The 41,146-nt window shown below is 70.9% G+C and carries 45 protein-coding genes; 18 read left to right on the top strand and 27 right to left on the bottom strand.

Annotated features, from left to right (window positions below):
- The 3 genes from OO014_RS05700 to OO014_RS05690 all read right to left on the bottom strand — a co-directional run.
- Nucleotides 1–234: PHP domain-containing protein (locus tag OO014_RS05700; protein ID WP_272461317.1), on the bottom strand; the 234-nt coding region annotated here is incomplete at its 3' end.
- Nucleotides 231–635, bottom strand: coding sequence for an SAV_6107 family HEPN domain-containing protein (locus tag OO014_RS05695; protein WP_272461316.1), 405 nt, complete (start codon nt 633–635; stop codon nt 231–233). The genes OO014_RS05695 and OO014_RS05700, both read right to left, overlap by 4 nt.
- A gap of 191 nt (nt 636–826) precedes the next feature.
- On the bottom strand, nt 827–1,150 hold the full coding sequence (locus OO014_RS05690; protein WP_272461315.1) for a DUF6504 family protein: 324 nt from the start codon (nt 1,148–1,150) through the stop codon (nt 827–829).
- A gap of 239 nt (nt 1,151–1,389) precedes the next feature.
- Between OO014_RS05690 and OO014_RS05685 the strand changes: the two genes are divergently transcribed.
- Complete coding sequence (locus OO014_RS05685) at nt 1,390–1,914, top strand: YbaK/EbsC family protein (RefSeq protein WP_272461314.1); 525 nt, start codon at nt 1,390–1,392, stop codon at nt 1,912–1,914.
- Nucleotides 1,915–2,153: 239 nt separating this feature from the next.
- Here OO014_RS05685 and metF read toward each other — a convergent pair whose 3' ends face one another.
- Entirely contained in the window at nt 2,154–3,062 is a 909-nt protein-coding gene (gene metF / locus OO014_RS05680) for a methylenetetrahydrofolate reductase [NAD(P)H] (protein ID WP_420485480.1), read from the bottom strand.
- A gap of 121 nt (nt 3,063–3,183) precedes the next feature.
- Here metF and OO014_RS05675 point away from each other — a divergent pair, with 121 nt between their 5' ends.
- Entirely contained in the window at nt 3,184–4,290 is a 1,107-nt protein-coding gene (locus tag OO014_RS05675; protein ID WP_272461312.1) for a polyprenyl synthetase family protein, read from the top strand.
- A 32-nt stretch (nt 4,291–4,322) separates the two neighbouring features.
- Here the strand turns inward: OO014_RS05675 and OO014_RS05670 are convergent, their stop codons facing one another.
- Nucleotides 4,323–4,745, bottom strand: coding sequence for an Rv2175c family DNA-binding protein (locus OO014_RS05670; RefSeq protein ID WP_420485479.1), 423 nt, complete (start codon nt 4,743–4,745; stop codon nt 4,323–4,325).
- A 209-nt stretch (nt 4,746–4,954) separates the two neighbouring features.
- Between OO014_RS05670 and OO014_RS05665 the strand changes: the two genes are divergently transcribed.
- The 3 genes from OO014_RS05665 to OO014_RS05655 all read left to right on the top strand — a co-directional run bounded on the left by OO014_RS05665 (nt 4,955) and on the right by OO014_RS05655 (nt 8,832).
- Complete coding sequence (locus OO014_RS05665; protein ID WP_272461311.1) at nt 4,955–5,920, top strand: lytic transglycosylase; 966 nt, start codon at nt 4,955–4,957, stop codon at nt 5,918–5,920.
- A 67-nt stretch (nt 5,921–5,987) separates the two neighbouring features.
- Nucleotides 5,988–7,925 carry a Stk1 family PASTA domain-containing Ser/Thr kinase gene (gene pknB / locus OO014_RS05660; RefSeq protein ID WP_272461310.1) on the top strand — a complete coding sequence of 646 codons (1,938 nt, stop codon included), beginning with the start codon at nt 5,988–5,990 and terminating at the stop codon, nt 7,923–7,925.
- A gap of 7 nt (nt 7,926–7,932) precedes the next feature.
- Nucleotides 7,933–8,832: a DMT family transporter gene (locus tag OO014_RS05655; RefSeq protein WP_272461309.1), complete on the top strand. Its 900-nt coding sequence runs from the start codon at nt 7,933–7,935 to the stop codon at nt 8,830–8,832.
- A 76-nt stretch (nt 8,833–8,908) separates the two neighbouring features.
- On the opposite strand, the gene OO014_RS05650 is transcribed toward OO014_RS05655, so the two are convergent.
- The 5 genes from OO014_RS05650 to OO014_RS05630 form a co-directional block, all read right to left on the bottom strand.
- The gene (locus tag OO014_RS05650; RefSeq protein WP_272461308.1) at nt 8,909–9,967 is read right to left on the bottom strand and encodes a threonine aldolase family protein; all 1,059 of its coding nucleotides are present in this window, start codon (nt 9,965–9,967) and stop codon (nt 8,909–8,911) included.
- Between the two features lie 16 nt (nt 9,968–9,983).
- The gene (locus tag OO014_RS05645) at nt 9,984–11,426 is read right to left on the bottom strand and encodes a class II 3-deoxy-7-phosphoheptulonate synthase (protein WP_272461307.1); all 1,443 of its coding nucleotides are present in this window, start codon (nt 11,424–11,426) and stop codon (nt 9,984–9,986) included.
- Between the two features lie 97 nt (nt 11,427–11,523).
- On the bottom strand, nt 11,524–12,246 hold the full coding sequence (locus OO014_RS05640) for a response regulator (protein ID WP_272461306.1): 723 nt from the start codon (nt 12,244–12,246) through the stop codon (nt 11,524–11,526).
- Nucleotides 12,246–13,430, bottom strand: a complete 1,185-nt coding sequence (gene macS, locus OO014_RS05635) for a MacS family sensor histidine kinase (protein ID WP_272461305.1) — start codon at nt 13,428–13,430, stop codon at nt 12,246–12,248. The genes OO014_RS05640 and macS overlap by 1 nt, the downstream gene beginning before the upstream one ends.
- A complete protein-coding gene (locus OO014_RS05630) occupies nt 13,430–14,305 on the bottom strand; it encodes a lysophospholipid acyltransferase family protein (protein WP_272461304.1) in 876 nt (291 codons plus the stop codon). The genes macS and OO014_RS05630 overlap by 1 nt, the downstream gene beginning before the upstream one ends.
- An 80-nt stretch (nt 14,306–14,385) precedes the next feature.
- Between OO014_RS05630 and OO014_RS05625 the strand changes: the two genes are divergently transcribed.
- A complete protein-coding gene (locus OO014_RS05625; RefSeq protein WP_272461303.1) occupies nt 14,386–14,943 on the top strand; it encodes a hypothetical protein in 558 nt (185 codons plus the stop codon).
- Nucleotides 14,944–15,000: 57 nt separating this feature from the next.
- Here the strand turns inward: OO014_RS05625 and OO014_RS05620 are convergent, their stop codons facing one another.
- The 4 genes from OO014_RS05620 to OO014_RS05605 all read right to left on the bottom strand — a co-directional run bounded on the left by OO014_RS05620 (nt 15,001) and on the right by OO014_RS05605 (nt 17,578).
- Nucleotides 15,001–15,759, bottom strand: coding sequence for an endonuclease/exonuclease/phosphatase family protein (locus OO014_RS05620; RefSeq protein WP_272461302.1), 759 nt, complete (start codon nt 15,757–15,759; stop codon nt 15,001–15,003).
- Nucleotides 15,756–16,724, bottom strand: a complete 969-nt coding sequence (locus tag OO014_RS05615; protein WP_272461301.1) for an ROK family glucokinase — start codon at nt 16,722–16,724, stop codon at nt 15,756–15,758. The genes OO014_RS05620 and OO014_RS05615 overlap by 4 nt, the downstream gene beginning before the upstream one ends.
- Nucleotides 16,721–16,897 carry a hypothetical protein gene (locus tag OO014_RS05610; RefSeq protein ID WP_272461300.1) on the bottom strand — a complete coding sequence of 59 codons (177 nt, stop codon included), beginning with the start codon at nt 16,895–16,897 and terminating at the stop codon, nt 16,721–16,723. The genes OO014_RS05615 and OO014_RS05610 overlap by 4 nt, the downstream gene beginning before the upstream one ends.
- 237 nt (nt 16,898–17,134) lie before the next feature.
- On the bottom strand, nt 17,135–17,578 hold the full coding sequence (locus tag OO014_RS05605) for an SRPBCC family protein (protein WP_272461299.1): 444 nt from the start codon (nt 17,576–17,578) through the stop codon (nt 17,135–17,137).
- Nucleotides 17,579–17,841: 263 nt separating this feature from the next.
- On the opposite strand from OO014_RS05605, the gene OO014_RS05600 reads away from it, so the two are divergent.
- The gene (locus OO014_RS05600) at nt 17,842–19,632 is read left to right on the top strand and encodes an AMP-dependent synthetase/ligase (RefSeq protein WP_272461298.1); all 1,791 of its coding nucleotides are present in this window, start codon (nt 17,842–17,844) and stop codon (nt 19,630–19,632) included.
- A gap of 62 nt (nt 19,633–19,694) precedes the next feature.
- On the opposite strand, the gene OO014_RS05595 is transcribed toward OO014_RS05600, so the two are convergent.
- Complete coding sequence (locus OO014_RS05595) at nt 19,695–21,023, bottom strand: hypothetical protein (RefSeq protein WP_272461297.1); 1,329 nt, start codon at nt 21,021–21,023, stop codon at nt 19,695–19,697.
- A 28-nt stretch (nt 21,024–21,051) separates the two neighbouring features.
- Nucleotides 21,052–21,315, bottom strand: a complete 264-nt coding sequence (locus OO014_RS05590; protein ID WP_272461296.1) for a hypothetical protein — start codon at nt 21,313–21,315, stop codon at nt 21,052–21,054.
- A 160-nt stretch (nt 21,316–21,475) separates the two neighbouring features.
- Between OO014_RS05590 and OO014_RS05585 the strand changes: the two genes are divergently transcribed.
- Both OO014_RS05585 and OO014_RS05580 read left to right on the top strand, forming a co-directional pair.
- A complete protein-coding gene (locus OO014_RS05585) occupies nt 21,476–23,239 on the top strand; it encodes a DEDD exonuclease domain-containing protein (RefSeq protein WP_272461295.1) in 1,764 nt (587 codons plus the stop codon).
- A gap of 9 nt (nt 23,240–23,248) precedes the next feature.
- Nucleotides 23,249–23,533, top strand: coding sequence for an Lrp/AsnC family transcriptional regulator (locus OO014_RS05580; RefSeq protein ID WP_272461294.1), 285 nt, complete (start codon nt 23,249–23,251; stop codon nt 23,531–23,533).
- Nucleotides 23,534–23,604: 71 nt separating this feature from the next.
- On the opposite strand, the gene trpD is transcribed toward OO014_RS05580, so the two are convergent.
- Together trpD and OO014_RS05570 are read right to left on the bottom strand one after the other, a co-directional pair.
- The gene (gene trpD, locus OO014_RS05575; RefSeq protein ID WP_272461293.1) at nt 23,605–24,657 is read right to left on the bottom strand and encodes an anthranilate phosphoribosyltransferase; all 1,053 of its coding nucleotides are present in this window, start codon (nt 24,655–24,657) and stop codon (nt 23,605–23,607) included.
- An 11-nt stretch (nt 24,658–24,668) separates the two neighbouring features.
- Nucleotides 24,669–25,127 carry a response regulator gene (locus OO014_RS05570; RefSeq protein ID WP_272461292.1) on the bottom strand — a complete coding sequence of 153 codons (459 nt, stop codon included), beginning with the start codon at nt 25,125–25,127 and terminating at the stop codon, nt 24,669–24,671.
- A 184-nt stretch (nt 25,128–25,311) separates the two neighbouring features.
- Here OO014_RS05570 and OO014_RS05565 point away from each other — a divergent pair, with 184 nt between their 5' ends.
- From OO014_RS05565 to OO014_RS05545, 5 genes are all read left to right on the top strand, one after another.
- A complete protein-coding gene (locus OO014_RS05565; protein WP_272461291.1) occupies nt 25,312–25,971 on the top strand; it encodes a cytochrome c oxidase subunit 3 in 660 nt (219 codons plus the stop codon).
- A 73-nt stretch (nt 25,972–26,044) separates the two neighbouring features.
- The gene (locus OO014_RS05560) at nt 26,045–26,851 is read left to right on the top strand and encodes a c-type cytochrome (RefSeq protein ID WP_272461290.1); all 807 of its coding nucleotides are present in this window, start codon (nt 26,045–26,047) and stop codon (nt 26,849–26,851) included.
- Nucleotides 26,852–26,915: 64 nt separating this feature from the next.
- Nucleotides 26,916–28,025 carry a ubiquinol-cytochrome c reductase iron-sulfur subunit gene (locus tag OO014_RS05555; RefSeq protein ID WP_272461289.1) on the top strand — a complete coding sequence of 370 codons (1,110 nt, stop codon included), beginning with the start codon at nt 26,916–26,918 and terminating at the stop codon, nt 28,023–28,025.
- Entirely contained in the window at nt 28,022–29,755 is a 1,734-nt protein-coding gene (locus OO014_RS05550) for a cytochrome b (RefSeq protein WP_272461288.1), read from the top strand. Before OO014_RS05555 ends, OO014_RS05550 begins: the two co-directional genes overlap by 4 nt.
- A 192-nt stretch (nt 29,756–29,947) precedes the next feature.
- Entirely contained in the window at nt 29,948–30,301 is a 354-nt protein-coding gene (locus tag OO014_RS05545) for a metallopeptidase family protein (protein ID WP_272461287.1), read from the top strand.
- 360 nt (nt 30,302–30,661) lie between these two features.
- Here the strand turns inward: OO014_RS05545 and OO014_RS05540 are convergent, their stop codons facing one another.
- From OO014_RS05540 to coxB, 3 genes are read right to left on the bottom strand one after another with little or no spacing between them, the layout of a single operon-like run.
- A complete protein-coding gene (locus OO014_RS05540) occupies nt 30,662–31,063 on the bottom strand; it encodes a cytochrome c oxidase subunit 4 (protein WP_272461286.1) in 402 nt (133 codons plus the stop codon).
- A 3-nt stretch (nt 31,064–31,066) separates the two neighbouring features.
- The gene (gene ctaD, locus OO014_RS05535) at nt 31,067–32,845 is read right to left on the bottom strand and encodes a cytochrome c oxidase subunit I (protein ID WP_272461285.1); all 1,779 of its coding nucleotides are present in this window, start codon (nt 32,843–32,845) and stop codon (nt 31,067–31,069) included.
- Nucleotides 32,845–33,768, bottom strand: coding sequence for a cytochrome c oxidase subunit II (gene coxB, locus OO014_RS05530; RefSeq protein WP_272461284.1), 924 nt, complete (start codon nt 33,766–33,768; stop codon nt 32,845–32,847). Before coxB ends, ctaD begins: the two co-directional genes overlap by 1 nt.
- Nucleotides 33,769–33,894: 126 nt before the next feature.
- Between coxB and OO014_RS05525 the strand changes: the two genes are divergently transcribed.
- Together OO014_RS05525 and OO014_RS05520 are read left to right on the top strand one after the other, a co-directional pair.
- A complete protein-coding gene (locus OO014_RS05525) occupies nt 33,895–35,079 on the top strand; it encodes a cysteine desulfurase family protein (RefSeq protein WP_272461283.1) in 1,185 nt (394 codons plus the stop codon).
- On the top strand, nt 35,076–35,327 hold the full coding sequence (locus OO014_RS05520; protein WP_272461282.1) for a sulfurtransferase TusA family protein: 252 nt from the start codon (nt 35,076–35,078) through the stop codon (nt 35,325–35,327). The genes OO014_RS05525 and OO014_RS05520 overlap by 4 nt, the downstream gene beginning before the upstream one ends.
- Before the next feature lie 10 nt (nt 35,328–35,337).
- Here OO014_RS05520 and aat read toward each other — a convergent pair whose 3' ends face one another.
- Genes aat through OO014_RS05500 form a run of 4 tightly spaced genes read right to left on the bottom strand, consistent with a single transcriptional unit; the run spans nt 35,338 to nt 38,462 of the window.
- Nucleotides 35,338–36,012 carry a leucyl/phenylalanyl-tRNA--protein transferase gene (aat, locus tag OO014_RS05515; protein ID WP_272461281.1) on the bottom strand — a complete coding sequence of 225 codons (675 nt, stop codon included), beginning with the start codon at nt 36,010–36,012 and terminating at the stop codon, nt 35,338–35,340.
- A gap of 50 nt (nt 36,013–36,062) precedes the next feature.
- Nucleotides 36,063–37,049, bottom strand: coding sequence for a carbohydrate kinase family protein (locus tag OO014_RS05510; RefSeq protein WP_272461280.1), 987 nt, complete (start codon nt 37,047–37,049; stop codon nt 36,063–36,065).
- A gap of 50 nt (nt 37,050–37,099) precedes the next feature.
- Complete coding sequence (locus tag OO014_RS05505; RefSeq protein ID WP_272461279.1) at nt 37,100–37,810, bottom strand: helix-turn-helix transcriptional regulator; 711 nt, start codon at nt 37,808–37,810, stop codon at nt 37,100–37,102.
- A complete protein-coding gene (locus OO014_RS05500; RefSeq protein ID WP_272461278.1) occupies nt 37,791–38,462 on the bottom strand; it encodes a DsbA family oxidoreductase in 672 nt (223 codons plus the stop codon). Before OO014_RS05500 ends, OO014_RS05505 begins: the two co-directional genes overlap by 20 nt.
- Nucleotides 38,463–38,536: 74 nt before the next feature.
- On the opposite strand from OO014_RS05500, the gene fdxA reads away from it, so the two are divergent.
- Together fdxA and OO014_RS05490 are read left to right on the top strand one after the other, a co-directional pair.
- On the top strand, nt 38,537–38,884 hold the full coding sequence (gene fdxA / locus OO014_RS05495) for a ferredoxin (RefSeq protein WP_272461277.1): 348 nt from the start codon (nt 38,537–38,539) through the stop codon (nt 38,882–38,884).
- An 82-nt stretch (nt 38,885–38,966) separates the two neighbouring features.
- Nucleotides 38,967–39,185, top strand: a complete 219-nt coding sequence (locus OO014_RS05490) for a hypothetical protein (RefSeq protein WP_272461276.1) — start codon at nt 38,967–38,969, stop codon at nt 39,183–39,185.
- 109 nt (nt 39,186–39,294) lie between these two features.
- Here the strand turns inward: OO014_RS05490 and erpA are convergent, their stop codons facing one another.
- Both erpA and OO014_RS05480 read right to left on the bottom strand, forming a co-directional pair.
- The gene (erpA, locus tag OO014_RS05485; protein WP_272461275.1) at nt 39,295–39,681 is read right to left on the bottom strand and encodes an iron-sulfur cluster insertion protein ErpA; all 387 of its coding nucleotides are present in this window, start codon (nt 39,679–39,681) and stop codon (nt 39,295–39,297) included.
- A gap of 190 nt (nt 39,682–39,871) precedes the next feature.
- Nucleotides 39,872–41,026 (bottom strand): glycerate kinase, encoded by a 1,155-nt coding sequence (locus OO014_RS05480; RefSeq protein ID WP_272461274.1) that lies wholly within the window; start codon nt 41,024–41,026, stop codon nt 39,872–39,874.
- Nucleotides 41,027–41,146 lie beyond the last annotated feature (120 nt).

The following is a 41,146-nucleotide window of genomic DNA, read 5'->3' as shown; positions in this document are numbered from 1 at the left end:
CGGCTCGATCGGGTCCGCGCCCAGGGCGAGGTCAACGCCGAGGATGGGGTCGAGGTCCCGCTCCATGCAGGCCCGGACGAACTTCACCGCGCCGTAGAGCCCGTCCCGATCGGTCAGGGCGAGCGCCGGCTGCCCGAAGGCCACCGCCCGCTCGACGAGCTGCTCCGGCTTGGCGGTGCCGTATCGCATCGAGTAGGCCGATGCGACGTGCAGGTGGACGAAGCTGTCGCTCATCGAAGGAGGCGGGTCCCACGGAGCGGCGTGGTGAGCTCGGGCAGTGGCGCGGTCATCGGCACGCCGAGGCTGCTCTGGACGATCTCGAGGAACATCTCTGCCTGCCGAAGCAGGTCGTCGGCCTCCCGCGCGGGGATCCGGCCACCCCGGTCGATGACCGAGCGCTGGGCGGAGCACGCAGCGAAGAAGGCGGCCCACTCGCTCAGCTCCGGAGCGACCCCGGGGAGGACCTGCCAGACGCTGCGCGGCCGGGACCGTGGAGACGGGGTGGTGCGGGCCGCCACGAGGGCAGCGGCTGCGCGAAGCGCCCCCAGATGGGCGTCGCGGTAGCGCTCGGAGGCATCGGCCGTGCGGCAGGCATCCTCCAGCGTGCCCCTGGCTCGGGCGAGCAGCTCGAACACCGCCGGGGGGACGGGCGGCCGGGGAAAGGGCACCGTGCCGGGTGGGACGGACCGCTCCTGGCCTCCCCGGCCTGCTCCAGCTGACCGTGCGGCGGAGCGTGAGGATGAGGCGATCATCCTTGAAGGTGAAGTTGAAGGTGAAGCCACAGCGGCCACACCCTTCGGCGCGAGAGTCATCGCAGAGCTCCTTGTCAGTCAGCGACGCGAATGAGGGACCATCGGTCACGGGGGGCCGACTCGTCATGGGCAAGGTCGTAGACCCCGGGCGCGAAGGACCATCCCGGACTCGCCTCGACGCGCCACACCCGCTGCTCCCTCGCCGCCACCGCAATGGCGGCACCGGGTCGCACCGTCGCCTCCTCGGCATCGAGCGCGTCCCGCCACCACGCCCGCCGCTCCCGCCACTGCGAGAGGACCTGACGCACCACGTAGAGGCGCCCGCGCCAGATGAACGCCTCGGGCTGCTCGGGCACCCCGACACGAACCTCGACCGGATCACTGAACCTGCGCACCACGACACGTCTCCTTTCGGGACACACGTCGAGGCGGGAGAACACGACCCAGGCGACCGCTGCTCCACTGCGGACGCCCGAACACCCTGCCGACGACTTGAACCTTGACTTGGACTTGAGCGGAGTGGTTCCCACCTACCCACCACTCCTTGAGTCGAACACTTGTTCGATACCGCCAGCCTAACTCTCGCCACTGACAGCTGCAACCGACCTGGGCTGCCGCCGGAAGCTACGGTGAGCCCATGGCCGACCCCACTCCCGATGTCGCGACCAGCCCGCCCCTGCTGGCGCATCCGGCCGTGGCCCGGGTGCGACGAGCCCTCACGGAGGCGGGGGTCAGTGCCGAGATCGTCGTCCTCGACGACGCGGCCCGCACCGCGGCGCAGGCCGCTGCGGCCCTGGGCACGTCCGTCGCCGCGATCGCCAACTCCCTCGTCTTCGTCGCGACCCTGCCCGACGGCACCGAGACGCCCTTGCTCGTCCTCACCTCCGGTGGACACCGCGTCGACCCGGAGCACCTGGCCGCGGCGACCGGCTACGCGAGCATCGACAAGGCCGATGCAGCCTTCGTGCGCAGGAGCACCGGGTTCGCCATCGGCGGCGTGGCCCCCGTGGCCCACACGGGCCACGTGACCACTCTGGTGGACGCCGCCCTCGCCGAGCACGAGGTCGTCTGGGCTGCGGCCGGGCACCCGCACACCGTCTTCCCCACCACGCACGACGAGCTCGTCCGGGTCACCCGGGGGCGGTCCGTCACCGTGCGCTGAGGCGGCGGGAACCCAGCCGCCCTCCGCCCCCTCCGGCCCCATCGGAGCCCGCCCGGCGGCATACTGCCTGTACGGAGGAAACTGAGTACGCGTGCTCAGGCCGCGCCGCCTCTGCCCCGGCAGAGTGACACCGCGGGGCCGGTCCGCGAACGGAGGGTTGCAGGGGTGCCGTCCGCTCGCGGATCGGCCTTTCGTATGCCGCTGGGCCAGCCCGCGCGCACGCGCGGACCCGTTGTGGCTCAGAGGTTGTCGAAGACCTCCAGCGTCGCCGACGACCGGTTCATGGTGATGAAGTGGATGCCGGGCGCGCCCTCGTCGAGCATCCGCCGGGCCGCCTCGGTCGCGATCGCGAGACCCTCCTGGCGCACCGCCTCGGCGTCGTCTCCGTGGCGCTCGAGACGGCTGGTGACCGCCGTGGGCATCGGCTGGCCGGCGAGCTCTGCCATTCGCACCACCTGGCGGGCATTGGTGATGGGCATGAGGCCAGGGATCACCGGCAGGTCCGAACCGCGACGTGCCAGCGCATCGCGCAGCCTCAGGTAGTTGTCGACGTCGAAGACCATCTGGGTGATCGCGAACTCGGCCCCCTCGCGCTCCTTGCGCAGCAGCGTCTCGACGTCGTCCTCCAGGCTCCGCGACTCGGGGTGCCCGTCCGGGAAGGCCGCGACGCCGACGGTGAAGTCGCCCAGGCCCTTGATGAGGCCGACCAGCTCCTCGGCGTGGTCGAGGCCCTCCGGGTGGGCCACCCAGGGCCGGCCCAGCCCGCCCTGCGGGTCGCCGCGCAGGGCGAGGATGTTGCGGACGCCGGCAGCGGCGTAGTGGCCCACCACCTGGCGCAGCTCAGCCACCGAGTGGCCGACACAGGTGAGGTGTGCCATCGGTGTGAGGGACGTCTCCTCCAGCACGCGCTCGGTGAGCCGCACGGTGCGGTCCCGCGTGCTGCCGCCCGCCCCGTAGGTGATCGAGACGAAGCCGGGTGACACCTTCTCCAGGCTGCGAATGGCCCCCCACAGCTGCTCGGCCGCGGCATCGTCCTTCGGCGGGAAGAACTCGAAGCTGAAGGTGGGCGTCGGCGCCTTGACCATCGCGACGATGGACCGCGTGAAGCGCTCTGCGCGGGTCATGGAGGAAGCCGTGCCGTGTGCCATCCCGCCACCATAGATGGGGAGGGCCACCTGAGGCTGACCCGTGCCACGGATCGGGCGGGCGGCCGCGTAGGCTGACGGCGACGTGCGGGGCAGTCCGCGCGCCGAACGATGGAGGACGTGCGTGACCAGCCCCACCGACCGCGACGCCCTGCGCCGCCGGGTGCAGCAGGCGCTAGACGCGCACATCGGGCAGGCGGGCACCGCCCTGGCCGAGATCGGTGACGACATCACCCCCCTCGTGGACTCGGTCTCCCGCCTGCTGACCGGGGGCAAGGGGCTGCGGGCGAGCTTCCTCTACTGGGGCTACCGCGCCGCCGGTGGCCCCGACTCCGAGGCCCTCGTCCGGCTCTCCGCCAGCATGGAGTTCTTCCAGGCGGCCGCCCTGCTGCATGACGACGTGATGGACCGGAGCGACACCCGTCGCGGGATGCCGTCCGCGCACCGCGCGGTCGCCGACCTCCACCGCTCGCGCGGCTGGTCCGGGGACGGCAGCCGGTTCGGCGAGGGTGCCGCGATCCTCGCCGGGGACCTGTGCCTCACCTGGTGCGACGAGATGTACTCGACGTGCGGGTTGCCGGCCAGTGAGCTGGCCCGCGGACGAGGCACCTTCGACCTGATGCGGACCCAGCTCATGGGAGGACAGTTCCTCGACCTGCTCGAGTCTGCGCGCGGCTGGGAGGGGCTCGACCTCGACGCGCGGATCGCCTCAGCCCGCAACGTGATTCGCTACAAGAGCGCCAAGTACACGATCGAGCACCCGCTGCTCATCGGGGCGCGGGTGGGAGGCGCCGCCGAGGAAGCCCTGGCCGACCTGTCCGCCTACGGCCTCGCGCTCGGGGAGGCGTTCCAGCTGCGCGACGACCTGCTGGGTGTCTACGGGGACCCGGAGGCGACCGGGAAGCCTGCCGGTGACGACCTGCGCGAGGGCAAGCGCACGGTGCTGGTCGCACTCGCCCTCGAGCTCGCGGGGGACCAGGATCGCGCCGTGATCGAGGCCCTGCTCGGCCGTGAGGATCTCGACGAGTCCGGGGTCTTCCGGCTCCGGGGCATCTTCGCCGACTCTGGAGCCGTCGAGCAGGTCGAGGAGATGATTCGGCAGCGCGCTGCCGAGGCGCACGAGGCCGTGGGCCGCGCCAGGGCGTCGAGCCCGCACGGCGGGCCCCTGGATCTGGCCGCCCTCACGGTGCTCGACGAGCTCGTGGACGCCTCGACGACACGCCACGCCTGAGCCTGCTCAGGACCGCGGCGCTCGCGTCGCTGTCAGAAGGCGAGCTCCTGGGCCCGGCGCCTGACCTCGGTCTTGTGTCCCGCCCGCAGGGAGTCGATGGGAGCCCCGGGAACCGGCAACGTGGGGTCGGGGGTGAAGAGCCAGTCGATGATCTCGTCGTCGGTCAGGCCGCTGTCGGCGAGGACGGTGAACGTGCCCTTGAGCTCGGAACGCGGACCGTCCTCGGTGAAGAACTTCGCCGGAACCGCGACCACTCGCCGCTCGCCCACGCGCGAGGCCAGCACCTCGCGGTCCGCGATCATCTGCCGGATACGCGACAGCGCTACGCCCAGACGCTCGGCCGCCTCGGGGACGGTGAACCACTCCCCCACCAGCGACTCGAGCACGGCTCGGCCGTCGGTCTCCTCGTGCTCCTCGGGGCTCGGCTCGGGCGAAGCTGCATGCTGCTCAGTCACGGGTCGAGTCTGCCACCCCGCGGGGAGCTGCTCGAATTACACGAATGTGTTTTTGCTTTAACCGTCAATTCTTCGGGTAGCGTCACTCCTGTCACACCAGAAACATGCGACCCAGAGATCTCTGGGCGCTCTCGCTCTGCACCTCCGACATCGCTCCCCGGCCTCCCCTTCCGGCCGCCCTCCACCATTCGGGGCAAGGAAAGGACTCCATGCTCACCGCCGACGTCGCACAGCTCGCACCCCCTGCCCACGCCCTCTTTGCCGAGCAGGCGGCTCGCACCTGGCGGACCATCATCGTCCGGCCGGGCGACACCATCTGGGACCTCGCGCTGGCGCACCGCACCACCCCGGGCGCCCTCGTCTCCAAGAACCGGCTCGCAGCCGGAGGTTCCGTGATCCACCCGGGCCAGCGCCTCCTCGTGCCCGGGTCCGGGGCCGCGACCACCCGGGCACGGACCGGCTCCACCCAGCCGGCCACGTCCGCCGCCGCAGGTCGCAGCACCGCCCGCCGCTACGTCGTCCGCCCCGGCGACACGATGAGCAGCATCGCTGCGGCACACCGCATCTCCCTGACGAAGCTCCTCTCGGCCAACCGGCTGGCGAATCCACGCCTGATCCACCCCGGTCAGCGCATCGCGCTTCCCGGCAAACCGGCCCCAGTCGTCCCGAAGTCGGCAGGCAAGCCGGTCCCGACGAGCGAGAACACCTTCGCCGGCTACACCTACTCGGATGCGACGGTCGCGGCCGCCAAGAAGAACCGGGACGCACTTGCCAGGGCAGCCGTCCCGAGCCGGAGCGACACCGCCTCGATGATCCGTCGCACGGCGATCCGTCATGGGGTCGACCCTCGCATCGCCCTCGCCATCGCGTGGCAGGAGTCGGGCTGGAACCAGCGGGCAGTGTCGGTCGCCAACGCCATCGGCACCATGCAGGTCATCCCCTCGTCGGGCGACTGGGCCTCCGCCCTGGCAGGTCGCCGACTCGACCTGCTCGACACCCAGGACAACATCACGGCCGGTGTCGTCATCATCCGGGCCCTGCGGGTCAGCTCCGACTCCCTGGAGGAAGCCATCGGCGGCTACTACCAGGGCCTGCACTCCGTCCGCACCCGTGGGATGTTCGCCGACACCAAGCAGTACGTCGCCGCAGTCAAGGCCCACATGCGGCGAATGTGATCTCCGACAGACCCGCAGCCAACCCGCCTCCACGGGTTCGGCCACGGGGCACCGTAAACTGCCCTGCGTGACGTCCAGCGTGGCGGATGCACTCGTCGGCAAAGTGATCGACGGGCGCTACCGCATCCTCTCCCATCTCGCAGACGGAGGCATGGCCTCCGTCTACGTCGCGATGGACGCCCGCCTGGACCGCGAGGTCGCCCTCAAGATCATGCGTCCCGGGCTCGCGCGCGACGCGGTCTTCGTCGAGCGGTTCCGGAGCGAGGCCCGAGCCGCCGCTCGCCTCAGCCACCCGAACGTCGTCGCCGTCTACGACCAGGGTGAGGACGACGGCGACGTGTTCCTGGCGATGGAGCTCGTCCACGGCAAGACGCTGCGCGACGTCATCCACGAGGAGGCCCCGCTCACCGCCCGTGAGGCGCTCGCCATCCTCGAGCCGGTGCTCGCGGCCCTCCGTGCCGCCCACACCGCCGGGCTCGTCCACCGTGACGTCAAGCCCGAGAACGTCATCGTCCGGCACGACGGTGAGGTCAAGGTCGCCGACTTCGGGCTGGCCCGCGCCGTCGCCAACGAGGCGACCGCCAACCAGACCGGTGTCCTGCTCGGGACGGTGTCCTACCTGTCCCCCGAGCAGGTCGAGGGCGGCGGAGCCGACGCCCGCAGTGATGTGTACGCGGCAGGCCTGCTCCTCTTCGAGATGCTCACCGGGCGCAAGGCCGTCACGGGCGACTCGCCCATCCAGATCGCCTACCGCCACGTCCACGGCGGCGTCCCGCGACCCTCGTCGATCGTCTCCGCCGTCTCCGCCGACCTCGACCAGCTGGTCGCCCAGGCGACGGCGCTCGACCCGGAGGACCGCTTCCCCTCCGCCGCCGAGTTCCTGGCCGCCATGCGCATCCTGCGCCGCAACCTCACCGAGGGCGAGCTCGACCGGCGACCGGTGACGGCACCGCTCACCTTCGCCGCGCCGCTCGGCGACGCGACCCGCCCGGCGACCGCCCAGCTGCCTGCTCAGCTGCCCGCCCAACGGTCCGCGCCGGTGCGTGAGACCACAGCGGCGCTGCCGTTGACCGCCCACGAGGCGATCGACTCGCGTCCGTCGAGGTCCGGACGGTCCTCCCGCACCCGCCGACGCCGCTGGCCCTGGCTCGTCGCAGCCCTGTTGCTCGCAGCGGGTGCCGGCGGGTGGTGGTGGTTCACGGACGGCCCCGGCGGCACGACGGTCGTGCCGGTGACCGTGGCGCAGACACTCGACGACGCGGCAGCGGCGCTCGACGTGGCCGCGTTGCGCTACGAGTCGAGCGAGGCGTTCTCGGAGACCGTCGCGTCAGGCCGGGTCATCTCGGCCCAGCCCGCCGCCGGCACCGAGGTGTCGAAGCAGTCCCTCGTCCTGCTCGTCGTGTCGAAGGGACCAGAGCGCTATGAGGTCCCCCGGCTCGTCGGGTCCAAGGCCGCCGGCCTGCGCGACGTCCTCGCGCCGCTGACCCTCAAGAGCAGGGCGAAGGAGGACTGGAGCGAGACGGTGCCCAAGGGCGTGATCATCTCGCAGAAACCGTCGGCCGGCACCGACGTGAAGCGCGGGGCCGTCGTCGAGGTCGTCGTCTCCCGCGGCCGACGCCCGATCACCGTCCCGAACGTCCGCGAGCTGCCCTTCGAGCAGGCCGCCGCGAAGCTCACGGAGGCCGGGCTCAAGCCGGTCCGCGCCGACGACGTCCACCACGACACCATCCCGGCCGGCCAGGTCGTCTCGCAGAAACCCGCGAAGGGCACGCTCTTCCGCGGCGACGAGGTGACCGTGGTCGTCTCCAAGGGACCCGTCATGGTGTCGGTGCCCAATGTCGTCGGCAAGCCGGTCCAGGAAGCCGAGGCGATTCTCAAGGAGCTCGGCTTCGCCATCGAGATCCGGCGTCCGCTCGGCACGTTCTTCGAGCTGGTCCGGGACCAGAGCGTCCCGGCCGACCAGCCCGCCCCCAAGGGCAGCACGATCATCCTGACCGTGGTCTGACCCGACCGTGCACACCGCCGCTCGGTCGCGCCTCGCCACCTTCCTGCTCGTCGCCCTCACCGCGGTGTGGGGGTCGACCTTCTTCCTCATCCGCGACCTCGTCGAGCACGTCCCGCCGGTGGACTTCCTCGCCGTGCGCTTCAGCATCGCCGCGGTGATCATGGTCGTGCTCTTCTGGCGGCCGCTCCGGGCCCTGCGCCGCGAGCAGCTCGTCGTCGGCGTCGTGCTCGGGCTGCTCTACGGCCTCGCCCAGATCCTCCAGACGCAGGGGCTCGCGACGACGCCCGCGTCGGTCTCCGGCTTCATCACCGGCACCTACGTCGTGCTCACCCCCCTCATCACGGCAGTGGTCCTGCGCGAACGGGTCTCGGGCACGACCTGGGCGGCGGTGTCCCTGGCGACGGCCGGCCTCGCGCTGCTGTCGTTGCGCGGCTTCTCGGTCGGCGTCGGTGAGGCCATCACCCTGCTCGCCGCAGTTCTCTACGCACTCCACATCGTCGGCCTCGGCCGGCACAGCTCCCATGAGATCGCCACCGGTCTGTCCGTCGTGCAGATGGTCGTCATCGCGGTCCTCTGCACCGCGGGAGCCCTGCCCGGTGGCATCGTCCTGCCGGCGACGCCCGGCCAGTGGGCCTCGGTCCTCTACATGGTCGTGTTCGCGAGCATCCTCGCCCTCTGGACGCAGACCTGGGCCCAGGCGCACATGTCGGCGACCAGGGCCGCCATCATCATGACCATGGAGCCGGTCTTTGCGGCGTTCTTCGCCGTGTGGCTCGGCGGCGAGTCGCTCACGGGGCGGATGCTCCTTGGTGGCGGGCTCGTGCTCGCTGCCATGTTTGCCGTCGAGCTGCTCGCGCGCCGTCGTCCCGGCGAGCTCCCCGTCGAGACCCTCCACCACGAGGTCTGAGAGCCGGCCGACCCGCGATGCCGGCGCGACCACGAAAGCCGGCTCAGCGGCATACGTCCCGCTGAGGGGATGTGTCTCAGGCGGAGACGGAGGCCGCCGGCCCCTCGGCCAGCAACGCCGTGAGGACCTCGACCGCGTGGTCGGTGGCGTCGTCGTCGACCTCGAGGTGCCAGACGAGCCGCACCGCGCCCGGCCCGACGGCGTAGGTCCGGACCCCGCGAGCGAGCGCCGCCGCGACGAAGTCCGCCCCGGACCAGCCGGCCACCGCGACGTCGACGATGACGATGTTGGTCTCGACGGTCGACAGGTCGACGCTGCCGGGCACGGCGGCGGCCATCGCCTCGGCGGCGCGCCGCGCCCTCCCGTGGTCCAGCGACAGGCGGTCGATGTGGTGGTCGAGGGCCCAGAGTCCGGCTGCCGCGAGAATGCCGGCCTGACGCATCCCGCCGCCGAAACGCTTGCGCCAGACGCGGGCCTCGGCCATGGCCTCGCGAGAGCCGACCAGGACGCTCCCGACGGGTGCGCCCAGTCCCTTGCTCAGACAGACTGACACCGTGTCGAACTCCCGGCCGTAGGCGTCCAGCGGCACGCCGGTCGCGACGTGGGCGTTCCAGAGCCGGGCGCCGTCGAGGTGCATGGCCACGCCCCGCTCGCGCGTCAGCTGGCGCGCCCGCTGGATCTCCTCGAGAGGCTGGATCGTGCCCCCGCCGAAGTTGTGGGTGTTCTCGACGATCACGAGCGCGGTGCACACCTGGTAGGGGCCGACCCCCGTGATCATCAGCGACGCCGCATCGTCAGCCCGGAAGCGCCCACGCTGCGAGACCCAGGTCCGGGAGGAGATGCCGGAGAGGATCGCCGCGGCACCGAGCTCGGCCCGCAGGACGTGCGCCAACGAGTCGCCGACCAGCTCCTCCCCCGGCTTGACGTGCAGCCGCACGCCGAGCTGGTTGGCCATCGACCCCGTCGGCGTGAAGAGACCGGCCTCGTGCCCGAGCAGGCCGGCCACCCGGTCCTCGAGCTCACGGACCGTCGGGTCCTCGCCGAAGACGTCGTCGCCGACGACAGCGGTGGCCATCGCCTCGCGCATCGCGACCCCGGGACGCGTGACGGTGTCGCTCAGCAGGTCAGCGCGCACCGCGGCGACCGTCACGTCAGGCCTGTCCGAGCATCTCGGCGACGACGAAGGCGAGCTCGAGCGACTGCTGGTGGTTCAGGCGCGGGTCGCACACCGACTCGTAGCGCTTCTCGAGGTCGGAGTCGATGATCTTCTCCGCCCCGCCGAGGCACTCGGTGACGTCGTTGCCGGTGAGCTCGACGTGGATGCCGCCGGGCACGGTGCCGAGCGAGCGGTGCACCTCGAAGAAGCCGCGGACCTCCTCGACGATGTCCTCGAAGTCGCGGGTCTTGTAGCCCGTCGACGACTCGAACGTGTTGCCGTGCATGGGGTCGCAGATCCAGGTCACCGTCGCGCCCGAGGCCGTCACCTTGTCGACCAGGGCGGGCAGGGCGTCGCGGATCGTGCCCGCACCCATCCGCGTGATGAAGGTGAGGCGACCCGGTGTCCGGTCAGGGTCGACCTTGTCGATCATCCGCAGCACCTCGTCGATGTCGGCCTTGGGGCCGAGCTTGACGCCGATCGGGTTGCTGACGCGGGAGACGAAGTCGATGTGGGCGCCGTCGAGCTGCCGGGTCCGCTCGCCGACCCAGACGAAGTGCCCCGACGTGTCGTAGAGGCGCCCGCTGCGCGAGTCGATGCGGGTCAGCGGCCGCTCGTAGTCGAGAACCAGGGCCTCGTGCGCGGCGTAGAACTCGACGGTGCGCATCGCGTCGAAGTCGGCGCCACAGGCCGCCATGAAGCGCATCGCCTTGTCGATGTCATGGGCCAGCTTCTCGTAGCGGGCGTTGGCGGAGTTGGCGACGAAGCCACGGTTCCACTCATGGACGTAGCGCAGGTCGGCGAACCCGCCCGTGGTGAAGGCACGCACGAGGTTGAGGGTCGCCGAGCTGGCGTGGTAGGCGCGGACGAGGCGCTGAGGATCCGGCTGGCGGGCCGCCTCGTGGAACGCGAAGTCGTTGACGATGTCACCCCGGAACGCCGGGAGCGTGACGCCCTCGCGGGTCTCGACGGAGGACGAGCGCGGCTTGGCGTACTGACCGGCCATCCGGCCCACCTTGACGACCGGGACGCTCGCGCCGTAGGTGAGCACGGCGGCCATCTGCAGGATCGTCTTGATGCGGTCGCGGATGTTGTCCGCCGTGGCCGACGCGAAGGTCTCGGCGCAGTCGCCGCCCTGGAGGACGAAGGCCTCACCGACGGAGGCGGCGGCCATGCGCTGGGTGAGCTGGTCGCACTCGCCGGCGAAGACGAGCGGCGGATACGACGCGAGGGTGGCGACCACTTCGGAGAGGGCCGCGGTGTCGGGCCAGGTCGGCTGTTGGGCTGCCTCGAGCTCGGTCGCGGCCGCGTTGAGCGCAGCCAGGGCCTCGGCTCCCGCTGCGGGGCCTGCGATGCCTTGGCCGGCGGCGGTGTCGGTGGTCAGTGTCACCCATTCAGGGTAGTCGCCACTCGGGGGTGCTCCCGCACGGGTCCGCATCCCGAAACCTCGGGGATCCACCACAGCAGATGCCGTATGCCGCTGGGCCGGGTTCGCGTCCTCGGCGCGGGCCGGTGCCCTCTCGAGCGAGTTGCTCTCAGGCGGGGTTCAGTGGCTCGATCCCGTGCTCGTAGGCGAACCGGGCGAGCTCGACGCGGTTGTTGAGGTGCAGTTTGGTGAAGATGTTCTGGACGTGGTTCTGCACCGTCCGGTGGGACAGGACGAGCGCCTGGGCGATCTCCTTGTAACCCAGGCCGGTGGCGACGTACTTGAGGATCTCCGTCTCCCGCTCCGTCAGCTCCGGAACCGGCCGGGTGGCCGCGACACTCGCCTCGGAGCGGACGCGGCGGAACTCCCCGAGGACCAGCCCGGCGAGCCCGGCAGTGAAGACCGGCTCACCGGCGGCCGTCGCACGGACGGCGGCAATGAACTCCTCCCGGCCCGCGGACTTGACGAGGTAGCCGAGGGCGCCGGCCTTGATGGCGTCGAGGACGTCCTTCGTGTCGCCGCTCGCCGAGAGCACGAGGATGCGGGTCGGGACGGCCGGGCGCTCACCTGCGAGGGCGGCGCAGACCTGGGCCCCGGTGAGAGCGGGGAGGTTGAGGTCGAGGACGAGCACGTCCGGTCGGGTGGCTCTCGTGCGATTGAGGGCGGACCGACCGTCATCCGCCGTGGCCACGACGTCGAAGCCCGCGTCGGCGAGGTCGCGCGCCACCGCATCACGCCACATCGGATGGTCGTCGGCGACGACCACCCGCACTGGCGCGTCGCCGGGCGGCAGCGTGCCGTGCGCGCTCGAAGGCGACCCAGACTCCTGCATCAGCTCCTCCTCGAAGGGACCCGCAGCTCGACGACGGTGCCACCGACCGGACCCGGCCCCACGGTGGCGCTGCCGCCGAGATCTCGGAGCCGGCCGGTGATGCTCGACGAGACCCCGAGCCGGCCCTGGTCCTTGGCCTCGTCGAGTCGTCCCGGGGCGAGGCCGCGGCCGGAGTCACGGATCGTCACGGTCACCTCGTCGCCGTCGTCGTCGACGAGAACCCAGGCCTCGGCCTCCGCTCCGGCGTGCTTGCGGACATTGTCCACCGCCGCGTCGACGGCTGCGGCGACCTCGTCGGCGATTCGGCGCGGCAGCAGGACCGGGTCGGCCGGGGCGATGAGGTGCACGGCGTCACGCTCGACGTGGCCGAGGACGGACCTCAGGTCGGAGTCGCCCGTCACGGCTCGGTCGATCTCCTCCGGGTCGGCCTGGCTGACGAGCGTCCGCAGGATCCGCTCCTGCTCCGCCGCCATCGCGCCCAGAGCGGCTGCGTCACCACCGAGGTCCTGCGCCCGGCGATGGATGAAGGCCAGCGTCTGCAGCACTCCGTCGTGGACCGTCCGGGCAAGGCGCTCACGCTCGGCGCGAGCCGCGTCACGCCGCATCGCCTCTCGCAGGGCTGCATGGCTCGCGCGGGCCAGGTCGACGCAGTAGCCCAGACACCCGCCGAGGAGCAGCCCGAAGACGGAGTTGGTCACCGTGTTGCCCGTGGGGGTGCCCACCTCGATGAAGGAGACCGCGGCGACGGCACCCGCAGCGAGGAGGCCGCCCCGCCAACCACGCAGGATCGCCCAGCCGACCATGGCGGCAGCCGGCCAGATGGACGGGATCGTCTTGGCGCCGGCGGCGATGACCCAGTCGTGGTCGACGAGGCGAGTGGCGAGCAACGCCCCGCAGCCGAGGGCGAGCTCGATCAGGTAGGCGCCTTCGGACCGTCGGGGCCGGATCGTCTGCACGATCGTCCAGACGGCCAGCACCGCAAGGATGGCAACGCCCAGCGTCAGCTGGGCGACCTCCTCGCGCCGGAGCCACAGGGCATGGGTCGCGTAGGCCAGCGCCAGGACCCGGAACATGTCGACGGCCCGCCAGAGGCCCCGCATGAGGGCGTGCTCGTCGGCGAGCACGTCCCCCGTCGCGCGTCCGTGGTCGAGGGCCTGGCCGGCCGCGCCGGCCGGCGTCGCCATCAGGACGCTGCCTCGACGCCGCCCCGTCCGTCGGAGCCCGGTCGCTCCACCTCAGGTCGCTCGGGCTCGGGTCGCTCGGGCTCGGCAGGCACTTCCGCCGGCATGGGCGGGTCGGGCTGCGTCGCGACGTCGCCCGCCTCCTCGGCCGACCCACCCGGCATCGCGTCCTGGATCTCCCGCGCCTTGGCCCGAGCGGCCGCGACGAGGCGGTCCTTCATCGAGGTGGCGTACATGTCGACGTACTCCTGCCCCGACAGAAGCATCAGCTCGTACATGATCTCGTCGGTGATGGAGCGCAGGACGAAGCGGTCGTCCTCCATCCCTTCGTAGCGGGAGAAGTCGAGGGGCTTGCCGATGCGCAGCCCGATCCGGGTGATGTGCGGGGCGAGCTTGCCGGGCGGCTGGGCCTTGTCGGTGTCGATCATGGCCACGGGGATCACGGGAGCCCCGGACTCGAGGGCCATCCGGGCGACCCCGGTGCGGCCGCGGTAGAGCCGGCCGTCAGGCGACCGCGTGCCTTCGGGGTAGATGCCGAGCAGCTCGCCGCGCCGCAGGACCCGCAGCCCCGAGCTGAGCGCGGCACTGCTCGCCTTGCCGCCCGAGCGGTCGACCGGCAGCTGGCCCACGCCCTTGAAGAAGGCCTTCGTGAGCCAGCCCTTGAAGCCGCTCCCGGTGAAGTAGTCGCTCTTGGCGAGGAAGGTGACGCGACGCTTGACCGTGAGCGGCAGGAAGATCGAGTCGGAGAACGACAGGTGGTTGGAGGCGAGGATGGCGGCGCCCTCCTCGGGCAGATGCTCCTCCCCCTCGACCCAGGGTCGGAAGAGCAGCTTGAGGATCGGCCCGAGGACGATCGTCTTCAGCACCCAGTAGAACAAGCCCGAACCACCTCCCACGTCTGCCGCGAGCAGCCTACGACACTCGCGCCATCCCAGTACCCCGTGCGAGGATCTGTGTCGTGAACGACCGGGACCTCGAGGCGGAGTTCGAGCGCATCGTCGCGGGGTGGGACACCGAAGCCCCGGATCCGCAGGAGTCTGCCGCGCCGCCGTCAGCATCGGTCCCCGATCCGACGCCGGCGCCGGAGGAGCCGGCAGACCCGGCGACAGGGACCGCGAGCTCGCCTGAAGGACAAGGCGGCACGTCGACCGGGGGCTTCAAGGACGCCGGTCTCAACCTGCCGATCGCGCCGACCGCGGGTCACGTCTGGCGCGCGTCCGAGCCCACCCGGGACGACGTGGACGAGCTCCTCGAGGCGGGAGAGACGGACGAGGACCACTTCACGCCGCCGACCGAGATGGACCTGCCGACGGCCGAGGAGGACCCGATGTTCTGGGCCATCGTCGGGGGCCTTGGCGGCGGGACGCTGTTGCTGCTCTACGTCCTCTTCTTCGATCGCGGCGGCAGCGGCTGGTGGATCGTCACCGCGATCAGCATGATCGTCGTCGGCTTCGTCCTGCTCGTCCTGCGCGGCGGCACGGAGCGCGACCCCTTCGACGACGGCACGCGGGTCTGATCCCAGGCGGGTCGCCTCCTCCGCCCGTATGCCGCTGAGCCGGCTCTCCTGGGGACGCTACGTCGACGGGTGGGTCGGCGCAGCGACGCTCGCCACGACCGGCTGTCGGGGCCGGCCGTCAGGGCCGGTCGTCAGGACGTCGATCCAGACGGGTCGGTGGTCCGACGCGGCAGCGAGATCGGCCTCGTCGAGGCAGGCCACCTCGTCCGCGGACGGCGCCCGGGTCACCAGGCCGGTGCTGGCGAAGATGACGTCGATCGCGGCGCGCGGGCGGTCGGATGGGAACGTCGGGCGTCCGCCGGAAGCCAGCTCGAAGTGCTCGGTGAACCGAGCGTGAGCCGGTCCGTCGGTCGCCTCGTTGAGGTCGCCCGCGACGATGGCCGGCGAGACCGACATGGGGAGGATGGCGTCGGCGTGCCGGGCGCGCTCCTCCGATCGGAGGCCGAGGTGGACGCTGACGACGGTGAAAGGTGCTGTGCCGGGGAACGAGACCCGTGCCGAGGCGAAGCCGCGCGACCGGTCCGGGAACCGCACCGGCAGTCGCCGGGCCACGGTCGCGTGCACCCGGGTGCGCAGCGACGTGAGCACGGCCGTGCCACCCGTGCCCAGTCGCCCGCCGGACCAGTAGAGGCCACACTCGCGAGCGAACGACGGCAGGCGCACCTCCGTGGTGAGCCGTCGGGGCACCTCCTGCAGGCACAGGACGTCAGGCGCCACGGAGCGAACCACCCGGGCCGCAGCGCCACGGTCAGCAGTGAAGTCCTGCACGTTGTAGCTCATGACGCGCAGCACGTCGCCCGGCCTCGCGAGCGTCACCGGCCGGACCTCGCCAGCTCGGCTGCGCCGATGAGGCCGGCCTCAGGGCCGAGGCGAGCCCGCTCGATCCGCGCCTCCGGCCGGTAGCCCCGGCCTGGGAGCTGGCGTCTGAAGGCCTCGCGGGCCGGCCCGAGAAGCAGCTCCCCCGCCGCACTGACACCCCCGCCCACGACGAAGAGGCCGGGATCGAACGCGGCGGCGAGGTTGGCCATACCGACCCCGAGCCAGTCCCCGATCTCGGCGATGAGCTCCCGAGCCGTGGGGTCGCCCTCTCGCGCGGCCTCGGTGATCACGGGCCCGGTCAGCGCGGCCACGTCGCCCCCGAGGCGACCGACGAGGTCGGCGACGACCGGCGAACCGGCACCGATCATCGCGCGCGCCTCCCGGACGAGGGCGTTCCCGCTCGCGTACTGCTCCCAGCACCCGCGGTTGCCGCACTCGCACCGGACCCCGCCCGGAACGACCTGCATGTGCCCGAACTCACCGGCGGTCCCGAACCGGCCGCGCTGGACCTGCCCGTCGATGATCAACGCGCCGCCGATTCCCGTGCCAAGGGTGATGACCACCACGTGCGACTCGTCCCGAGCGACCCCGAAGGTGCGTTCGGCCCACGCCGCAGCGTTGGCGTCGTTCTCCACGATGACGGGCCACGGGATCCGTCCGGCCAGCTGCCTGCGCAGTGGTTCGCGACGCCAGGACAGGTGGGGCGCGAAGAGCACCGTCGCGCGGTCCTCGGCCACGAAGCCCGCGGCGCCGATGCCGACGGCGACGATGTCCGCCGGGTCGACCGCGGTCCGCAGCTCGTCGACGCAGTCGACGATGGTGTCCTCGACAACCGAGGGTGACGTCGAGCGATGCGGCGTGTCCCTGCGGGCCCGATGGGTGATGGTGCCGCTCTCGTCCACCACACCGCCGGCCACCTTGGTGCCACCGATGTCGATACCGATCGCCAGCCGGCGCGTCATGACCTCTCGCCACCCCCGGGCGGCGGGGCCGCTTCGTCCCCGCTTGCCGGTGCCCGGTCGCGTTGGGACTGGGCGAGGTCCCGCAGACCGGTCGCAGCGAGCTCGACCACCTCGGCGACGCGGTCCAGGGTCTCTGGGCTGATCTGCTGGACGAAGGCGATCAGCTGGCACACCGGACAGAGCCGGCAGGCCGCCGGGGCCGCTCCCGCGCACGTGCAGCCGGCGCCTCGGGGAGCCGAGGGCGACCCCGAACCCGGGGGGGAACCTTCAGCCGGGTCCGGCGCAGTGGCTCCGGCCGATGTGAAACCACTCCAGCCACGCGAGGCAAGGAGGTCCACGAGAAGGGCGGCCTCGTCCGCCACCGTGCCGACCGACGCAGCTGCAGCGTCACCTGCCCTGTCAGCCACGCGTCACGCCTCGGCGCGCTTCTTGAGCTCCTTGAGCGCCGTGTCCACGATGACCTTCTCGGCCTTGCGCTTCAGCAGGCCGATCATCGGCACCTTGACGTCGACCGTGAGGCGGTAGGTGACCTTGGTGCGCCCCCCGACGTCCTCGAGCGTGTAGGAGCCGTTCATCGCCTTGAGCACCGAGGCCCGGACGAGGCTCCAGGAGAGCACGCCCGTGCCGTCCTCGTCGATGTCCCACTCGTAGTCGAGCACGTAGGTGTCCTTGATGGCCCCGGCGTCCAGGGTGAACTCCACCTGGTCGGCCCACCCGTCCCCCTCCTCGGCGAGGATGGTGACGTGCTTCACCTCGCCGGCCCACTCCGGGTAGGCCTCGAAGTCCGCGATCACGTCGAGGACCTCGCCTGGCGTGGCATCGATGACGATGGAGGACTCCGTGCGTTCGGCCATGCGCCGAAGGCTATCGCGTCGCCGGCGCGGGGCCCCGTTGGCGGGCACTTGTCGCAGCCGGCGATGCGACACCCACCACCCTCGAGCGGTCACGCTTGCGCCACGGGTGGAAGATGGAGCCGGTACGGTCGAGCCGAAGCCAGCCGACCAGGTGGGGCGGCGATGTGTTCCAGGTCGCGTCCGCGCGGCGCCCTGAGGCCATTACCCGCCGGTATCGTTCCCGCAACATCCGACCATCGAGGAGCCACCGTGGAGGAGCAACTGTGAAGGCCAAGGACGTCGCCCCCCTCGCGCCGACGACGACGGAGGGAACGCTCGCGGTGCTGCCCCGGCGCAACGCCGCCGCCTCCCCGACGGACCACGCCTTCTCCAGGAAGGGGCCCGGGGGCCAGTGGACCCACGTGACGTGGGCCGACTTCTCGGCCGAGGTGACGGCAGTGGCCAAGGGCTTCGTGGCCTCCGGCATCCAGCCCGGGGACCGGATCGCACTGATGTGCCGGACCCGGTACGAGTGGACCCTCGTCGACTTCGCGGCGTGGACCGCCGGGGCCGTCGTCGTCCCGATCTACGAGACGTCGTCGCCCGAGCAGGTCGAGTGGATCCTCTTCGACTCCGCGGCCCGCATCGTGGTCGTCGAGTCGCCGCGCCACCGCGAGACCCTCGAGGAGGTCCGCGACCGGGTGCCCGGCGTCGAGGATGTCTTCACCATCGACGACGGTGGTCTCGACCGCCTCAAGGCCGTCGGGCAGGACGTCTCCGATGCGGCCCTCGAGGGCGCGACGGCCGGCCTCGACCGGACCTCGGTCGCCACGATCATCTACACGTCGGGGACCACCGGGCGCCCAAAGGGCGTCCAGCTGACCCACGGCAACTTCCTCGACCTCACCGAGAACGCCATCGAGAAGCTCGGGGCGGTGGTCCTGACCCCCGGCGCGGCGACGCTGCTCTTCCTTCCCCTGGCCCATGTCTTCGCGCGCTTCGTCGAGGTGCTGTGCGTCGCCGCGTCAGTGCGGACCGGCCATGCCCCTGACATCAAGGAGCTGCTCGACGACTTCGGCAGCTTCCGGCCGACGTTCGTGCTCGCCGTGCCCCGGGTCTTCGAGAAGATCTTCAACTCCGCGGAGGCCAAGGCGGCCGCCGGCGGCAAGGACAAGATCTTCCACCGCGCCGCGACGGTGGCGATCGCCTACAGCGAAGCCCTCGACCACGGCCACCCAGGCCTCGGGTTGCGCCTCCAGCACGCGCTCTTCGACAAGCTCGTCTACGGCAAGCTGCGTGCCGCGATGGGCGGCCAGGTGCGCTACGCCGTCTCCGGCGGCGCTCCGCTGGGGGCACGCCTGGGCCACTTCTTCCGCGGCATCGGGGTCAACATCCTCGAGGGCTACGGGCTGACGGAGACGACGGCGCCCGTCGCCGTCAACATTCCCGACAAGGTGAAGATCGGCACGGTCGGCCCCCCACTGCCCGGCACCTCGGTGCGGATCGCCGACGACGGCGAGATCCTCGTCAAGGGGGTCGGCGTGTTCAACGCCTACCACGCCAACGAGTCGGCCACGTCCGAGGCGATCCGCGACGGGTGGTTCCACACCGGCGACCTGGGCGACCTGGACGACGACGGCTACCTTCGCATCACGGGTCGCAAGAAGGAGATCCTCGTGACGGCCGGGGGCAAGAACGTCGCCCCCGCGGTCCTCGAGGACCGGCTGCGGTCCCACCCGTTGGTCTCCCAGTGCATCGTCGTCGGTGATCAGAAGCCATTCATCGGCGCGCTGGTCACCCTCGATGCGGAGATGTGGCCGCTCTGGGCGGCGACGCACGGCCTGGAGAACGTCTCACTCGAGGACGCCCGCACGCACCCCAAGGTCCTGGAAGTGCTCCAGCACGCCGTCGACCGAGCCAACGAGGCGGTGAGCAAGGCGGAGTCGATCCGGAAGTTCACGGTGCTGCCAGGTGACTTCACCGAGGCGAACGGCTACCTGACCCCCTCGCTGAAGATGAAGCGCAACGTCGTCATGAAGGACTTCGCCGACGAGGTGGAGAAGCTCTACTCCTGACCGACGACTCCGCTGCAGGTGAGACGGCAGCGTGACGGCCGGGACCTGCGAGGTCCCGGCCGTCAGTCGTTCCCCTCCGACAGTCGCGAGAGGCGGTGTCTCCAGGCCGCCACCACCTCGGCCAGGTCGGTGCCCAGCAGCGTCCGCAGGTAGTGGCTCGTCAGCACCTCGGGGTCGCCGGCAACGGTCGGTGGCACGGTGCCGTCCTCGTTGACCGCGCCGAACAGTCGCAGCAGACCAGCAGAGCCGTGGCGCTCGGCGATCGTCCTCGCGAGGAGCAGGGAGAGACCATACGCCACGGCCCGCTCCTCGGCGCTGCCCTCGAAGTCGGCCGAGTCCGGTGGGCTCGAAGGCAGGCCGCTGGTGCGCAGGCGCCGGATGGTGGACCGCACCAGGTCGGCCTCGTCGAGTCGCACGTCGCGGTAGGCAACGAACTCGGCGAGCCCTTCCGACAGCCACAGCGGGGGTTGGCGGACCGAGGAGCGGCGCGTCGTGGCATGGGTCAGCTCGTGCGCCATGACGACCTCCCGGCCCTCTCCGGTCAGCGCGGACCACGCCGTCGGGACGACGATGATGCGATCTGCGACGGCGGGGCGTCCCCCGCCGATCGGGCCGTCGATCACCGCCGCGACGCCGTCGAGGTCGGCGTCCTCGCGACCGAGCAGCCGGGCCGCCTCGGCAGGGGTCGCCGGAGCGACCCAGACCGCCGGGGCCGCCGACCCGAGCACGTCCGAGACGCGACGAGCCGCCTTCGTCGCGCGCCGGACGAGCTCGTCGGCGACGGCCGGGCCGCCGGCCGCCAGCACGAGGGCACCCGGCCGGCGTCGGACCACCAGGCCGGGCAGGTCCCAGGGCTGGGGGCGATCGGCCGGCCGTGACCTCATGACCGCGGCGCCGGCAGGACGGGCGGGCGCCGCCTGGAAGGTGAGGTCCAGGGCAAAGGATCGGGAGCTGTCGTCGAAGCCACGCAGGCGGTACTCGAGGCGTGCGCGCGTCGTCCAGCTGGTCGGCAGGTCGGCCGGCACGGCCGCGGGAGACACGGTCTCCTCGATCGATGTCAGGACCACGTTAGCGACGCCCATCGCCCGCATGGCCTCGAAGATCCGCGCCTGGTGTGCGCGCAGGGCAGGATCGGTGACCCCCTTCAGCCACGCCGCCTCGTCGCCGGCCGTGATGGCATCGACCCTGGCCCGCACCAGCGCCTCGGCAGCGTCACGCCGAGGGCCGTGCCAGGCCGCGGCGTCAACCAGGGCCGCTCCAGTCGTCACGGCGGTGGAGTCCGTCCTCCCGCCGCTGGGCGCGCCGAACGACTCCACCCCGGTGCCCGAGCAGGCACTCGTCAGGCTCAGGGCCACCACTGCCGCGATCGCGGCGAGCGGTCGGCGTCCCATCAGGTCATGGTGGCACGGCCGGCCATCGTCAGACGGCGGCCCTCCCGAGGCGCAGCGGCGTCGACTCGCCGTCGGGCAGCGCCCTGGCGGCATTGGCTGTCTCGGGCGTGACCAACCCGGCGGCGATCAGCACGGAGACCGCGCGGCGCTCCGCACGGTCGAGCGGGAGACCCAGGGATCGGTCCGGTTCGGCGCCGGGCGCACCGACGGGGATGGCTGTCAGGGCCGTCACCATGCAGTCGGCGCAGTGGACGTCCCTGACGGGGCAGGTCTGGCAGTCGACGAGCATCATCGGCTCCACCCTTCTTCGTCGTTGCGAACTGTCGTGGAAGACGCTAAGGGCCACCACTGACAGCGCTCGGCCACGGACGCTGCACGGCCGAAGCGAGGAGGCCACCCACCCCTCGCCGCGCCTCCGAGGCAGTGTCAGCCCAGCGGCATACGGTCAACCCATGCAGGCGATCCAGGCGACGTTCGACGACCTCGGCACCCGCCTCGCCGACGTCACCTTCGTCGTCGTCGACCTCGAGTCGACCGGCGGCAGCCCCGCGCAGTGTGGCATCACCGAGATCGGAGCCGTCAAGGTGCGCGCGGGCGTCGTCCTGGGCGAGTTCCAGACCCTCGTCAACCCGGCCGAGCCCATCCCCGCCTTCATCTCCGTGCTCACGGGGATCACCGACGCCATGGTCGCCGAGGCGCCCCGGATCGAGTCGGCCTTCCCCGCCTTCCTCGAGTTCGCGGCCGGGAGCGTCCTGGTGGCGCACAACGCCGGCTTCGACATCAGCTTCCTCAAGGCCGCAGCCGTGCGGACCGGCACGCCCTGGCCCGACTTCGACGTGCTGGACACCCTGACCCTGGCCCGCCATCTGGTGACTCGGGACGAGGCACCCAACCACAAGCTGTCGTCACTCGCGCGTGTCTTCGCCTCCGGGACCACTCCGGACCACCGGGCCCTGCACGATGCGCGTGCCACGGTCGACGTGCTCCACGGGCTGATCGAGCGAGTGGGCAGTCTCGGGGTGCACACGCTCGAGGAGCTGGCCAGCTACACCTCCCGGGTCTCGCCCGCCCAGCGGCGCAAGCGCTTCCTCGCCGACAGCCTGCCCCATGCGCCGGGTGTCTACCTCTTCAAGGACGCTGACAGCCGGGTTCTCTACGTCGGCACCAGCCGTGACATCCGGTCCCGGGTGCGCACCTACTTCACTGCGTCCGAGCAACGCAGCCGGATGGCCGACATGGTCCGGCTGGCGCACGCCGTCACTCCGGTGGTCTGCCAGACACCGCTCGAGGCCCAGGTCCGCGAGCTCCGGCTCATCGACGAGCACAAGCCCCGTTTCAACCGCCGGTCCAAGAACGCTCGGCGACACCTGTGGGTGAAGCTGACCAACGAGCGCTTCCCGCGCCTGTCCATCGTGCGGCAGGTCCGGGAGGACCGCGCCCACTACATCGGCCCCTTCCGGTCGCGGATGCAGGCCCAGGCCGCGATCGATGCCGTGCACGAGATCGTTCCGCTGCGCCAGTGCACCCAGCGCATCACCGGCAAGGAGACGGCCTGCGCGCTGGCCGAGCTCGGACGATGCGGTTCACCCTGCACCGGGTCGCAGTCCCATGACGACTACGCGCACGTCGTGGCCGACTGTGCGGCACTGTTCGCGGGCGACGCGCGCTCCGGAGGGGACCGGCTCCGGGCCCGGCTGGACGAGCTGGCCGCTCAGGAGCGCTTCGAGGACGCCGCCCGGATCCGAGACCGGTTCCTGCACCTGGTGCGGGGGGCCGCCCGGTCGCAGCGGCTCGCCCCGGTGACCCGGGCACGCGAGGTGGTGGCCGCCCGCCGGGGCGATGCCGGAGGGTGGGAGATCGTCTGCATCCGGCACGGGCGGCTCGCCGGCACGGTGGTCAGTCCGCGTGGCGCCGACCCGATGGTGCACGTGCGGCTCCTGCAGGTCACCGCCGAGGTGGTTCCACCGCCGGCCCCAGGCTCAGCGGCCGCACTCGTGGAGGAGACCGAGCTGCTCCTGCGCTGGTTGGAGGCGCCTGGCGTGCGCATCGTGGAGCTGGACGGGTCCTGGACCTGCCCGGTTGGTGGTGCAGGAGCGCTGCGCCACGAGCTCGAGCCGGCTGTTGCGGCTGCCCACGAGGTGGTCGGCTTCGACCGCGACGCCGGCCTCGAGGCTTCCCGCGGCAGGGGACGCGACCGCCATCGTCGCGCGGGATAGGGTTGACCCGTGATCACCGCCATCGTCCTGATCAACTGTGAGGTCGACCGCATTCCCGAGGCGGCCGAGGAGATCGCCGAGATCCCCGGCGTGTCCGAGGTCTACTCCGTCACCGGGGATGCCGACCTCATCGCCATGGTGCGAGTCCGGGCCCATGAGGAGCTGGCCGACGTCATCGCTGACCGGCTGAGCAAGGTGGAGGGCGTCGTCGGCACGGCCACGCACATCGCGTTCCGCACCTACTCCGCGCACGACCTCGAGGCCGCCTTCAGCCTGGGGCTGGACGGTCAGTAGGCGCCGGCCTGCGGGGGTCGCCCTCCGTCAGGACCGGTTGGCCCGCCCGGGCCGCGTGGAATCGTCCTCTGTCAGGACCGGCTGGCCTCGACCCAGCGCTCGATGACCCGGGTCGCGGCCCCTGAGTCGATCGCCTCCGCGGCCCGGTCCATACCGGCTCTCAGGTCCCGGTCGAACGACGCCTGGTCGGCACCGGAGTCGGGCTCGGTCAGCGCGAGCGCGATGCCGGCGTTGAGCAGGACGGCGTCTCGCACCGCCCCGGTCTGACCGGCGAAGATGTCGCGGACGACCTGGGCGTTGTGCGCCGCGTCTCCGCCCCGCAGCTCCGCCATCGGGTGCAGCTCCAGGCCCATGCGGGTCGGGTCGACGACGCAGCGACGGACCTCCCCAGCCCGGACCCACCAGACGGATGTCGTCGTCGAGACCGTCACCTCGTCAAGGCCGTCGTCGCCGCGGAATACGGCTGCGTCCTTGCCGCGGCTCGCGAACACGCCGGCCAGCAGGGGCGCCATCGTCGCATCGGCACAACCGATGGCTGCATACGTCGGCTGGGCCGGGTTGGTCAGCGGGCCGAGGAAGTTGAACGCGCTGCCGATGCCCAGCTCGCGTCGCGGAACGGCCGTGTGCCGGAACGACGGGTGGAAGGTCTGCGCGAAACAGAAGGTGATGCCCGCCTCGTGCACGATCTCGACGACCCGCTGCGGCGACAACGACAGGTCGATGCCAAGCGCCTCGAGCACGTCGGCCGAACCGGACGACGACGAGGCCGCCCGGTTGCCGTGCTTGACGATGCGGATGCCGGCGGCAGCCGCGACGATCGATGACATCGTCGAGATGTTCACCGTGTGGGCGCGGTCTCCGCCGGTGCCCACGATGTCCAGGCTGGGGCCCGCGACCTCGATCCGGTGCGCCCGCGACAGCATGACCTCGGCCAGGCCGTGCATCTCATCGACGCTCTCGCCCTTGGCGCGCAGCCCGATCAGGAAACCGGCGATCTGTGCGGGTGTCGCCTCGCCGTCCATGATCTGCGACATGGCCCACTCCACCGCCGGCCGGTCGAGGTCGTGCCCGGCGATGAGGTCGGTGTAGATCGAAGGCCAGGAGTGTGCGTCGACCTGCGTCATCGCTCGGCGGCTCAGGCGGTCGCGTCGACGCCGGAGCGGCCGAGCAGTGCGACCGCAGACGTCAGGGCGATCGGGTCGAGCGGGTGCGGCACCGCGAGGTCGGCCATCGACCAGGCCGCGAGCCAGGAGTCCTGCGGGCGGCCGGTCAGGACGATGATCGGGGGGCAGTCGAAGATCTCGTTCTTGAGCTGGCGGGCCAGGCCCATGCCGCCGACCTTGGCTGCCTCTCCATCGAGGACGAGGATGTCGAAACGCTCCGCCTCGACGGCGCTGACGACCGCAGCCGCCGTCGCGCACTCGAACCAGCGCACGACCTCGACGTCCTTCGCCGGGCGACGGCCGACCGCGGCCCGAACCGTGTCGCGCGTCGTGATGTCGTCGCTGTAGAGCAGCACGCTCACCTGGTGCAGGGGTGCCGCACCGGGGCGCCCTGCGGTGGCCTCGGTGGCGATCTCGTTGGAGGCGGTCATGCTGCCGATGCTACCGGTCCCGACCCCCGGCCTCGCAGCGCCCTCCAGCCGCCGGACCACGCGGGCACAAAGGGCCCCGGACCTGGGTCCCAAGGGCCGCTGACGTGCGAGAACGTCACGAATTCATCAGAACCTGCCCGAAAACCGGGGGCGGCTGGCACACGCATCGATGATTATGGGAATAATGACCGACGTGGCGACAGCATCAGCAATACCTTCCAGCGCAGTAGCGACCGCCGGCCATGGCCCGGCGACCCGTCCCAACATGGTGGCCGTGGGCACCATCGTGTGGCTCTCCAGCGAGCTCATGTTCTTCGCGGGTCTGTTCGCGGTGTACTTCCAGCTCAGGTCCGTTCGCGGCGACCTCTGGGCGGAGCAGGTCGAGAAGCTCAACCTGCCGTTCGCGACGATCAACTGCATCGTGCTCGTCATCTCCTCGGTCTGGTGCCAGCTCGGGGTCTGGAAGGCGGAGCGCGGCCAGAAGGCCCGCACCGGTTCGCTGCTCGACGTGCGCAGCTGGGGCATGCGGGAGTGGTACGTCCTGACCTACCTCTTCGGCTCGTTCTTCATCGCCGGCCAGGTCATGGAGTACGCCGAGCTCGTCCACGAGAACGTCACCCTCAGCTCTGACGCCTACGGCTCCGTGTTCTACATGGCCACCGGTTTCCACGGGCTCCACGTGACCGGCGGTCTCCTCGCTTTCCTCCTTATCATCGGCCGCACCTTCACCACGCGGCGCTACACCCACGCGAACGCCACCGGTGCCGTCGTGACGTCGTACTACTGGCACTTCGTCGACGTCGTCTGGATCGCCCTCTTCGCCACCATCTACATCCTTCGATGACGGCAACTGCGCCGCTCCCGGCTCGCCCGACCCGCACCACCCGCACAGCCCCGACGGACGACAGGACCTCACAGTGAACGCCTTGGCCGCACGCCGACGACACCCCGCCGCGATCGCGCTGCTGATCCTCGTCGGCCTGCTCATCACGGGTGGCGCGTACTCCTTCATCGCCCCCAAGGACGCCAACGCGTCCGCCGCCGCCCCGACGGCCTCCGTGGAGGAGGGCAAGACCCTCTTCCTCGGCAACTGCGCCTCGTGCCACGGCACCAACGCCCAGGGCACCGCCTCGGGTCCCTCCCTCGTCGGGGTCGGCGCCGCTGCCGTCGACTTCCAGGTCGGCACGGGTCGCATGCCGATGGCTCAGCCGGCGGTCCAGGCGCCCCGCAACGCGGTGAAGTTCGACGAGGACGAGATCGCCTCCCTCGCCGCCTACGTCGCCTCGCTGGGCCCCGGCCCCGGCGTGCCGGACGAGGAGTACACGACGCCCCTCGAGGCCGGTACCGAGGAGAACAACCACGCCATCGCCGAGGGCGGCGAGATCTTCCGCGTCAACTGCGCCATGTGCCACAACTTCGCCGGCGCCGGCGGCGCCCTCACCCGCGGCAAGTACGCCCCGGGCCTCGAGGGTGTCGACCCGAAGCACATCTACGAGGCCATGGTCACGGGCCCGCAGTCCATGCCCGTCTTCAGCGACACGAACCTCGACCCCGAGGCGAAGCAGAAGGTCATCTCCTACCTCAAGGCGCAGGAGGACGCGACGAACGTCGGCGGAATGACGCTGGGCAACCTCGGGCCCGTGTCCGAGGGCCTGTTCGCCTGGGTCTTCATGCTGGGCATCCTCATCGGGGCCGCGGTCTGGCTGGGCAAGAAGGCCGCATGACCAGGGGCCCCGCCGAGCGCCATCACCACACCGTCCGGATCATGAGCGACAGGACTTCCTCCCGATGAACGACAACCAGACCACCGCGGCACCGGTCGAGGGCAGCGCGCTCGTGCCTGCCTCCGGTGACGGTCAGGTCCTGCCGGCGTCGCTGGCTGCCGGACCGGACACCTTCGAGAACCCTGGTCTGCCACCGCACGTCCACCGTGCCGCCGACATCGATCCCGCGGCCGCCAAGCGCGCTGAGCGCCAGGTCGCGACGATGTTCGCGATCTCGATGCTCGGTGCCCTAGCCTTCGTGGTCGCCTACTTCGCCATCCGCGACGAGGCGACCTTCTTCCTGCCCGGTGTCGGCAAGGCCAGCACGCAGAACGTCGTCCTGGGCCTCTCCCTCGGCGTCTCCATCCTCTTCATCGGCCTCGGCGCGGTGCACTGGGCCAAGACCCTGATGTCCGACGAGGAGGTCGTGGAGGAGCGTCACGTCCAGGCCTCCAGCCCCGAGTCCCGGGCCGACGCTGTGGCTGTCGTGAGCGATGGCGTCGACTCGACCGGTCTGACCCGGCGGCCCCTGCTGAAGTACTCGCTGGGTGGCGCGCTCGGTCTGTTCGCCCTGCCTCTCGGCCTCCAGGTGGTGGGCTCGCTCGGCCCGGTCACGGTGGGCGAGCTCAAGGAGACCCTCTGGGACCCCGAGAACAACAACGGTCAGCCGATCCGCCTCATGCGAGACCCGGAGATGACTCCGATCAAGCTGGAGGAGGTCACCAACGGCTCGGTCTTCCACGTCATGCCCGAGACGCTGCAGCACTCCATCGACGAGCGCAAGCACGTCCTCGAGGGCAAGGCCAAGGCCGCCGTCATCCTGATCCGGCTCAACCCCGATGACATCAAGGTCCAGAAGGCCCGCGACTGGGGCGTGGACGGCGTCGTCGCCTACTCCAAGATCTGCACCCACGTCGGCTGCGCGGTGGGCCTCTACGAGCAGCAGACCCATCACCTGCTCTGCCCGTGCCACCAGTCCACGTTCGACCTGACCGAGGACTGCAAGGTCATCTTCGGCCCGGCCAAGCGTCCGCTGCCGCAACTCAAGATCACCGTGGACGACGAGGGCTACCTCGTCGCACCCGAGGGCTTCGCCGAGGCCGTCGGACCGAGCTTCTGGGAGCGTAAGCGATGAGCGCCACCTACCAGCCCCGTCACGCAGCCGAGCTCCGTGACGGTGACCGAGCGGCCGAGCAGCGACAGGCCGGCCAGAAGCCCCTCGGCGGCATCGCCGGCTGGCTCGACGACCGGACCGGCGCCGCCAAGGGCACGAGCTACCTGCTCAAGAAGGTCTTCCCCGACCACTGGTCGTTCATGCTCGGCGAGATCGCGATGTACTCGATGATCATCTGCCTGCTGACCGGTGTCTTCCTCACCTTCTGGTTCGTCCCGAGCCAGGCCCAGGTGGTCTACGACGGCTCCTACGTCCCGCTCCAGGGCGTGGTCGTGTCGGATGCCTACCGGTCCACCCTGGCCATCTCGTTCGACATTCGTGGTGGCCTCCTGATCCGCCAGATCCACCACTGGGCGGCCCTGATCTTCGTCGTCGCCGTGTTCGTGCACATGGCTCGCGTCTTCTTCACCGGCGCGTTCCGCAAGCCGCGCGAGATCAACTGGGTGTTCGGCACGATCCTGTCGCTCCTCGCCGCGATCGAGGGCTTCGCCGGCTACTCGCTTCCGGACGACCTGCTCTCCGGCACCGGCATCCGCGCCATGAACGGCTTCGTGCAGTCGGCGCCGGTCATCGGCTCCTACATGTCGTACTTCTTCTTCGGCGGAGCCTTCCCCGGCGAGTCGATCATCCCGCGCCTCTACTCGGTGCACGTCCTACTGATCCCGGCGATCCTCGTGGCGCTGTTCACCGCGCACATCCTCTTGGTGTTCGTGCACAAGCACACGCAGTACCCCGGGCCGGGCCGGACCAACAACAACGTCGTCGGCTACCCCTTCATGCCGGTCTACATCGCCAAGGCGGGTGGCTTCTTCTTCATCGTCTTCGGCGTCATCGCCCTCGTCTCGGCAGTGGTCACGATCAACCCCATCTGGGCCTACGGTCCGTACGACCCCTCCCCCGTCACGGCCGGATCACAGCCTGACTGGTACATGGGTTTCGCCGACGGTGCGCTGCGACTCGTGCCTGGCTGGCTCGAGTTCGAGTCATGGGGCGGCTTCACGTGGAGCATGAACATCTTCCCGTTCTCGCTCATCCTGCTGCCGGCCATGTGGACCCTGATCGGGATCTACCCCTTCGTCGAGAAGTGGGTCACCGGTGACAACCGCGAGCACCACCTGCTCGACCGTCCCCGCAACGCGCCGACCCGCACGGCCATCGGCGTCGCCGGCATCGTGATGTACGCAGTGCTCATGTTTGCCGCGGGCAACGACCTGATGGCGATCAAGCTGCACCTGTCGATCAACGACATCACCAACGCGCTGCGGCTGCTCTTCTTCATCGGCCCGCCGATCGCCTTCTGGATCACCAAGCGCATCTGCCTCAGCCTGCAGCGTGCCGACCGCCAGAAGGTCCTGCACGGTCGCGAGACCGGCACGATCTGGCGGCACGCGGACGGACGGTTCGAGGAGATCCACGCGCCGCTCAGCCCGCTCGAGCGCTGGTCGCTCGTGCAGCACGAGGTGGCCGAGCCCCTGCAGCTCACGCACGAGGTGGACGCCAACGGCGTGGCGCGTCCTGCGGCCCGCAAGGAGCGTCTCCGCGCGAAGTTCTCGAACTTCTACTTCCGCGACCGGGTCCCCACGGTCACGCCGAGTGAGCTCGAGGCTGCGCACCACGAGCACGAGACTCACGACTCCCAGGTGGAGGCGGCTCACGCTCCCGAGGCCATCGAGCCTGCTGGTCGCCCCTGAGCGAGTTTCCAACGCGATCAGAGGGGCCTCCGGCTACGCCGGGGGCCCCTCTGGCGTCCCCTCCTCGACATGAGGGCCGGGCGTGCTCCTGGGCGCCGGAGGGGAATGGGCCCCGGGTGGGGCTCGCCCCGGTAGGGCTCGGCCCGGGGGCTCCGGAGCCTGCAAACAGCAAGGGCGTGCGAGACTTCCTACGTGCGGCACCTGAGTGACTCCGACTTCGAGACGGCAGTGGCGGAGGCCCTCGACAGCATCCCGCCACGCTTGGCGAAGGCCATGGACAACGTCGTCGTCCTCGTCGAGGCAGAACCGCCCGAGGACGACCCCGACCTGCTGGGGGTCTACGACGGCACGCCGCTGACGGAACGCGATGGCTGGTGGGCCGCCGGCGCGCTGCCGGATCGGATCACCATCTTCAAGGGTCCTCTGGAGCGAATGTGCCGGTCGGTCGATGAGCTTCGTGAGGAGATCGCCATCACGGTCGTGCATGAGGTCGCCCACCACTTCGGGATCGACGACCATCAGCTCCACGAGCTGGGCTGGGGCTGACTCCCCACGACGCCCTCTGGACCCGCCAGGAGTGCCGAGAAGAGGTTTCTGCCGACCAGGACGGATCAGATGCTTTACGGGACGGGTCGGAAGTATTACGGTCGAAGGACAGTTTCATCGATCGGACGGAGGTGCTGTCAGATGTTCTCTCCCAGACGATCGCACCGGGAGCCAAAGGGCCCGTGACGACTCAACTCTTCGTGAGGGGGAAGGACCAACCGTCCTTCCCCCTCATGCATGTCCGGCCGATCTCCAGCCCGCCTGCAGTGCTGAACCCCCGGCGGCCCAACGGTCGGCGAGCAGCAGAGAGCCCCCGGTGACCAGGTCACTGGGGGCTCTGCGCTGGGCTCTGGCTGCGGATCAGATGGAGTACTCGCCCGAGAAGGACTCGAAGACCCAGAGAACCGTCGCCACGACGGCCAGGAAGGCGCCGATGATGAACAGCCACCAGCCGATGGCCAGGCCGGCAAACATGATCGCGCCCGAGCCGGCCAGCCACAGCGGGGTCCACGAGCTGGCGATGAAGTAGCCGTAGTTGCCCTCCGCCTCCTCGATCTCTCCCGTGGCGTTGTCCTCGGGACGCAGCGGCAGCTTCTTGCCCGTCATCCAGAAGTAGAACCCGGTGAGGAGGAACAGGCCGGCGGTCAGCGTCAGGGCCACGACGCCGATGGGCTCGCTCCACTCGGTCCAGAACCCGTAGACCAGCGTGACGGGAACGAAGAAGGCGAGCAGGTAGAAGAAGAGCTTGGTTTCGACGCGCATGGGTCAGTCTCCGTTCGGCTGGCGGTTCGTCGAACGCTCGGCGGGGCTCTCGTCCAGGTCAGCTGGGCCCATTACCTGGACCAGCGTCCCGCGGTCCGGCACCGGTCTGGCGCCGGGGGCGGCCTCGGGGTGGTGCAGGTCGAAGGCGGGCCGCTCCGAGCGGATCCGGGGCAGCGACGTGAAGTTGTGCCGCGGCGGCGGGCAGGAGGTCGCCCACTCGAGGGACGCGCCGTAGCCCCACGGGTCGTCGACCCCGACGAGGGGGGCCTTCTTCCACGTCCGCCAGACGTTGTACATGAACGGGATCATCGAGGCACCGAGGAGCAGCGCACCGATGCTGGAGACGATGTTGCCGGTCTGGAAGTTCTCCTCGGGCAGATAGTCCGCGTAGCGGCGGGCCATCCCCTCGACACCGAGCCAGTGCTGGATGAGGAAGGTGGTGTGGAAGCCGAGGAAGAGCATCCAGAAGTGGATCTTGCCGAGCTTCTCGTCGAGCATCCGGCCGGTCAGCTTGGGCCACCAGAAGTAGAAGCCCGCGAACATCGCGAAGACCACGGTCCCGAAGACGGTGTAGTGGAAGTGCGCGACGACGAAGTAGCTGTCGGACAGGTGGAAGTCGAGAGCCGGGCTGGCGAGGATGACGCCAGTCAGACCACCGAAGAGGAAGGTCACGAGGAAGCCCATCGCCCAGAGCATGGGCGTGTCCATCGAGACCTTGCCGCCCCACATCGTGCCGATCCAGTTGAAGAACTTCACTCCGGTCGGCACCGCGATGAGCATCGTCATCACCGCGAAGAACGGGAGGAGCACTTGTCCGGTGACGTACATGTGGTGCGCCCAGACGGCGGTGGAGAGTGCCGCGATGGCGATCGTCGCGAAGACCAGGGTCTTGTAGCCGAAGATCGGCTTGCGCGAGAAGACGGGGATGACCTCGCTGATGATGCCGAAGAACGGCAGGGCGATGACGTACACCTCCGGGTGGCCGAAGAACCAGAACAGGTGCTGCCAGAGCATCGCACCGCCGTTCTCCGGGTCGAAGATGTGCATGCCGAAGCGCCGGTCGCCGCCGAGCGCGAAGAGCGCCGCAGCCAGGATCGGGAAGATGATCAGGACGAGGATGGACGTGATGAGGACGGTCCAGGTGAACACCGGCATCCGGAACATCGTCATGCCCGGCGCGCGCATGCACACGATCGTCGTGATGAAGTTGACCGCGCCGAGGATGGTGCCGAAGCCGGCGAAGGCGAGACCGAAGACCCACAGGTCCCCACCCAGCCCCGGGCTGTAGCTCTCGGTGGACAGCGGCGTGTAGGCGAACCAGCCGAACGACGCGGCGCCCTGCGGCGTGAGGAAGCCCGCGGCGGCGATGAGGCCACCGAAGAGGTACGTCCAGTAGGCGAACATGTTCAGTCGCGGGAAGGCGACGTCAGGGGCGCCGATCTGCAACGGCATCAGCGCGTTGGCGAAGCCGGCGAAGAGCGGCGTCGCGAACAGCAGCAGCATGATCGTGCCGTGCATCGTGAACAGCTGGTTGAACTGCTCCTTCGTGTCGACGACCTGCAGGCCCGGGGAGACCAGCTCGGCCCGGATGAGCAGGGCCAGGATGCCGCCGATGAGGAACCAGACGAAGGAGGTGATGAAGTAGAGGTTGCCGATGACCTTGTGGTCGGTCGTCGTGACCCACTTGACGAAGCTCCGCCCCTTGATCTCGGAGCGGGGGGTGATCGGCGCGCCGGTGGGCGCGGACCCGGTGGTGGCGCTGCGGTCTGCGGTGGTGGTCATCAGTTGCTCCCGGTACGAGCGGGTTCGGGGATCAGCTCGGCGTCGCCCTCGACGAGCTCCTCACGGCTGGCATCGACGGGGAGCTGGCCGGTCTGGCCGAGCTCGGCGAGTCGCTTCATCTCCTGGTCGTACTCCTCCTGGGTCACGACCTTGACCATGAAGAGCATCTCGGCGTGGTAGGCGCCGCAGAGCTCGGCGCACTTGCCCTGGAACTCGCCGGTCTGCGTCGGCACGATCTGGAGTCGGTTGGTCTTGCCGGGCAGCATGTCGAGCTTCGTCATGAAGGCCGGGACCCAGAAGCTGTGGATGACGTCCCGGGAGTTCAGCACGAACTGGACCCGCTGGTTGACCGGCAGGTAGAGGACGGGCATCTGCTCGCGCGTGCCCTCCTCGCCGGTGAGCTGGGTGTGCACGCCCGTCTCGTAGACGTCCGAGTCGACGTAGTTGAAGTCCCAGCTCCACTGCTTGCCGACGACGCTGATCGTCACGTCGGGCGTCTTGCTGTTGTCCGTCAGCGCGGCCTCGTCCCGGGCCGTGTAGTAGAAGAACACGGCGACCATGAACACGGGGATGATCGTGTAGAGCAGCTCGACCGGGACGTTGTAGCGCAGCTGCACCGGCAGGGTGTCGTCGCCCTTGCGCCGGCGGAAGCGAACGGCGGCGTAGAGCATGAGGCCCCACGTGATCACGCCGACGGCGAGCACGGCGATCCAGCTGCCGACCCACAGGTCGGTGACGCGCTCACCGCTGTCGGAGATCGCTTGGGGCATGAAGCCGTTGGAAACCTGGCCCTGGCAGCCTGCCAGCGCCAGCGCGCTGACCGTCGCCAGGCCCGCGACGCGTCGTCCCCTGCGCCGGCGGGCCGACGCGTGTGGCGCCGCCGTCATCACCGGGGTGTCTTCGTGCTCAGGCACCAGGTGCACCTTTCATTCCGTCATCCACACCATACAAAGCAAAAAGGGCATCGCCCTGAACACGGGCGTGCTCAAAACCGAACCCTACCGCCACGCGCCGGGTGATGTCCGCATGGGTCCGGATAACGTTTGGGCGTGGCGAACGACTCTCCGAGCGGTCCCGTGCGGCGACGCCTGCTCGATGCGGCGTCCGGGCCGCTCCATCCGGTGGCGCAGCAGACCCTCGTCGCGGCCCTCGATGCCGGTTGGGCGGATCCCGCGCGCCTCCATGCGGAGGGCCGTCGAGCGGCCGCCCTGCTCGACCGGGCGCGCGAGGTGGTGGCCGCGGGCCTGGGCGTGCGCCCGCCGGAGGTGAGCTTCCTGCCCAGCGGCCCCACCGCTCTCGCGCGGGCCGTTGACGGGGTGCTGTATGCCGCTGGGCGGCGTGGCGCTCGGACCGTGGCCTCTGCGGTCGAGCACTCCGCGATCCTCGTGCCGGGTCGGGCGCGAGCGGCCCGGTCCGCTGGCGCAGATGCGTTCGCCGAGGTCCCGGTCAGCCGGACTGGCGCGGTCGAGCTCGACGCGTGGGCCGAGGCGCTGACGGTGGCGGGAACGGTCGCCGCGGTGCTCCAGGCCGCCAACGGCGAGGTCGGGACCCGCCAGCCGCTCGAGGCTGCTCGCGCGCTCACCCAGCCCAGCGGCATACCCCTGGTGGTGGATGCGACGGCGTCGCTGGGGCGGGACGACGTTCCCACCGCGTGGGACGTCCTGGTCGGTGATGCGCGCTCGTGGGGTGGCCCCCCGCTCGGCGTCCTCGTCGTCCGGGAAGGGACCCGGTGGCACTGGCGCGATGCTCGCGCCGACGTCGAGCACGGACGCGCCGACGTGGCCCCGTGGGTTCCGCTCGCGCTCGCCGCGGCGGAGGCGTGGCAGCAGACGGCGGCCTCTCGTCAGAGCGACGCGCAGGAGGCGCACATGCTCGTGGAACGGATCCGCGCCGCGGCCTCTGCCGTGGCCGACACCGAGGTCGTCGGCGACCCGGTGGACCGGCTCCCCCATGTGGTCACCTTCTCGAGCCTCTACGTCGACGGCGAGGCCCTCGTGGGCGCCCTCGACCGGCAGGGCCTCGCGGTGGCGAGCGGGTCTGCCTGCACGTCGAGCACGCTCGAGCCGAGCCACGTCCTGGCGGCGATGGGGACGCTGACCCACGGCAACGTCCGGGTGACCCTGCCGTTGGCCGCGGTCAGCCCGGACCGCGCTGACGACGTGGCGGCCCTGTGCTATGCCCTCCCCGGCACGATCGAGGCCGTCCGGGGCGAGCTCGGGGTGGCGGGCCTGTGACCGGCGCGGCGGACTCAGCGCAGGACGAGCACGTCGTCGATGCGCGCGGGAAGCGCTGCCCCCTCCCGGTCATCGAGCTGGCCCGCTACGTCTCGACGCACCCGCAGGCTCGTCGCGTGGTCGTCCTGGCGACAGATCCCGCCGCTGCCCACGACATCCCCGCTTGGTGCCGGATGCGGGGACACGACTTCGCCGGCGGCCAACAGCGCGGCGACCACGTCGCCTACGCGGTGGAGCTGGCTCGCTGAGCGGTCTCGGCTAGCGCCACAGGGCGGGCAGGGGCGCCTCGAGCGCGTCAGCGAGCAGCCGGCGGTACTCGTTCCGCGGCACCTCGGTCACGCCGAGCGTGGCGAGGTGGTCGGTGCGCCACTGGACGTCGATCAGCCGGCGTGGGTCGGCGTCCTCCGCGAGGATCTCGTGCAGGCCCACGAGGGCCACCTTCGACGCGTCCCGCGCGGCATGGAACATCGACTCGCCGGCGAAGAGGCCCCCGACGGCGACCCCGTAGAGGCCGCCGACGAGCTCGCCGTCACGCCACGTCTCGATGGAGTGCGCCCACCCCGCGTCGTGGAGGCGGACGTAGGCCTCGACGATGCGCGGCGTGATCCACCGCCCGGTCCGCCGCGGGTCGGCACACGCGAGGATCACCTGCTCGAAGGCGGTGTCGACTCGTACGTCGAAACCCGACCGGGACTTGCGCAACGAGCGGCTGACCTTGAGGTCGCCCATCCGCAGGATGCCGCGCGGGTCGGGCGACCACCAGCCGATCGGCTCGGCACCGTTGTCACCGATCCCCATCGGGAACGCCCCGACGGTGTAGGCGTCGTAGAGCGTCGCCACGTCGAGGTCGGCGCCCACCCCGATGAGGTCCTCACCGGGAGGCACCCGGTCGAGGTCGAAGTCCCACGGTGTGGGCGGCGGAGGCGTCGGCACGCGGACCGGGCCTCCTCAGGCGCCGGTGCCGGAGCAGCACGGGCCCACGGTCAGGGCCGCTCGCAGTCGATGTGCGGGCCGATGTCGCTCGCCGAGTCGTCGCCGTAGGCCTCGGCGAGCCGCTCGAGGAAGTCGGCCTTCTTCAGGGAGTACTCCTGGGTGCCGACGGTCTCGATGACATAGGTGGCGAGCATCGAGCCGAGCTCGGCACACCGTCGCACGGGCAGGTCCGCCGCCAGCCCGGTGAGGAAGCCCGCTCGGAACGCGTCCCCGACACCGGTGGGGTCCGCCTTGCGCACCTCGCGGGCGGCGCCGACCTGGATCGGCTCCTCGCCGCGCACCCGGACGGTGACGCCGTCCTTGCCCTGCGTCTTGACCTGGACGCGCACCCGGTCGGCGAGCTCGTCTTCGCTCCAGCCGGTCTTCTGGCAGGCGATGCCGGCTTCGTACTCGTTGGTGAAGAGGTACTCGGCGCCGTCGATGAGGCCGGCGATGCCCTCGCCGTCGAGGAAGGCAAGCTGCTGCGAGGGGTCGGCGGCGAAGGGGATGCCCCGCGTCCGGCACTCGTCCGAGTGTCGCTGCATCGCGACGGGGTCGTTGGCTCCGATGACGACGAGGTCCAGTCCCCCGACCCGGTCCGCGACGGGGGCGAGCTCGATGTCGCGGGCCTCGGTCATGGCCCCGGCGTAGAAGGTCGCGATCTGGGCCATGTCCTGGTCCGTCGTGCAGATGAACCTCGCGGTGTGCTGCGAGTCGGAGTAGTGCACCGACTGGCAGTCCACGCCATGGCGCTCGAGCCACGAGCGGTAGTCGGTGAAGTCCTCGCCGACCGCGCCGACGAGGATCGGCCGCTGCCCGAGTGACGCCATGCCGAAGGCGATGTTGGCCGCCACGCCGCCACGCCGCACCTGCAGGTCCTGGGTGAGGAAGGACAGGGAGATCTTGTCGAGCTGCTCGACGACGAGGGAGTCGGCGAAGAGCCCCTCGAAGGTCATCAGGTGGTCGGTGGCGATGGAGCCGGTGATCGCGATCTGCACACGGAGAACCTAGCGTGCCGACGGGGTGGCACCCACCGACGGCCGTCGGACTACCCGGCCCGCTGGAGGCGGGCGACGCAGTGGGAGGGACCGACCAGGGGCTCGAGTGCCGCGACGCGGAGCGGCGCGCCCACCGCCTCGAGCAGGCCCTCCATGAGCCCACGGTGCACGGCGCAGACGACGTCGACGTGCTGCGTGGCCACCTCCAGGAAGGGGCACGACGTCACGTCGACCCGGGCCCGGTCCGGCCCCTCGGGCGTGAGCTGCGAGGCGAACCCCAAGCCCGACAGCGTCTCCACGAGGAGCCCGGCGGTGTCAGGGTCCGGCCGGGGATCTCCTCCCGCCTCCCGGCCGGGGTCCCGCCTCGATGCCGCATCCCGCCCGAAGGCACGTCCGGCCTGCACCGCTGCTTCGGACGGGTCGCCGGCGGTCGTGCCGAGGTGGGCGGCGAGGATCTCGGCGAGGAGCCGGTAGCTGCGCTGCGGCCCTCCACGTCGTCGGCCGTCACCGCGCGACACGGCGACGTAGTGGGTGCGCGGCCGACCGGGCACGATGCGGTCCTCCCGCTGCCGGACCACGAAGCCGGCCGCGCACAGCGCCTCGAGGTGGAACCTCGCGGTGTTGGGGTGCGTGCCGAGCTGCGCGGCCAGCTCCGCGGCGGTCGCGGGTCCGGCACGATCGCGAAGGGCATCGAGAACCCGTGCACGCGACGGCCCGAACCGCTCACCCTCGTCGGGCGGGTCAGGCCGCGGGCTGTCCACGAACCTGATCGTCCCACGGGACGAGTCCGCGCCCACGGACCTGCTCCCCCAGCCAGTCGACGGCCTCGACCCCCACGATCGTCAGCCCGCCGGCGCGCACCGTCGGGACGGTCCTGCCGAGCTGGCGCCACTGGGAGCGCCAGTCCCGGACGAGGTGCCACGCCGCGCCCGAGAGTGGCCCGCCGGTGACGTCGCACGCGTGTCCCCAGCGCCACACCTGCTCGCAGGTGGAGGGCGCCCCACGCAGGTCCGTGGCCAGGAGCGGACGCAGGAGGCGGGGGTCGTTGAGGTCGAGGCCGTCCTCCCAGAACGCGTCGAACAGCCTGCGGCGCACGACCCGGGCCACGTCGCTCGCGTAGGCCTCCGCGTAGGCCGAGGTGGCGGCCGCGGTGAACGGCACGTGGCCGTTCGCGCTGTGGGGCAGGGTCTCCCCCGGCTGGAGGTGGTCGCGCACCTGCCGCACCTCGCGATGGAGCGCCTCGACCCGGTCCGCGTGCTGGGCCGGCGTGAGGTGGTGCCACCGCTCGTGCTCGACGGTGCGCCAGTCGATCGCGACCCCGTCCCCGATGAGGACCTCGGTCCGGCGCCAGGCGAGGTGGCTCCAGGGGCAGGTGAAGTCGCCCCACACGATGATCTCCGCACTCTCGGCCATGGGTCTTCTCCTCTTGGAAATCCGGGCCTAGAGTGTTTTTACAACTTATTCGTGAAAACCTCAAGAGGTGACTCATGACCTACGTCATCGGCAGCCCGTGCATCGACGTCAAGGACCGTGCATGCGTGGAGGAGTGCCCCGTCGACTGCATCTACGAGGGGCAGCGCTCGCTCTACATCCATCCCGACGAGTGCGTCGACTGCGGCGCCTGCGAGCCGGTCTGCCCGGTCGAGGCGATCTACTACGAGGACGACCTGCCCGCCGAGCTGGAGCCCTACCTCCAGGACAACGCCGACTTCTTCGAGGAGACCATGCCGGGCCAGAGTGAGCCCCTCGCCTCCCCGGGTGGGGCCGCCAGGCTCGGACCCCTGCCGTTCGACACCCCGCTGGTCGCGGCCTTCCCGCCGCGCAACGCCGACTGACGCCGGCGGTCCGCCCCAGGACACCCGGACTACTGCCCGGTAGGCCTGTCGGTGGGCCGGGACGCGGCATAGCGTGGTCGACATGGGCACCCAGGGCCACCGATCCCCGACCGACCTGATGGAGTTCCCCTCGCCGCGCGACGGACTCGACACGGGCAGCGTCGGCGAGCTGGCCGATGACTGCCGGGAGATCCACGTGCCCGAGTTCGCGCCGTTGCCCACCGCACAGCCGCACGTCGACATCGAGGTGCCCGACGACGCCGCCGCGATGGTGAGCGGCCTCGCCGACTACGGCTTCTGACGCAACCGAGCCCCGCGCCGACCGAGGGCCGCAGCGGTAGCGAGCCCAGCGGCATACGGCAGGGACGACGAAGGGCCCCACCATCCGGTGGGGCCCTTCGTCACGTGACTCAGCTGAAGGAGTCGCCGCAGGCGCAGCTGCTGCCGGCGTTGGGGTTGTCGATCGTGAAGCCCTGCTTCTCGATCGTGTCGGCGAAGTCGATGGTGGCGCCCTCGAGGTAGGGCGAGCTCATCCGGTCGACGACGACCTCGACACCGTCGTAGTCGCGGACCAGGTCACCGTCGAGCGTGCGCTCGTCGAAGTAGAGCTGGTAGATCAGGCCCGAGCAGCCGCCCGGCTGGACGCCCACGCGGAGGCGGAGGTCGTCGCGACCCTCCTGCTCGAGCAGGCTCTTGACCTTGGAAGCGGCCACGTCGGTGAGGATGACACCGTGGGCAGGAGCCTCGGTCTGGGCCACGTCGGCCTCGGTCGCGGAAGCGTTCGTCTCGACACTCATGTGCTGTCCTTCACGTCATGGAGCATGGGTCTCGAGTGACAACCCAAGCGGAGTCGGGAGTGTTCCCGATGTCAAGGATACGTCGGCCGGGCCAGTGGGCCTGCATCCCCCGTCCCCATCGTGGACACCGCCATGGCGCGTATGCCGCTGGGCCCGGTCCCCGTTCCTGCGCGGGACCGCTCCGGCCGGGTCAGGAGGTAGTCGGCGACCAGGTCCGCGCGACCCTGGCTGCGCGGGCAGCCAGAGTCTCGGCAGGGCTGGCGAGGGCGGCCTCGAGCTGGTCAGGCCGCTCGACGACCGGGTAGACGCCCGCAAGCCCGGCTGCCATGGCGTCCCTGCGACCCAGCTCGGACCGCCCCGGGACGGCGACCACGGGAATGCCGGCCCTTGCCGCAGCCTCTGCGACCCCGACCACGACCTTGCCGTGCAGCGACTGGAAGTCGAGCGACCCCTCCCCCGTGACGACGAGGTCCGCCCGGGCGACGTGGCCGGCGAAACCGACCGCCTCGAGGACCGCCTCGATACCGGAGACCCTCCGCGCGCCGAGCAGGTGGAGCGCGTAGCCGAGGCCCCCTGCCGCGCCGGCACCCGGCTCTCGCTCCGGGCGGATCGCCGTGCCCGTCAGCAGGTCCTTGGCCGGCGGCCGCACCCGAGCGACGACGCTCGCGAAGTGGCCCAGTGCGCCCTCGAGGGCCTGGGCCTGCTCATCGGAGGCGCCCTTCTGGCGGGCGAAGACGGCGCTCGCGCCCTTGAGGCCCAACAGCGGCGAGTCGACGTCGCTCGCGATGACCAGGTCGATGCTGTGGAAGCGGGCTCGGACCTCGTCCAGGCCTGCGATGTCGGCTGCCGTGGCGTCGCCGAGGGCCAGCCCGCCGCCCGCGAGCCGCTCGCGCGACCCCACGCCGAGGGCGGCGAGCAGCCCCGCCCCGGCATCGTTGGTCCCGGAGCCGCCGAGGCCCACCACGATGCGGCGGGCGCCCAGGTCGAGCGCCGCGCCCACGAGCTCCCCCACTCCGAAGGTCGTCGTCCGGGTCGGGTCGCGCTCCTCCGGTGCGAGCAGGTGCAGCCCGGCCGCCTGGGCGCACTCGATGTAGGCGACCCCGTCGGCGAGGAAGACCGCGGCCGGTGTCGGGCGCCCGATGGGGTCCGAGACAACGACCGCGTGCGTCTCGCCGTCGAGGTCCGTCGCGAGCACGTCGACGAAGCCGGGGCCGCCGTCGGACAGCGGCACGAGCTCGACGCTGTCGTGGGGCGCGGCGCGGAGCCATCCCTCGGCCAGGGCGGCGGCTGCCTGCCCGGCCGTCAGCGTTCCGGTGAAGCAGTCAGGGGCGATGAGGACGTGCACGGCCGCATCCTCCCACTCCTGCCCTCACTTCCTTGCCCCCGGTTCGAGGTATCGACCGACTCCTGGTGGTCGGCCGATACCTCGAACCACGGGGCGGGGGCAGTGGGTGTGGAGGTCATG

The sequence above is a fragment of the Intrasporangium calvum genome, from assembly GCF_028446585.1.
In the GTDB taxonomy this organism is placed as follows: Bacteria; Actinomycetota; Actinomycetes; order Actinomycetales; family Dermatophilaceae; genus Intrasporangium; species Intrasporangium calvum_A.
Note: the sequence above shows the minus strand (reverse complement) of the source record. Positions and strands in the feature narration are given on the sequence as shown.

Coding starts and splice junctions, on each gene's coding strand:
- OO014_RS05685 (WP_272461314.1), top strand. CDS start 1,390: ATGGCCGACCCCACTCCCGATGTCGCGACCAGCCCGCCCCTGCTGGCG.
- metF (WP_420485480.1), bottom strand. CDS start 3,062: ATGGCACACGGCACGGCTTCCTCCATGACCCGCGCAGAGCGCTTCACG.
- OO014_RS05665 (WP_272461311.1), top strand. CDS start 4,955: ATGCTCACCGCCGACGTCGCACAGCTCGCACCCCCTGCCCACGCCCTC.
- OO014_RS05645 (WP_272461307.1), bottom strand. CDS start 11,426: ATGCGGACCCGTGCGGGAGCACCCCCGAGTGGCGACTACCCTGAATGG.
- OO014_RS05640 (WP_272461306.1), bottom strand. CDS start 12,246: ATGCAGGAGTCTGGGTCGCCTTCGAGCGCGCACGGCACGCTGCCGCCC.
- macS (WP_272461305.1), bottom strand. CDS start 13,430: ATGGCGACGCCGGCCGGCGCGGCCGGCCAGGCCCTCGACCACGGACGC.
- OO014_RS05615 (WP_272461301.1), bottom strand. CDS start 16,724: ATGACGCGCCGGCTGGCGATCGGTATCGACATCGGTGGCACCAAGGTG.
- OO014_RS05605 (WP_272461299.1), bottom strand. CDS start 17,578: ATGGCCGAACGCACGGAGTCCTCCATCGTCATCGATGCCACGCCAGGC.
- OO014_RS05595 (WP_272461297.1), bottom strand. CDS start 21,023: ATGGGACGCCGACCGCTCGCCGCGATCGCGGCAGTGGTGGCCCTGAGC.
- OO014_RS05590 (WP_272461296.1), bottom strand. CDS start 21,315: ATGATGCTCGTCGACTGCCAGACCTGCCCCGTCAGGGACGTCCACTGC.
- OO014_RS05585 (WP_272461295.1), top strand. CDS start 21,476: ATGCAGGCGATCCAGGCGACGTTCGACGACCTCGGCACCCGCCTCGCC.
- trpD (WP_272461293.1), bottom strand. CDS start 24,657: ATGACGCAGGTCGACGCACACTCCTGGCCTTCGATCTACACCGACCTC.
- OO014_RS05570 (WP_272461292.1), bottom strand. CDS start 25,127: ATGACCGCCTCCAACGAGATCGCCACCGAGGCCACCGCAGGGCGCCCC.
- OO014_RS05565 (WP_272461291.1), top strand. CDS start 25,312: ATGACCGACGTGGCGACAGCATCAGCAATACCTTCCAGCGCAGTAGCG.
- OO014_RS05555 (WP_272461289.1), top strand. CDS start 26,916: ATGAACGACAACCAGACCACCGCGGCACCGGTCGAGGGCAGCGCGCTC.
- OO014_RS05550 (WP_272461288.1), top strand. CDS start 28,022: ATGAGCGCCACCTACCAGCCCCGTCACGCAGCCGAGCTCCGTGACGGT.
- OO014_RS05540 (WP_272461286.1), bottom strand. CDS start 31,063: ATGCGCGTCGAAACCAAGCTCTTCTTCTACCTGCTCGCCTTCTTCGTT.
- ctaD (WP_272461285.1), bottom strand. CDS start 32,845: ATGACCACCACCGCAGACCGCAGCGCCACCACCGGGTCCGCGCCCACC.
- OO014_RS05500 (WP_272461278.1), bottom strand. CDS start 38,462: ATGGCCGAGAGTGCGGAGATCATCGTGTGGGGCGACTTCACCTGCCCC.
- fdxA (WP_272461277.1), top strand. CDS start 38,537: ATGACCTACGTCATCGGCAGCCCGTGCATCGACGTCAAGGACCGTGCA.
- OO014_RS05490 (WP_272461276.1), top strand. CDS start 38,967: ATGGGCACCCAGGGCCACCGATCCCCGACCGACCTGATGGAGTTCCCC.
- erpA (WP_272461275.1), bottom strand. CDS start 39,681: ATGAGTGTCGAGACGAACGCTTCCGCGACCGAGGCCGACGTGGCCCAG.